The organism is Amycolatopsis sp. NPDC051903, assembly GCF_044452505.1.
In the GTDB taxonomy this organism is placed as follows: domain Bacteria; phylum Actinomycetota; class Actinomycetes; order Mycobacteriales; family Pseudonocardiaceae; genus Amycolatopsis.
This window is the reverse complement of sequence record NZ_JBITBT010000002.1, coordinates 1-56,835: the sequence shown is the minus strand read 5'-3', so window position 1 is coordinate 56,835 and position 56,835 is coordinate 1. Positions and strand designations below refer to the sequence as shown.

Sequence of the window (56,835 nt, the reverse complement as noted above, 5' to 3'; positions counted from 1 at the left end):
GGACACCACGAGCGCGTCGGCGCGCCGGACGGCTTCGAGCAGCCGCACCGCCTCCGCGGTCGGGGGCGCGGCACCCGGGTCGTACATCGGCAGCGTCAGCTCGGCCGCCGTGATGAGCTCGGTCTCGGCCCCTTCGGCGGCGGCCGCCGCGAGCGCGTGGCGCAGCGCGCGCTCCGACGTCGAGCCGGGCCGCAGCGTGCCGCCGATCCCCAGCACGCGCACGGGGTCTCCCCCGGTGCTCAGCAGTGCGGTCATCGTGTCTCCCTCCTTCAGCGGGCCGCGAGCAGCGACGACACAGCCGACGGCGCGGGCAGGCCGAGGCTCGCGCGCAGTGTGTCGTGCTCGTAGTCGGTGTGGAACAGACCGCGGCGCTGCAGCTCGGGCACGAGCAGCTCGACGGCGTCGTGCACACCCGAGGGGAGCATGTCGACCATGAGCGTGAAGCCGTCGGCCGCGCCGGCCCCGAGGCGCTCCTGCATCTGGTCGGCGACCTGCTCGGCGGTCCCGACGACCTGGTGGTGGCCACCGCCGTAGCTCGCGATCAGCTCGCGGACCGTGAGGTCCTCCTTGATCGCGAGGTTCACGATGCTGCGGCGGAACCCGATGGAGCCGGTGAACTCCGCGTCGGGGCCGAGCAGGTGCGCGGGGAACTTCTCGTCGAGCTCCAGCACCTCGGCAGGCAGGCCGACGCGCTTGGACAGCTTCTTGAGGTTCGCCCTCACCCCGAACACCTCGTCCATCAGCTGCTTGCGCTCCTGCGCGGCCTTCTCGGTGGCGCCGAGGACCACGGACATGCCGGGCAGGATCTTGATGCTCTCCGGATCGCGGCCGTACTCGGCGGCGCGGCGGCGCATGTCGGCGCGGAACGCGACGGCGTCTTCGATCACGTGCTGGGCCGTGAACACGACGTCGGCGTACTTGGCGGCCTGGTCGCGGCCGCGGTCGGAGGAGCCGGCCTGGAAGATCACCGGACGGCCCTGCGGCGAGCGCGCGAACGGCATCGGGCCCTTCACCGCGAAGTGCTCGCCGACGTGGTTGATCTCGTGCACCCGGTCCGGGTCGGCGAACACACCGGCTTCCTTGTCACCGACCAGCGCGCCTTCCTCCCAGCTGTCCCAGAGCTTGAGGACCACGTCGATGAACTCGTCGGCGCGGGAGTAGCGCTCGGCGTGGTCCGGGTGCGCGCCGCCGCCGAACTGCTCCATGACGGTCGGGTTCTGCGTGGCGATGGAGTTCCAGCCGACGCGGCCCTGGCTGAGGTGGTCGAGCGTCGCGAAGCGCCGCGCCAGGTCGTAGGGCTGGTTGTAGGTGGTCGAGCCCGTGCCGACCAGGCCGATCCGGTCGGTGATGCCGGCCATGAGCGACAGCACGGTGACGGTGTCGAGCGCGCCGCACGGGCGTTCGGTGCCGACCTCCTGGTTGGTCATCTGCTCGGCGAGGAAGATCGCGTGCAGCTTCCCGGCTTCGGCGGTGCGGGCGATGTCCTGGTACAGCGCGGGGGTCAGGTGGTCACCGGCGTCGCCTTCGCGCGCCATCCACGCGCCGGTGTGCATGCCGAGGCCGTGCATGAGCGCGGCCGTCAGGATCATGGTGGGGGTGCCGGCGTCCACTCGGGTTCTCCTTGGCGTCGTCGGGTTTCAGGACCACGAACGACGCTAGGTTCGCGCCGGGACCGCGACCAGCGGTGATCTGTGACGCGATCCCTTAGCGCGGCTAACACCTCCCCGTCAGCCCCCGGGCGCGAGGTCCTCCGGCGTGGTGCCCTCGGCGACGGAGACGTCGTCGAACCAGCCGCAGCTCGGCTCGCCCGGCGGGCGGTCGAGGCCGTGACGTAGGGCTTGAGGTCGAGCACCGGGGTGCCGTCGAGCAGGTCGACGCCGGCGAAGCGGACCTCGCGGCCTTCGACGCCGAGGATCCGGACCAGGCTGAGCCCGATCGGGTTGACGCGCCGCGGGCCGCGCATCGCGAAGATCCCCATGCGGCGCTGCTCGCGGCGCAGCAGGTAGGGCACCTGCGTGAGGCTCGTCGTCGGCCGGTCGGGGCGGTCGAGCCAGCTCAGGAGCCAGGCGTAGTCGAACGCGGCCAGCCCGGCGAGCCCTTCGACGTACTCGCCGGCGATCTCCAGCACGCCTTCCTCGCCGCGGTTGGCGCCGGCCTGCACGGGAGTGCGCTCGAGCTCGGTGCGGGCGGTGCGCACGAACCCGATGGCGGGCAACGGGCACTCCACCGGATCAGCCCCGTTCCACAGTGGACAGTTTGGTGAGGGTGTCCACCAAGGACGTCCACGCGGGACCGTCCGGGGCCACCACGTCGAAGTGGCCGGCCCCGGGGACGACGAGCAGTTCCGCGCCCGTTTTCCCGGCGTACGCCCGCGACAGCTCCACCGGGAGGGCCGAATCACGATCGCCGTGCAGCAGCACCACCGGCACTTCCGGCCGGCCGAGCGCTGCCGGATCGGCGGCGGCGTAACGGTCCGGGACCTCCTCGGGCCCGCCGCCGAGCAACGCCGCGACGGTGCCGCCGGGCTCCCGCCGCTCGGCGTCCGCCAGGTCGGCGACCGGGGCCAGGGCGACGACACCCGCGAGCTCGGCGCCGCGGTGCACGGCCCACAAGGCGAGGGTGCCACCCGCGGAATGGCCGAGCACCACCGTCCGCGCGACGTCCACGCTGCCGGGCCGCTGCGCGTCGATCAGTCCGGGCAGGGTGGCCACGGCGAGGGCGACGTCGTCGAACGTCGCGGGCCAGCCGCCGCCCCCGCCGACCCGGCGGTACTCGACGTTCGCGACGGCGAACCCGTGCCGCGTCAGCGCGCGCACGACGGGGTCGAGGTAACTGCGGTCGATGTCGGCGAGCCACGAACCCCCGTGCAGCACGAGAACGAGCGGGGCTGCGGGGTTCGGCGGAAACACGACGTCGGCGAGGTGATCGGGCTCGGGCCCGTAGCGCACGGCGAGGTCCATACCGCCAGCCTAGGCCCGCTCCAGCTTCGCCAGCCGCGGCACCAGCACGAGCGACGCCAGCGCCAGGCACCCACCGGCGACGATCGGCGCGCGGACCCCCGCCGCCGTGCCGAGCACCCCGCCCAGCGCGGCGCCGGCCGGGATGCCGCCCCAGCCGATCAGCCGGTACGCGCTGCTCACGCGGCCGCGCAGCTCACGCGGGACGAGCCGCTGGCGCACTGACACCGCCTGCACGTTCCACACGACGATGCCGAAGCTGCCCAGCGCGTACATCCCGGCCACGAGGACCACCGACGTCGCCAGCCCGGCCACGACCAGCGCGACACCGAGCGCGGTGATCGCCACGGCGATCCGGGCACCGAGCCCGAGCCGCGCCTTGAGCGGCCCCGCCGCGAACGACCCCGCCAGCCCACCGGCGGCGCCCGCGGCGAGCACGAGCCCGTAGACGAACTCCGGCGCGTGCAACGTCTGCACGACGAGCAGGACCAGTACGGACGTCGCGAGCTGCACCGCCAGCGCGGCCACCCCCAGTTCGCACGCGAGCAGCCGCAACCCCCGGTGGCCCCACAACCACCGCACGCCTTCGGCGATGTCCGCGCGCATCGACGCCTTGCTCGTCCGGCCGGCACCCGGCGCGGCGCGCACGGACCGCACCGGCAACGCCGCGAGCGCGAACGACACCGCGTCCACCACCAGCGGCGCCCCGGCCGCGACCGCGAACAGGGCCGCCCCCACCGGCGGCCCGAGGAACTGCAGCCCGACCACCTGACTGCCCTGCAGCCGCCCGTTCGCCGCGTCGAGCCCGTCGGCCGCGACGACGTCCGGCAGCAACGCCGTGGCCGCGTTGTCGAACACGGTCTCCGCGCACCCCAACGCGAACGTCAGCACCGCGAGCACCCAGACCGGCGGCAGGCTCACGAACACCCACGCCGCCACCGCCGCGACCAGCACCGCCCGCACGGCGTCCGTGCGCCACATGAGCCGCCGCCGCTCGTGCCGGTCCGCGAGCGCCCCGCCGAACAGCGAGAACAGCACCCACGGCACCGACCCGGCCACCGCCACCGCGCTCACGGCCCCCGGCGTCGGCGCCACGGCCGCCGCGAGCAGCGGCAGCACCGCCACCCGCACCCCGTCCCCCAGCACGGACACCGAGGACGCCGCCCAGACCTTTGCGAACTCCCGCCCCAGCGCGGGCCGCTCCCCCTGCTTCGCCGCCACCTGACCATCCTGCCAGGCCGGCGGCAGGGGTTCAGACCAGTGACCGCACCTGCGCGAGGAGCCGATTCGCACACCACCCGCTGCCAGGGCTTACGCGCACCGATCCCCTCTCCGCGGAGGTGGCGAGCCCAGAGCCGTCAAGACCTGCGCACAGCAGAGCCAAAACGAGCCGCCGGGGCGCGAAACCACTCCGTCCCCCACCCCGGCAGCCCGGGAACTTTCCCTACTTCACCACTTCCACCACATCGCCCGGGTGGAGGGCGTGGTAGAACGCCACCGCGTCGGCGTGGGAGAGGTGGACGCAGCCGTGCGATTGGACCTTCAGGCTGCCCTGGTGGAACGCGACGCCGGTGGTCGTGAAGAAGACCGAGTACGGCATTGGGCCGTTGAACTGCTTGCTGTAGTGGTCGATGTCCTTGTACTGCACGCGGAACGTGCCCCGCGGCGTCGGAAAGGCCGGTTTGCCCGCCGTGATGGGGACGGCGCCGCGCAGGACGGAGCCGTGGTCCATCAGCCAGGCCTTGCCGGTGTGCAGCTGGACGCAGGCTTTCGCCGCGGTGCTGCACGGTGCCGTGGCCGCGCTCGCCTCACCCGCGAAGCCGATCGTGGCCGTCGTGGCCGCGGCCGCCGCCACGCCCGCCAGTAGCGCCGTGATCCTCCACTTCATCGCCTTGCCTCCCGTCTCTCGCGAGCAATGTTCCCCGGCCGGCGATCTTCCAACCATCGCGGTACTCAGAGCGTGCGCCAAGCGAGCGGCGACAAGGCCACCGCGGCGTCCGCCACGCGCCGCGCGGTGTCCGTGAACAGGTCCGCGCGCGCCGACGAGATCCATTCCTCCACTGTGGACACCCCGGCTGCGCGGTACTCCAGCGCCTGCAGGAGCATTTCGAGCTTGTCGGCGTCTTTCGCGCAGCGGGCCGCCACCGTGGACCGGGCTTCGTACTCGTCCACGGCGGACCGCACGGCCGAACCGGAACGCGCGGGCAGCGCGGCCGTTTGGTCGGCGGTGATCGCGCGCGGATCCGGCTTCACGAGGTACGGCTGCGCCGAATGCGGCAAGTCGCCCGTCCGGGTCTCCTGCGTGTCGTGCCACAACGCGAGGAACGCCGCCCGTTCGGGCGACGCGCCTTCCTCGGCGGCCAGCAGGGCGGCGAGCTGCGCCGCCCGCACGCTGTGCTCGGCCACCGACTCGGGATCACGCACGCCGGCCTGCCACCAGCCCGCGCGGCGGACGCGCTTGAGCACGCCCAGTTCGTAGCCGAAGGCAGCCAGCGCGGTGGCCTCGTCAGCCATGGTTCCACTCCCCGGGGTCGGTGATCTCCGTCGCCCAGCGTAGGCGCCGTCGACCTCGAAGCCCCGGCGCAGCCCGGTTTCCGAAGCCGTTCCGCGGCCCCGGAACCGCTCCGGCCGCCGCACTCGGCCGGAACCCGATCGGCGCCTCATTCCTTGACCGCGCCCATCGTGAACCCGGCGACGAACCGGTCCAGGAACCAGGTGAACACCAGGGCGATCGGCACCGCCACCAGCACGGTGGCCGCCTGCAGCGACTGCCAGAAGAACACGTCACCGCGTACCAGCTGCGTCGGGACCCCGGTGCTCACCGGCATCTGGTCCGTCGGCGCGACGAAGGCGAGCGCGTAGATGAACTCGCTCGCGGTCAGGGTGAACGCGAACACGACCACCGCGACGACGCCGGGGTACGCGAGCGGCAGGACGGCCCGCACGAACGCACCCACCCGGCTGTAGCCGTCGACCATGGCCTGCTCCTCGATGTCCTTCGGGATGTTCTTGAGGAATCCCATGAGCAGCCAGACCGAGACCGGGATGGTGATGGTCGGGTAGATCAGGACCAGCGACCACGTCGAGTCCTGGAGCCCGACGGCCACCACGATCCGCGACAGCGCGAGGAACAACAGGCTGGGTGGCACGAGGTAGACGAGGAAGATGCCGATCGCCATCGGCCCGGACCACGGACGGTCCAGCCGGGCGAGCGCGTAGGCGGCGGGCAGGCCGAGCGCGAGCGTGATCAGCACGACCAGGATCCCGACGAGCAGGGTGTTCGCCGCGAAAGTCAGGAACTCGGTGTCGGTGAACAGAAAGGCGACGTGGTCCGAGGTGGGCGGCCGGTTGAACACGAACGGGTTGTTCTGCGGGTTGTACAGATCGCGGTTCTGCTTGAACGCCGTGATCAGGCTCCACAGGAAGGGCGCCGCGCAGATCAGCGCCGCGAGGATCGCCGCCAGGTACAGGCCCACCCGGGCGAGCACGTGGCGCCTGGCGTACCGCTGCCGCAGCCGGCCGGCCTCCTCCGCTGTGGTCATCGCACCTCGATCCTCCGCACCGCGCGCAGGATGAGCACCGCCGCGGCGAGCAGCAACGGGAACAGGAACAGCGCGATGACCGCGCCCTGGCCGACGTCACCGCCGTCGATGCCGCGGTAGAACGCCCAGCTGGCCAGCACCTGCGTGGCGTCGTTCGGGCCGCCCCGGGTGAGCACGCGGACCACGGCCATGTCGGTGAAGGTGAAGATGGCGCCGAACAGCGCGGCGACCGCCGCCACCGGGAGGACCAGCGGGATCGTGATCTCGAACATCCTGCGCCAGTACCCCGCCCCGTCGACCCGCGCGGCCTCGTCGATGTCCTTGGGGATGGCCATCAACCCGGCCATCATGATCACCGCGGCCAGCGGGGTCAGCCGCCAGACGTGGACCGCGATCACCGAGGCCATCGACAGGCCGGGCCGGCCGAGCCAGTACACGTTCTCCGCCGGGCCGAGCGCGCCGAACTGCCGCAGCATCCAGTCGATCGGCGAGTAGATGGAATCCAGCAGCCAGAGCCACGAGATCGACGAGAGGGCCACCGGTGTCGTCCACGCCAGCAGGACCAGGAACCGGACCACCCACTTGCCGCGGAAGTCCGCGATGAGGATGTTGGCGAGCACCTTGCCCAGCACCACGATCAGGACCATCGAGATCACCGTGAACACGAACGTGTTGCTCAGTGCCCGCCAGAACACGGGGTCGTGGAAGACCCGTGAGAAGTTGCGGACGCCGACGAAATCGAACGAGGGGTCCCCGGCGGTCACGTCCGAGAACGCGAACGCGATGGCGAGCACGAACGGAACGCCCACCAGCGCGACGATGTAGACGATGCTGGGCAGCAGGAAACCCCACGCCAGCAGACCGTCGCGGTCGGCCAGCCGGCGCCGTGCCGGGGCGGTCGCGGCGCTGGTGACCGTGTCGGTCGTCGTGGCCATCTCACCCACCGCCCACCCGGACCGGCTCGGAGCGTTGCCCGCTCTCCGAGTCGAAGAACCGCAGGCGTGAGCCGGGCACGGCGAAATCGTGTGTCTCGCCCACCACGATCGCGGTGTCCACTGTGGCCGGTAGCCGCGCGACCACCCGGGTGGGCTCACCGATCCGGGACACGGTGCCGTACACGTGCCGGTCGCCGGAGAGGTACTCGAGCCGCTCCACGGCCAGTGGCATCGTGACCCGCTCGCCGGCCGGGACGTTCTCGACCGGCAGCAGGTGCTCCGGGCGGAACCCGACCAGCAGCTCGGCGTGCGGGATCAGGTTCATCGGTGGCGAGCCGATGAACGTCGCCACGAAGGTGTCGGCCGGGTTGTCGTAGACCTCCACCGGCGGGCCCGCCTGGCGCACCCGGCCTGCGTTGAGCACGGCGATCCGGTCACCGAGCCCCATCGCTTCGGCCTGGTCGTGGGTCACGTAGATCGTCGTGGTTCCCACGTCCTGCTGGAACCGCTTGAGCTCGTCGCGTGCGCTGGCCCGCAGCTTCGCGTCCAGGTTCGACAAGGGCTCGTCGAGGAGGAACACCTGGGGGTCGCGCACCAGCGCCCGGGCGAGTGCCACCCGCTGCCGTTCGCCACCGGAGAGCTGTCGCGGCTTCCGCTGCAGCAGCGGTTCGAGGCCCAGGAGCTCGGCCGCCCAGCGGGCCTTGCGCTCGCGGGCCCCCTTGGCCACGCCCACGGCCCGGAGCGGGAACACGATGTTGGCCAGGACCGTCTTGTGCGGGTACAGGGCATAACTCTGGAACACCATCGCGATCTGGCGCGCGCGGGGTGGCAGTCCGGTCACCACGTGCCCGTCGATCAGCACATCGCCGCTGGTCGGCCGTTCCAGCCCGGCGATGGTCCGCAGCAAGGTCGTCTTGCCACAGCCCGACGGGCCGAGCAGCACCAGGTACTCACCGGCCGCGGCGGCCAGGCTCACCCGGTCGATGGCGGGCCCGTGCCCACCGTCGAACCGCTTGACCAGGTCGCGAACCTCGACGACCGCCATCGCACTCAGCCGCCGACGAGCCCGGCAGCACGCCACTTGGTGAAGATCGCGTTGACCTGTCCCTCCGCCTCGGCGACCGATTGCTGCGGGGTGGCTTCGCCGCGTACCGCGCGGGCGAACATGTTGGGGATGACGAAGGTGCTGAACACTTCGCCGATGGCCGTGCTGGCCGGGCCCGGGTAGCCGATGTTGGCGCTCCACGGCACGGCGTCGGCGAGGAGCTTCAGCTTGTCGGGCGGCCGGGAGCCGAACGGGTCGTTCGCGAGCCAGTTCGGCAGCTCGGGGGTCAGTGAGGACCACGCGGAGAAGTCGTACAGCTTGGACTGGTAGGTCGCCGAGGCGAAGTTCGCGGTGTAGTGGAGCAGGAACTCCTTGGCCGCGGGTACCCCGGTGGCGTGCCGCGGGATGATCCAGTTGTACAGCACGTGCTGTGCGGCCAGCGCGGTGTCCGGTCCGCGCAGCGCCGGAACGAAGAACGTGTCATCGGCGACGCTCGGGTTCGACGAGGCGGCGGTCCGCCAGGCGGAGATCGAGTTGACGATGTAGGACAGCTTGCCGGCGACGAGACCCTGGTTGTTGCTCGCCGCGTTCCAGGAGAAGATCTCGGGCGTCATGGCCTGCCCGTAGAGTTTCGTCATGTACTCGACGGCCGCGACCGTCTGCGGCGAGTTGAGCGTGACCCGCTCGTTCGCGTCCTGCTCGGACGCGCCGTAGGACCACATCAGCGCGCGCAGCACCATGTTGGAGTCGATTTCCTGGGACATGCCGAGGCCGAGCGGGATTCCCTTGCTGTTCTTGATCCGCGCCGCACCGGTGAGCAGCTCGTCCCACGTGGCGGGGCCGTTCGGCAGGCCGACCGGCTCCCACAGCGACCTGCGGTAGTTGCCCGGGTCGGGTACCCAGCCCGGCGAGTACGCGTAGAACTTGCCGGTCGCGGGGTTGAGGCTCGACTTCTCGCACAGCGGGAGCTGCTTCCCCCAGCGCCCGGTCGCTTCGCTGACCAGGTCGCGCTGGTCCAGCACACTCGGCTCGAACTGCGACAGCGTCGCGATGTACTGGATGAGGTCGTGGCCCTGTCCCGCCTGGATCTCGGCCGCGATCCGGGTGGGGATCTGCGCCTGGTCGATGTGGTCGACGGTCACCTTGACGCCGACCCGCGACCCCCAGTCCTGCGCGAACCGATCGAACCACACGTCGTGGTCTGGCACGAAATGGCTCCAGAGAAGGATTTTCAGCTCACCGGAGAGCTTTGTGGACGGTTCACTGAAGGTCTCCTGCGGAGCTTGGCCACGGGCGGTTCCCCCCGTGTCGTCCTCGGAGGCGCAGGCGCCCAGTGCCACCGAACCCAGTGTGATGGCGGCGGCGGCGCGCAACACGTCCCGCCGGCTGTGCTGTGAAGTGGGGAGGTCGCTCATCACCGACTCCTCCCTCTCGAAAAAGGAGGCAAATGACTTTAGTCGATACCGCACCGCGCGGCAGTGTGAACCGAACTCCGGTCAGATCGGCGAGAGCGGCCGCCGCCTCGACCCACCACGTTCGGGCCGGATCCCGGCACCGCCATCGATCGCTTTCAGGGGTTGAGCACCCGGTCCTGGTAGAAGCGGGTGATGTGGTCGGCCACGAGGTCGGCCGCGCGATCCCCGTCGCCGGCCTCGACGGCGCGCAGGATCGCCTCGTGCTCGGTCACGAGGCCGGCCGCGACGGCGCGCCAGTCGGGCAGCCGCGCGAAGGCCGCCGCCATCTCCGACTCGACGGCGCCGCGCAGCGCCTGCATCAGGTCGGTGGCCAGCGCGTTGCCAGAGATGCGGGCGATGCTCACGTGGAACTCGGTGTCCAGCGCGTTGAACTGCTGGTACTCCTGGTCCGCGGCGCGCATCCCGTCGACGAGCGCCGCCAGCCGGGCCACGTCCTCGGGGGTGCGGGTCGCCGCGGCGCCGCGGGCCGCGTTGCGTTCCAGCTGCACGCGCGTCTCGACGAGATCGGCCAGGCTGATGCGCGCGAGCGCGAGGTGCAGCCGCAGCAGGTTGGTCAGCGCCGGGGTCGAACGCGCCGTGACGACGGACCCGGCGTCGGCGCCCGAACCCGTGCGGGCCTCGATGATCCCCATCGCTTCGAGGGCGCGCAGGGCTTCGCGGACGCTGGTCCGGCTCACCCCGAGCGCGCTCACGAGCTCTCGCTCGCTGGGGAGCTTCTCCCCCGCGCGCAGGCTGCCGTCGAGGATCTTCTCCTCGATCTGCGCCAGCACCTGTTCGTGCATCCGCACGCGCCGGACCGGCTCCCAGGCCGCCTCGGACGTCATGACCGGTCCCTCGACATCCCCATGATGGTCACGCTCCTCCTCGGGTTCGTGCGACCCGCTCAAGGATGGACGCGGCGAGAGGGTCTGCCTGCGGACCCCGCCGGGCGGGGTCCGATCACAGTGGCGCGACCGGCCCGGATTCTCACCGGAGTTCCTCTTCACCGCGTAGTGCTCACTCAAGGTAATCGGAGCTCGCAGGTAGTGTCAATATGACCTCTTTGTTGGTATGACCACACTAGTCGGCACACGATCCGACGTACCCGAGCGACCGTTCCCGCTCCTCCGCGCGGAACGCGAAGGCGAGCAGGACCGCACTCGCCCGGTCGAGCACGGCCACGGCGTCGTCCGGCGCCTCCCGCGCGGCCCGGCGCAGCACCGCCCGCGCGAGTTTCAGCAGCCCGGCCGCGGCGCTGAGCCCGCCCAGCACGGCGAAGCCACGCGGGACCACGACCGCTCCGTGGTCCCGCGCCGCCCGCCACAGCCGCGGCAGCTCCGGCACCGGCACTCCCGCGGCGAGGGCGTCGGCGAGCTCGATCAGCTCGTACTGCACCTCCAGGAGCACGGCTTCGTCGCCGGAGGGCAGCGAGCACGTGGAGACGGCCGCGCCGATCGCGGCGTTGGCCTCCTCCACGGCTTCGCTCGCCACCCGGTTCACGGCACCATCCACGACAGCATCGGGGTGGACTGCAGGTAGACGAGGACGCACATCAGCGGCACGAACACCGCCGACGCCGCGAGCACCCGCCGGAACAGCAGGCCCTCCTTGCCGGCCAGCCCCACCGCACTGGCGCCGATCGCGAGGTTCTGCGGGCTGATCATCTTCCCGAGGACCCCGCCGCTGCTGTTCGCCGCCGCCATCAGCACCGGCTGCAGCTGCGCGCCGTGTGCGGCCGCGACCTGCAGGGCGCCGAAGAGCGAGTTCGACGACGTGTCCGATCCCGTCACCGCGGTACCGAACCAGCCCAGCAGCGGCGACAGCAGCGCGAACAGGCCGCCGGCACCGGCGAGGAACAGCCCGAGCGTGGCCGTCTGCCCGGACATGTTCATCACGTAGGCGAGCGCGAGGACGGCCATCACGGTGAGCCCGGCCGTGCGCAGCTGCACGATCGTCTGCCCGTAGGCGCGGACCGCGTCCCGCAGCGGCACCTTGAGCAGGAACGCCGAGACGATCCCGGCGATGAACAGGACCGTGCCGCTGTCTGCGAGCCAGTCGAACTTGTACGACACCAGGCTCAGCGGCTTGCCCGCCGACGTCACGACGTGCAGGCCGGGCCAGCTGAACGTCTTCGTCGTCGACGCGAGTGCCGCCGCCACCGCCGGGATCGCCGCGACGGAGAACAGCACGATGATCGTCGCGTACGGCGCGAACGAGCGGGCCTGGTCGGCCCGCGAGTCGACGACCGTTCGCTCCCGCACCGCCGTCGTCGCCGCGGTGGTCACGGCGCCGCCGCCGGAGACGGGCCCGGTCGGTACGGGCTCCGTACCGCGATCGCCGGGTGCGCGGTCGGGCGCGTCCGCCGGTTTCGGCTTCCAGAACCGCAGCAGCACGAGCACGGCCGCCGCGGACACGAGCGACGCCGCGATGTCCGTTAGCTGCACGGGCCCGAAGTTCGCCATCAGGTACTGCACGACGGCGAAGCTCACGCCGCACACGATCGCCGCGGGCCAGGCCTGGCGCAGCCCGCGCCGCCCGTCCAGCACGATCACGAGCACCAGCGGCACGATCAGCGCGAGGATCGGCACCTGCCGGCCGGTCATCGACGCCAGGTCGTCCAGCGGCAGCCCGGTCACCTTGGCGAGCGTGATCACCGGCAGCGCCACGGCGCCGTACGCGACGGGCGCGGTGTTGGCGATGAGCGCGACCGTCGCCGCCTTCAGCGGTTTCAGCCCGACCGCCACGAGCATCACCGAGCAGATCGCGACCGGCGCGCCGAACCCGGCGAGCGCCTCCAGCAGCGCGCCGAACGAGAACGCGATGATCACGCCCTGCACGCGCTGGTCGTCGCTGATCTTCGCGAAGGTCCGCCGCAGCACGTCGAAGTGCCCGGACACCTTCGTCATCTGGTAGATCCACAGGGAGTTGAGCACGATCCACAGCGCGGGGAACAGGCCGAACGCCGCGCCTTCGAGCGCGGAGTCGAACGCCGGTCCGGCCGGCATGCCGTACACCGCGATCGCGCCGATGATCGACAACGCGAGCGCGATGAGCGAGGCCAGCCACGCGCGGACGCGGAACACGCCCAGCAGCACGAACAGCACGATCAGGGGCAGGGCGGACACGAGGGCGGACCAACCGAGACTGCCGCCGAGTGGCGCGGGAACCTGCGTGTACACAGGTCACCTCCGGGATCTCTCGTCGTTGAGAGGAGGGGTGGGGACTCGAGGAATCGCAAAGGGCCTAGAACACCGGGGTTTCGGTGTAGGACCCGAAGACATCACGCAGCGCGCCCGTGATCTCTCCCATGGAAAGGTGCGCCTTGACGGCCTCGACCGTCGCCGGCATCAGGTTGGCCGACGGATCGGCCGCGACGGCGAGCAGCTGCTCCATCGCCGCCTTCGCCCGGTCGGGGTCCCGGTCGGCGCGCACCTGCTTGAGCCGTGCGAGCTGCCGGGCCTCGGATTCCGGGTCGAGCTTGTGCGTTTCGATCTTCTCGCCCTGGCCCTCGTCGACGTACTTGTTCACGCCGATCACGGGCCGGTCGCCGCTCGCCTTGCGGCGCGCGAACTCGTAGGCGGTGTCGGAGATCTCGCGCTGGAAGAACCCCTGCTCGATCGCCGCGACGACGCCGCCGAGCTCCTCGATCTTCGCGAAGTAGCCGTGGATCCCCGACTCGAGGCGGTCGGTGAGGTTCTCGACGTAGTACGAGCCGCCGAGCGGGTCGATCACGCTCGTCACGCCGGTTTCGTCGGCGATGATCTGCTGGGTGCGCAGCGCGACCTTCATCGCCTGTTCGCTCGGGATCGTGTACGCCTCGTCGAGCCCGTTGGTGTGCAAGGACTGCGCGCCGCCGAGCACGGCCGAGAGCGCCTGCAGCGCGGTGCGGATGATGTTGTTGAGCGGCTGCGGTTTCGTGAGCGTGGCCGCTGCCGTCTGCGCGTGGAACCGCAGCCGCATCGACTGCGGGTTCTCGGCGCCGAAGGTCTCCTTCATCATCTTCGCGTAGAACCGCCGCACCGCGCGGAACTTCGCGACCTCCTCGAACAGGTCCGCCTGGCTGACGAAGAAGAACGACAGCCGCGAGGCGAACTGGTCGACGTCGACGCCGGTCGCGACGACGTCCTCGACGTAGGCCTTGGTGATCGCCATCGTGAACGCGATCTCCTGCAAGGCGTTCGCCCCGGCCTCGCTGATGTGGTACCCGGAGATGTTCACCGGGTTGTAGCGCGCCATGCGCTCGCTGCAGTAAACGATGGTGTCGCGCACGATCCGCATGCTCGGCCGGACCGGGAACACCCACTCCTTCTGCGCCACGTACTCCTTGAGGATGTCGTTCTGGATCGTCCCCGAGAGCTTGTTCAGGTCGTAGCCGCGCTCTTCGGCGACGGCCACGTACATGGCGAGCAGGATCCACGCCGACGGGTTGATCGTCATCGACACGCTGATCGTCTCGAGGTCGATGCCCTCGAACAGCGCCTCCATGTCCGGCAGCGTGTCGATCGCGACGCCCTCGCGCCCGACTTCGCCGAGGCTCATCGGGTCGTCGCTGTCGAGGCCCATCAGCGTCGGCATGTCGAAGTCGACCGACAAGCCGGTCTGGCCCTGCGCGATGAGGTACTGGAAGCGCTTGTTCGTCTCCTCCGCCTGCCCGAACCCGGCGATCTGGCGCATCGTCCAGTTCCGGCCGCGGTACATCGTCGGGTACGGCCCGCGCGTGTAGGGGTAGCGGCCGGGCAGGCCGATGTCGTGCCAGTCGGCCGGCAGGTCGGCCGGCGTGTAGACCCGCTCGACCTCCATGCCGCTGCCCGAGCGGTAGACGTCGCGTGATTCGGGCTGGCGCCGGATGAACCCGGCGAGCTCGTCGCCCTCCCAGCCGGCGAGTTCCCGCGCGACCGCGTCGACGAGCGCCTCGGTCGTCAGTGCTCGTTCATCCGGGACCGGGTCGTGCTCGTTCACCACAGTTCCTCCTCATCTGTCGTCGAAGCGGTCGGCGAAGTCCCGGCCGGAGCCGCCGTGGTGCCCGCTTGCCCCACCAGGCGGCGGGCGGCGGACAGCGGGTCCTCGCGGCGCGCGGCGACGTCGTCGACCGCGCGGTCGAAGGCGGGGACGCCGGGGCGCAGGCCGTCGAGCACGAGCTGCTCGGCGACCCAGCGGATGCGGGTGGCGCTGGTGCGCCGGGCCCGCCGCTCGCGTTCGCCGTGCTCGGTCATCCACTCGAGGTGCGCGGCGAACTGCCCGGCGAGCTCGGGCACGCCGTGCCCGGTGGCCGCCACGGTCTGCTGGATCGGCACGTTCCACTGGTGCGGCCGGCGGTGCGCGAGCCGGAGCATGTCGCGCAGCTCGGCCACGGTCTTGGCGGCACCGTCGCGGTCGGCCTTGTTCACCACGTGCACGTCGGCGATCTCCAGCAGCCCGGCCTTGATCGCCTGCACGTCGTCACCCATGCCGGGCACGCTGACGACGGCCACCGTCTGGGCCGCGCTGATCACGTCCACCTCGGCCTGCCCGACACCGACGGTTTCGAGCACCACCACGTCCTTGCCCGCGGCGTCCAGCACGGTGATCGCGTCCAGGGCGGCGCGCGAGAGCCCGCCGAGCGCGCCCCGGGTGGCGATCGAGCGGATGAACACCCCCTCGTCCCCCGCGAGGCCCGTCATGCGGATCCGGTCGCCGAGGATCGCGCCGCCGCTGAACACGCTGGACGGGTCCACCGCCAGCACACCGACGGTGCGGCCCTGCTCGCGGTAGTACTCGGTCAGCGCCGTGACGAGCGTGCTCTTGCCGCTGCCGGGCGGCCCCGTGAGCCCGAGCACGTGGGCGTTGCCCGCCTTGCCGTGCAGTTCGGCGAGCGCCTCGTCGACGCCGGCGGTGCGCCGCTCCACGAACGTGAGCATCCGCGCGATGGCCGCGTGCTCCCCTGCGAGCACGCGGTGCACCACGTCGGCCGGCGTCTTCACGACCCACTTCCGAGGCGGCGCAGCAGGTCGCGGTCGTCGATCACCCGCCGGGCCTTGAACTCCGTCCGGTCGAAGGTCTTGTGGTCCACGGGCACCACGTGCGCGCCGACGCCCAGTGCCTTGCGCAGCTTCTCCTCGATCGCCTTCGCCCAGCCGGCCAGGCCGGCCTCGGCGACGCCGCGGTGCTCGACCTGCACGGCGAGACTGTCCATCGTGGACTTGCGGCTGATCACGATGCGGTGCTCGCCGCCGTAGCCCTCGGCGGCCATCACGACGTCGTCGATCGCGCTCGGGTACACGTTCTCGCCGCGCACGGTGAACATGTCGTCGATGCGCCCGTAAATGCCCTGCGGCAGGAACGGGTAGGTGCGGCCGCGGTCGGCCGACGGGGCTTCCCAGCGCGTGAGGTCGTTGGACAGCAACCGGATCATCGGCTGGCTCGTGCGTTCGAGCGTGGTGTAGACCGGGGTGCCCTCGCGGCCCCAGTCGACGCGGTGGTGGTCCACCGGGTCGCACACCTCGGTGTAGACGAGGTCCTGCCACGCGAACACGCCGGGCTCGTGGTTGGCCGCGCCCAGGTGCATCCACGGGCTGACCTCGGCCATGCTGCCCGAGTCGTAGACCTCGGCGCCGAAGGCCTCCTCGATGCGGCCGCGGATCGTCGGCACGCTCGCGCCCGGCTCGCCGGAGAAGAACAGCTTGCGCAGCCCCAGGTCCGCGGGGTCCACGCCCTCGTCGGCGGCGACCTCGGCCAGGTGCAGCGCGTAGGACGGGGTGCCGTAGAAGACGGTGACGCCCATCTGCTTCATCCACATCACCGTGCGCGCGGTCTGCCCCGGCGTGCCGGCGCCGAACGGGAACACGCGGGCGCCGAGCCGTTCCGCGCCGATGTAGGCGCCCCAGGAACCCCAGTAGAGGCTCAGCGGCGAAGCGACGAGCACCGTGTCGGTTTCGCGGATGCCCATTCCCCACATCACGCGGGCGTGGGCGTTGGCCACGCTGCGCCAGTCGCACTCGCTGATGCCGAACGCGGTGGGCCGCCCGGTGGTGCCGGACGTGCCGTTGACGTGCTTGACCTCGCCCGGCTCCACCGCGAGGTAGCTGCCGAACGGTTCGTGGGCGGCCTGGTCGGCGCGCAGCTCTTCCTTGCGCACCACGGGAACCTTCTCGAAGTCCGACAGATCGCGGATGGCCGACGGGTGGATGCCCGCCTCTTCCCACTTGCGCCGGTAGAACGGCGCGTGGTCCCACGCGTAGGCCATGACCTCGCGGATCCGGGCGAGGATCGCCTCGTCCCGTTCCCCGGCCGGCATGGTCTCGCGGCGCGGGAACCAGTGCGCCTGGCCCGAAGGCGGGCGGTAGGTCTCGTCGTAGCGCGGCGGCCAGCTCCACTGCTCCATGGGGCTCGCTGCGTTCACCGGGTCCATCAGGCCTCACCCGCCACGACGGCCAGCTCGCGGACGCGGTCGACGATCGTCTCCGGGGTGGTGTCCTGGCCGAGCACCTCGGCCACGCCCATCTTCTTGAGCGCTTCCTCGTCCTCGTCGGGCATCACGCCACCCGCGACGATCGCGAACCGCGGCCGGTCGGGCATCGCGTCGATCAGCTCGAAGATGCGGGTGAAGATCGGCATGTGCGCGCCGGAGAGCAGGCTGACGCCGAGCACGTCGACGTCCTCCTGCACCGCCGCTTCCAGCACCTGCTCGGGGCTGCGGTGCAGGCCGGTGTAGATCACCTCCATGCCCGCGTCGCGCAGGGTCCGCGCGACGACCTTCACGCCCCGGTCGTGCCCGTCGAGCCCGATCTTGGCCAGCATCACCCGGATCGGTTCACCTCCGCTGTCACCCACCGTGTCCACTCTCCGCTCCGCCGGTCGACCTTTGATGTGGTCTGACCATAGAAGTGGTGGGCCATGATGTGCAACCCTGGAGCGCGCACCACCCGGCTGCGCGAAAGGCGGATGCGGTGGCTGACTTGACCGGCGTGACGACCGTCCTGGCCCGGGTGCAGGGCACGATCGGCCGGCTGACCGTGAACCGGCCGGACGCGCTCAACGCGCTGGACCTGCCCATGATCCGAGCGCTGCTCGCCGCGCTCGACGCGTGGGAGGACGACCCGGCCGTGACCGCCGTCGTGCTCGACGGCGCGGGCGAGCGCGCGTTCTGCGCCGGCGGGGACATCGGCGTCGTCCACTCGTCGGCGGTCGGCGACCCGGCGGTCGCGCTGACGCTCTGGCGCGAGGAGTACCGCCTCGACGCGCGGCTCGCCCGCTACCCGAAGCCGGTCGTCGCGCTCATGGACGGCATCACCATGGGCGGCGGGCTCGGCATCGGCGGTCACGCGCCCGTGCGGGTGGTCACCGAACGCTCCGTGCTGGCGATGCCGGAGGTCGCGATCGGGCTGGCCCCGGACGTCGGCGGAGCGTTCCTGCTCGGGCGGGCCCCCGGAGAGCTCGGCCTGCACCTCGCGCTCACGGCCGGGCGAGCCCGCGCCGCGGACGCGCTCCACTGTGGACTCGCCGACCACCACGTGCTCTCGGACCGGTTGCCCGCGCTCGTCGGCGACCTCGCGGCCGGCGCGCCGATCCCGGCCACGGTCGCGAAGTACGCCGAAGATCCCGGCCCCGCTCCCCTGGCGGCGGCGCGGTGCTGGATCGACCGCGCGTACGGCGACGCGCCGACCGTCGAGGACGTGCTGTACCGCCTCGAAGCCATGGACGAACCCGGGCCGCACGAGACCGTCGCCGCGCTCACCGCCGCCGCGCCCACGGCGTTGAAGGTCACCTTGCGGGCGGTCCGCGCGGCGCGCGAGATGACGGCGATCGAGCAGTGCCTGCGCCAGGACTACCGGCTGTGCAGCCGGTTCCTGCGCCACCCCGATCTGGCCGAAGGCATCCGCGCCGCGATCCTCGACAAGGACCGCGCGCCGCGCTGGCGGCCGGGCACGCTCGCCGAGGTCGACGACCCGGCCGTCGAGGCGTTCTTCGCACCGGTGGCCGACGAGCTGGACCTGCCGGAGCACCCTCCCGTGCCCCATCCGTAGCAGTCCACATTGTGGTCTGACCACGACTGTCTTAGGCTGCCCAGGATCGGGCCGGCAGAGCGCGGACGCGCCGCCGGCGGCGAGCAATGTCATCGACAGTGGGGTCGAGGAGGCGGTCCGTTCGATGGGCCAACCGGACAACGTGCGGTACCTCGGGTCACCGGGCCAGGTGCTGGCGGGGATCCAGGACTGGATCCTCACCGCCCACCTGCGCGCGGGCGATCCGCTGCCCGCCGAACGTGAGCTGGCCCGGGCGCTGGGCGTCGGCTCCGGCCGCCTGCGCGAAGGTGTCCGCGCTCTCGAAGCCGCGGGCGTGCTCGAACCGGCGGCCGACGCCACCGCGGCCGCGGTCGTCGCGGAAGCGCCCGCCGATGCGCTGCACAAGCTGCTGCGCCTGCACCTGTCGCTGTCCCGGTTCGGGACCGGCGACCTGATGTCGATCCGGATCGAGCTGGAACGCTCGTCGGCCACCCGCGCCGCGCGCTCGGCCCTTCCGGACGACCTCACGCCGCTGCGGGAGATCACCGGGGAGATGGGCCGCCCCGGCGTCACGCGCGGTCAGTTCCGCGAGTTGGACTCCGCCTTCCACCTCGGCCTCGCCCGCGCGGCCAGCAACGACCTCGCCGCCGTGCTGCTGGCCTCGCTCGGCGACGCCGTGGGCGACGAGATGACCGCCGGTTACGCGCGCACGGCCGACTGGCCCGCGACCGCGCGGCAGCTCGCGGACGAGCACACGTGGATCCTCGACGCGATCGAAACCGGCGACCCGGACCGCGCCGCCGCGGAGGTCACGAGGCACATCGCCGGGTTCTACGGGCTGCGCGCCGGCTGAGCGGTTCCCCGGAACCCCTTGCGGGGCATAGGGTCTCCCCCAGGCTGACCGGACGAGCACTGGAGGACGCATGTCGTTGCTGGCCGATCTGAACGCGGCGATCACCGGGGGTGGCATCGAGGTCGTCGACCTCACCGCACCGCTGAGCTCCACCACCCCGATCCTGCAACTGCCCGCGCCGTTCGCGAACACGATCCCGTTCCGGCTCGAGGAGATCAGCCGCTACGACGAGCGCGGCCCGCGCTGGTACTGGAACGACATCCACACCGGGGAGCACACCGGCACCCACTTCGACGCGCCGGTGCACTGGGTGTCCGGAAAGGACGGTCTGGACGTTTCGCAAGCACCGCTGCGCACGCTGATCGCGCCCGCCGTCGTGCTCGACGCGTCCGCGAAGGCCAAGGGCAACCCCGACTTCCTGCTCTCGATCGACGACGTGCGCGAGTGGGAGTCCGGGCACGGCGCGCTGCCGGCCGGCGCCTGGCTGCTCTACCGAAGTGGCTGGGACGTGCATTCCGCTGATCAGGACGAGTTCCTCAACGCCGACGAATCCGGTTCGCACACCCCCGGCATCTCGCCCGAGTGCGCGCGGTGGCTGGCCGAGGAGACACCGATCGCCGGGCTGGGCGTCGAAACCGTCGGCACCGACGCCGGTCAGGCGCCCGGGCTCGACCCGGCGTTCCCGTGCCACGAACTGTTGCTGGGCGCGGGCAAGTTCGGCCTGACGCAGCTGCAGAACCTCGCGAGCCTGCCCGCGACCGGAGCGGTGCTCGTGATCAGCCCGCTGCCGATCATCGGCGGCTCGGGCAGCCCGGCCCGGGTGTACGCGCTCGTCGAGCGTGGCGCGTGAAGGTCGCGGAGCTGGTCGGGCGCACCCTCGCCGATCTCGGCGTCGGCATGGCGTTCGGCGTGGTCGGCAGCGGCAACTTCGACGTGACCAACGCGCTGCGCGCCGCGGGTGTCCGGTTCGTCGCCACGCGCCACGAAGGCGGCGCGGCGAGCATGGCCGACGCGCACGCGCGGATGAGCGGGCAGGTCTCCGTGCTCAGCCTGCACCAGGGCTGCGGGCTGACCAACGCGATCACCGGGATCACCGAAGCCGCGAAGAGCCGCACGCCGATGATCGTCGTCACCGCGGACACGGCGGCCGCGGCCGTGCTGTCGAACTTCCGGATCGACCAGGACGCCCTCGGCACGGCGGTGGGCGCGACGGCCGCCCGCGTCCACTCGGCCGAAACGGCGTTCGCCGACACGGTCCGGGCGTTCCGCACCGCCCGCCAGGAGAACCGGACAGTGGTGCTGAGCCTGCCGCTCGACGTGCAGGCGCAGGACGCGCCGGCCCCCGGCGCGGTGCCCGACATCGCCGGCCCCGCGCCGATCCGGCCGGAGACCGCGGTGGCCGACGAGCTGGCGGGGCTGCTCACCCAGGCGCGGCGGCCAGTGTTCATCGCCGGGCGCGGCGCGCGGGGCCAGGCCACGCCGTTGCGGGCGCTGGCCGATGTCACCGGAGCGCTGCTCGCGACGTCGGCCGTGGCCAACGGGCTCTTCCACGACGATCCGTGGTCGCTCGGGATCAGCGGCGGGTTCTCGTCGCCGCTGACCGCGGAGCTGATCGCGGACGCCGACCTGGTCGTGGGCTGGGGCTGTGCGCTGAACATGTGGACCACGCGCCACGGCAAGCTGATCGGCCCGCAGGCCCGGCTCGTGCAGGTCGACCGCGAGGAAGCCGCGCTGGGCGCGCACCGGCCGGTGCGCCTCGGCGTGGTCGGCGACGTCGCCGCGACCGCCGTCGACGTGCTGGAACTGCTGGAGGAACGCGGTCACCGGGCCGAGGGCTACCGCGGCCCGGAGCTCGCCGCGCGGCTGGCGGCGCAGGTGCGGTGGAACGACGTCCCCCACGACGACCGCTCCGGCGGCGGCCGCATCGACGCGCGCACGCTCAGCGCCCGGCTCGACGAGCTGCTGCCGCGGCAGCGCGTGGTGTCGATCGACTCCGGCAACTTCATGGGGTACCCGAGCGCTTACCTGTCGGTGCCGGACGAGAACGGGTTCTGCTTCACGCAGGCCTACCAGTGCGTCGGCCTCGGGCTGGGCACGGCGATCGGCGCCGCGCTGGCCCGGCCGAACCGCCTGCCCGTCCTCGGCTGCGGCGACGGCGGCTTCCACATGGCGATCTCGGAACTGGAGACCGCCGTGCGGCTCGCGCTCCCGCTCGTGGTGATCGTGTACAACGACGCCGCGTACGGCGCCGAAGTCCACCACTTCGGCGACGCCGACCTCGACGCCGTGCGCTTCCCGGACACCGACATCGCCGCGATCGCCCGCGGTTTCGGCTGCACCGGCGTCACCGTCCGCAGCGTCGAGGACCTGGCCCCGGTCACGAAGTGGCTCGACGGCGCTCGCGACACTCCCCTGGTCCTCGACGCGAAGCTCGCCGACGACGGGGGCTCGTGGTGGCTGGCGGAGGCGTTCGGGCACTGAACCGTCCTTTTCGGACAACGGGCCCACGACCACTCCGGGGACCTCGGGCAACCACGGGGCCGAATGGACCAGCCGGAACGCGGCTCGGCGCCCCGCGGCCTGAGGCGGCCGCGCCGAGCCCGTCCGACGGCCGATTCGTTACGCGCGCTTCACGCCGAGCGGGCGCCGTGCAGCCGGTCGGGGATCCGGTTCCCGCACTTCAGCGGCCGGGTCTCCACAACGCGTGCGTTCGGGGAGAGATCACCGCGCGGCGGCGCGAATCCCGCGTGTTCCCGGTCACCGGAACGAACTCCCCGATCGTGAGCAGTGGCGCTGCGGCGGCGGTGCGCGTGGAGTCTGTAGCCTGGCGCGGTGGTCGACCCCATCACCCGCGGATCCGCCGAAAGTGACCCCGAACGTCCTGATGAGGGCGGTGCGGGCGAGTCGTCCGGTTCGGACGGTCGCGGACGCAGGCAACGCAAGAAGCGCCCGTTCTGGCAGGAGCTGCCGATCCTGCTCGTGATCGCCCTGGTGCTCACGATCCTGATCCAGCAGTTCGTGGCGAAGGTCTTCATGATCCCGTCGGAATCGATGGAGACCACGTTGCACGGCTGCACCGGGTGCTTCGGTGACCGGGTGGTCGTCGACCGGATCACCTACGACTTCAAAGACCCGTCGCCGGGTGACGTGATCGTGTTCCGCGGGCCCGGGCCGTGGACGGAGCACGAGATCGCGCCGCAGGAGCCGACCAACTTCTTCGCGAAGGCGTTCCGCGAGATCGGTTCGCTCGTCGGCTTCGCCCCGCCGGACGAGCAGGACTTCGTCAAACGCGTGATCGCCGTCGGCGGGCAGACGGTGCAGTGCTGCGATCCCCAGGGCCGCGTGATCGTCGACGGCAAGGCGCTCGACGAGCCCTACCTGCACTGGACCGACCCGAACAACCCGGTCCAGAACTCCTTCGCGCCGGTCACCGTGCCGCAGGGCAGCCTCTGGGTGATGGGCGACAACCGCAACGATTCGTGCGACTCCCGCTGCCAGGGCGGGGGCGGCGTCCCCGGCACCGTCCCGGTCGACGACGTCATCGGCAAGGCGCGCTTCATCGTCCTCCCGCCGTCGCGCTGGGGCGGCGTGAGCGACTACGACGCGCAGGATTCGGCCACCCCGGTCGCGCTCGGCGCGCCGGCGTGGCAACGGGGGCTCCCGCTGGGTGCGGGCACGGCGTTGTCGGTGCCGGTGCTGTTCCTCGGCCGCCGGACCCGGGAAGCGTTGCGGCGCAAGCGCAAGCGCGATTAGCCGCGGATTCGCGTAACACCGCCCTCCCCCGTCGATGATCAGGCGACGACTGTGGGGAGAACGCACGTGGACGACGAAGACCTGCTCGAGTCCCACCCGGACCTCGTGGACCCGCGGTGGCGCAGGCAGGCGGAGGCCGGCGCCCGGCGAGGGGCCAGGAGAGACCGCGACGACGGCCGCAAGCGGTTCCCCCCACCGCGGCGCGGCAGCCGCCGGTGGGTGGTCGCCGCGGTCGTGCTGGTCCTCGGCGTCACGGCCACGGCGATCGTCCTGACCGGGGGCGAGCCCGCGAAACCCGTCGCCGCGCCCGATCCCACGTCGGTGCCGGTGTACGCGCAGGTCGATCTGGCCCGCCCGTTCGCGAACACGCCCGCCGACACGTGGACCAAGTACATCGACGGCATCACCTCGCCCGAGCCGGCCACCACCGGGCCGTTCGGCCCTGAGGCCGTAGCGCACGCCTACCTGCAGGTCAGGAGCGCGATCATCAGGGCTCGGCTCGACCCCGACGTGCTGACCGGTCACGACCCGAAGGCGTACGTGACGCTGTTCGCCCCGGACCAGCGCGCTCAGCTCACCAAGCTGTTCTCGGCGAACCCCACGAAGAGCACCGCCGGTTTCGTCACCGAGATCGCCGACGGGTACCACCTGCTCGACGCGGGCCCCCGCACCTTCGGCACCCCCACCGCGCGCCCCGGCGGCAAGGCGGGCGAACTCGCCGTCGACGCGAGGTACGTGATCGCCTGCGCCTTCGACGACCCGCACCCCGCCGACCTGACGAGCCCGGCCCAGATCGACAGCTTCCTGCGCGTGGACGAGACGTACGTGCTCCGCAACGGCCCGACGTTCACCGGCAGCAGCCGGGGGCTCCGGGTCGACGGCGGCCGGACCGCCTTTTCCTCGGTCGGCTGTGCTGCCGCCGAGCACGGCTACCTCGCGCCCGGCTACGCGAACCCACCTGCGCTCATGGGCCCCCGCTACGACGCCCCGGGCTACTACGACCCGAAGTACCCGCTTCCCTCGTTCGACGAATGCCCGAAGAGCTGAACGCCTGCGGCAGTCCCGGGCGGCTTCGGCGTGCGAGTACCCCGAGGCCGCCCGGCGGCACTCAGCTCGCCCAGGCCGAACCGCGGATGCGCTCAACCGTGGTCACGCGCTGGAAATCGGGGATGAAGTGTTCCAGGACGTCGGAGTTCACGGTTCCGTAGGTGGTCTCGGGGCGGTGCTTGAGCCCGTCGACGAACGCCTGCAGGAACTCGTTCTTGAAATCACCCCGCGGGTGCGCGGCGAGGACCTCCTCGACCTGCTGCGGGTCCAGCGTGTCCAGCCCGAACCCGAGCACGTCGGTCAGCACCCCGAAGTGCGTCGTGGCCACCTCCGGCCCCATCCGGGCCGGGATCCCCGGCGTGGTGTGCAGCGCGATCGCCGTCCACACCGTCTCCGCGTCCGCCGCCGAAAACCCGTGCTCGAGCAGGAACTTCCGGCCGTGATCCGCCCCGTCGACCTCGAACCGCTGCTCCGCCTCGGAAAACGCCTTCGACAGGCCGGTGTCGTGGAACATCGCGGCCAGGTAGAGCAACTCGGCATCCGGCTGCACACCGAGCCGCTGCGCGTGCAGCTCACTGAACAGGAACACGCGACGCGAGTGGTGGTAGATGAGCGGGCTGGTCGTCTCCCGGACGAGCCGGGACGCTTCGGCGACCGCCGCCGTCTCCGGAATTTCCACACCCGCGATGAACTCTGCCATGGCTTCTGCGCTTTCGATTCGAAGTGCCGGACTGTTCGTACGGCTCCGATGCTGGCTCCGCACCCGGGTCCGGCGCCGCCGCGGTCCGGCCAGGAACCACCCGAATCGGGACGTTCCCCGCCGCCGCGGACAGGCGCGTGCTACCAATGGCCTGTGCCCTCGTCGCCAGCCCCGCACCGCGTCGCGATCTTCGTCTACGACGGAGTGACGCTGCTGGATGTGGCCGGCCCGGCGGAGGTGTTCAAAGAGGCCAACCGGTTCGGTGCCGACTACCGCATCGTGCTGGTGTCGCCCACGGGCGAGGACGTCACGTCGAACCTCGGGTTCAAGATCGCCGTGGACGGTGCCGTCGCCGACGAGACCGCGGCGGACACGTACCTGGTGCCCGGCTCCGACCGCCACCCGCGCGTGCGCGTGCCGCGGTACCTGGCGGAAGCCGCGCGGGTGCCGGCCGCCGGCGCGGGCCGCGTCGCGTCGATCTGCACGGGCGCGTTCATCCTCGCCGCCGCCGGACTCCTCGACGGCAAGCGCGCGACCACGCACTGGAAGGTCACCCACGAGCTCGCCGCCCGCTGCCCGACGTGCCGCGTCGACCCCGACGCCATCTACGTCCGCGACGGCAACACCTACACCTCGGCGGGCGTGACCGCCGGCATCGACCTGGCCCTCGCGCTCGTCGAAGAGGACCACGGCCCGGACCTGACCCGCCGGGTCGCGCGGTCCCTCGTCGTCTACCTCCAGCGGTCGGGCGGCCAGTCGCAGTTCTCCGCGCCCCTGCAAGGCCCCGCCCCGCACACGCCGGCCCTGCGGAAGATCACCGACCTCGTGACGGCCAACCCGCAGGGCAACCACTCTCTGGGCGAGCTCGCGAAGCACCTCAACATGAGCACTCGCCACCTCACCCGCCTCTTCCACGACGAACTGCACACCACCCCGGCCCGCTACGTCGAGAACATCCGCTTCGACCTCGCCCGGGCCCTGCTCGACCAGGGCCACACCGCGACGCAAGCGGCGACCCTCGCGGGTTTCCCCAGCTACGAGAGCATGCGCCGGGTGTTCTCGCGCAAACTGGCCATCAGCCCGGCGGCCTACCAGCGCCGGTTCAGCACGGCTCGCCGCGACGAGCCGGCGTAGCGGCCCGCACCTCACGCGCCGGGCCGGATGCGCAGCCCTTCCACCACGAGGTGCAGCAGCCGGTCGGCGAGGTCCGGGTCCTCCGGGGATTCGTCGGCGGTCCGGCCGATCGCGCCGGCGAGGCGCATCAGGTCGTCGACGGTCGCTGCGCGCCGGGCGGTGCCCGCGCGCTGGGCGCGGCCCAGCAAGGTCTTCCCCGCTCGCTCGACCGGCGCGCGCGACGCCGCGAGTGTCGCATGAGGACGGTCCTCCCCCGTGGCCGCGGCGATGGCCTGCCACGCGCGGTGGCGTTCGAGAACGGCGCGCAGCCAGGTGACGAGGGCCGCGAACGGGTCGTCGGCGGTGCCGAGTTCGCGGCCGAGGGTGAGCAGCGCGTCGACCTCGCCCTGGAACACGGCGTCGAGCAGGTCTTCGCGGCACGGGAAGTGCCGGTAGAGGGTGCCGATGCCGACTCCGGCGCGGCGCGCGACCTCCTCGAGCGACGCACCCGTGCCGTGGGCGAGGAACGCCGCCCGGGCTTCGGCGACGAGCCGGTCCCGGTTGCGGCGCGCGTCGGCCCTCACGCGGCCTTGAGGTGGTGGCTCAGGTCGCCCGCGAGCGCGACGTGTGGGCGGCGCTCGGCGAACCGCCAAACGCCGGCACTGCGTTCGAACCGGTCGTCGTAGTGGCCCGACGCGATGGGCTGCAGCGGCAGCCCGGGGGTGGCCTGCAGGGCGGTCCAGTAGCTGTGCGCCGTGGCCGTGCCGGCGGTTTCGTCGACGTCGATGCGGACGTTGGTGGTCAGGTGCCGCGTGCGCGGGGTGCCGTCGGGGTAGACGACCAGCGTGTCGCGGAAGCAGCGTTCGACGGCGGCGCGCCCGGTCGCCGGGGTGGCGCCCGCGAACGTCCCGTGCGCGAACAGCTCCCCGACTCCGGCGAAATCGCCGGAATCCACGTGCGCGGCATAGGTGAAGATCAGGTTTTCGATGGCCCGGTGCGCAGACATGTCCAGCCTCCCTAGTAAGCGGAGGGATACCTCCGCTACCACTGTACGGAGGCACCCCTCCTGTTCGCCAGTGCCGTGCCGGACTCACGGAAAACCGTTGGCGCACTGGGGAAATTCACCGCGCCGAACGCGTCGCCGGGCGTGGTACGTTCGCCGCGAGGCCTGGCGTCGCCGGGCACCACGAGGGACTTCACCGGGGGCTTCGCATGTCCATCGTCATCCCCAGCTTCGACGACACCGTCCACGTCCGCTCCGGCGACGCCGAGGTCATCGGCCGCGCGCCCACCACCGTCCGGCTGCTGGCCGACAGCAGCGCCACCGGTGGTGCCCTGTCCACGATCCAGGTCGAGCTCAAGGATGGCGCGAACGGCGCGGCCCCGCACCACCACTCCGGCTCCGCCGAGCTGTTCTACCTGCTCGACGGCACCGCCCAGCTGCTCTCGGGCGAGCAGGTCGTCACCGCCTCCCGCGGTGACCTGGTCGTCGTGCCGCCCAACGTGGCGCACGCCTTCGCCGCCGCACCGGGCGAGAACGCCGATATCCTCATCGTCATCGCCCCGGGCGTCGAGCGCTTCGAGTACTTCCGCCACCTCGAACGCATCGCCTACGGCAAGGCGGCGCCGGAAAGCCTGCTCGAAGTGCAGGAGATCTACGACACCTACTTCAGCGCGAGCCCCGCCTGGGAAGCGGCGCGCACGGCGAACTGAGCTCAGCCGGGCAGCCGGTCCCCCGCCGCGTCGTAGGCGTTCATCGGGTAGCTCGACTCGCCGCCCAGGAGCCGGACGTCCTTGCGGGGGAACCAGAACACCGTGACCGACAGCTCCTCGACCCGCCGCGTCTCGGCGCCGACCATCAGGCCGCCGACCTCGGCGGTGATGCGGGCGGCGGTGCCGGAGTAGTAGCCGTAGAGCGGGACGTCGCGGCCGGGGCGGCCGGCGGTGAGCGCGTGGAAGCCGTCCGATGCGGCGCGCGGGCCGGCCGCGAGGTCCGCGACGACACCGCTGCCGGTGCGGTGGCCGAGCACGAGCTGGTACGGCGACGCACCGGGTTCGGCGGGCGCGCTCTCGAAGAACAGCACGACCTCGCCCTCCGTCTCGAGCACCTTCGTGCCCACGACCGGGCCGATCGGCACCGCCGCACGGGCCTCGGGCACGGAGGCGGCGACGCTGAGCGTCGTCACCGGCGGCGCGGCCGGCGCGCGCAGCAACTGGGCGCCCGCCACGACCCCGACCAGCGCGACCACGGTGGCCGCCGCGGCGCCGAGGCGGCGCAGCCGGCGGTTGCGACCGCCGCGGCGCATGACCGTGGCGACGTCGACGGGTGCGAACTCGACCGGCACCGGCTCGGCCAGCACCCCGCGCAGGTCGTCCAGGTCGGTCACGACGCCTGCCCCGCCGCGCAGGGTCGCCGGTCGGCCACCGACACGCGCATCTTCGCCAGTGCCCGCGAATTCGTGCTCTTCACCGTGCCCAGCGACACCTTCAGCTCGGCCGCCACGTCGGCTTCGGACAGGTCCCAGAAGTGCCGCAGCACCACGATCGCGCGCTCGCGCGGGGTCAGCACCGCGAGCGCGCGCAGGAGCCATTCCTGGTCCGCCACGCCGTCGGTGAAGTCGCGCTCGACCGCGCGCTCGGGCACGTCCTCGGTGGCGTCTTCGCGGTACGGGCGGCGCCAGCGGTCGATCACGTGGTTGGCCAGCACCTTGCGCGCGTAGGCGAACGGGTCCTGCCTGCGGATCCGCGGCCACGACGTGTACGTGCGCACGAGCGCGGTCTGCACGTCGTCCTCGGCCTGGTGCCGGTCGCCGGACAGCAGGTAGGCGGCGTGCAGCAGCCGGGGCGAGCTGGCCCGGACGAACTCGGCGAATTCGGGGTCACCTCGGGCCATGCGGGTCCTCGCGCGCGTGCATGACCGGTCAGACGAGCGGGACCGCCGAAAGGTTGAGTCCAATCCCGAGGTGGTCCGGGTGCTAGAACGGACCTCGCCCCGTCGTCCACCTGGAAGGTGCTCCATGCCCCGCGCTGACACGATCGACCAGGCACTGCAGCGGTTCGACTCCGGTGAGCTCTTCGCCGAGCTCGCCCGCCGCGTCGCGTACCCGACGGAGAGCCACCTCGAGCAGGGCCGGCCGCACCTGCGCGCCTACCTCACCGACGAGCTGACCCCGGCGCTCGCGGAACTGGGCTGCACGACGCGCGTGGTCGAGAACTCCGTGGCCCCCGAGTGCCCGCTGCTGCTCGCCACGCGCCACGAGGCCGGCGACCGGCCGACAGTGCTGCTCTACGGGCACGGCGACGTCGTCAACGGCGAGGCGCCGCGGTGGCGGGCGGGTCTGGACCCGTGGACGCTCACCGCCGAGGGCGAGCGCTGGTACGGCCGCGGGTCGGCCGACAACAAGGGCCAGCACACGGTCAACCTGTTCGCGCTGCGCGAGGTCCTGCGCGGCCGCGGACGGCTGGGCTTCAACCTCGCCGTGCTGATCGAGACCGGCGAGGAACGCGGCTCCCCCGGCCTCGTCGAGGCCTGCGCCCAGCTACGCGACGAGCTGCGCGCCGACGTGCTGATCGCCTCCGACGGCCCGCGCGTGCGGGCGGACCGGCCGACGCTCTACCTCGGTTCGCGTGGCGTGACGCAGTTCACCCTGACCGTGGACGTGCGCCCGCGCGACCACCACTCCGGCAACTGGGGAGGCGTGCTCCGCAACGCGGCCACCACGCTCGCCGCCGCGATCACCTCCCTTGTGGACGGTCAGGGCCGGATCCTGGTGCCGGGCCTGCGGCCGCCGGCGATCCCCGGCTCCGTGCGCGCGGCGCTCAAGACCGTTCCGGTCGGCGGTGGCGCGGACGACCCGGCGGTGGACGAGGACTGGGGCGAGCCGGGGCTCACGCCGGCCGAACGGCTCTTCGGCTGGAACACCGTGGAGGTGCTGGCGTTCCTGGCCGGCAGCCCGGCGTCCCCGGTCAACGCGATCCCGGGCCACGCGCAGGCGACGCTGCAGCTGCGGTCGGTCGTCGGCACGGACCTCGCCGGGCTGGCGACGGCGGTGCGCAACCACTTGGCGGAGCACGGTTTCGGCGTGGTCGAGGTTGCCGTCACCGAAAGCCGCCCGCCGACGCGCACCGATCCGGACCACCCGTGGGTGCGCTGGGCCGCCGAATCGGTCGGGCGCACCACCGGCGCCGAGCCCGTGCTGCTGCCGAACCTGGGCGGCACGATCCCCAACGACGCGTTCGCCGAAGTGCTCGGCGTGCCGACGATCTGGCTGCCCCACTCCTATCCGGCGTGCGCGCAGCACGCGCCCGACGAACACGTGCTCGCGCCCCTGACCCGCGAAGCCGTCGCGATCATGACCGGCCTCTACTGGGACCTGGGCGAAAAGTCCTGATCAGTTCACGGCGACCGGGAGACCGGCTCGAGCCCGGGATCACGACGCACCCGCCCGCTGCCCGGACTTTTCCACCGCCGGCTCGACGCCGTGACCTGGGATGATCACCGGGCGAATCCGGACCGGTGACCGTCCGGACACGCACTTCGACCTCCCGCCGCGAACCGGCGGGAGGTCGATGGCATGATGCCCCAACCGGTCCCGCACCAGCGGGCAGCAGCGAGGCCGACGAGGAAGGTGAGGCTTGAGCGCACGCACCACCCAGGTGGACGATCTCCGATTGGTGGCTCAGCCCAGTGCGGTTCCGTGCACCGAGCTGTTCGTCCGGCTGATCCTGACGGACTGGTCCCTTCTGTCCATGCTGGACCAGGTCACCGCCACCACGTCCCGGCTGGTCGGCGACATCGTCGACCAGAGCCCGAAGAGCGCACCGGCGTTCCTCACCGTGCGGCTGCAGATCCGCGGTGAGGTGCTCGTGATCGAGATCGAAGACGATCTCATCGCGCCCGATCCGCCGCGCACCGCGCCCGGCGAGCGCATCGGCGTCGAGCCGACCCGCCGGGGCCGCGTCACGTGGTGCGAAATGCCGCTGCCGACCGGGCTGTCGGCGGGCCAGGTCCGCCTGCCGCGCCGGCAGGACCGCCGCACGCTCGTGGACGAGCCGGTGTCGGGTGAGCCGGTGGCCGCCGATCCCGAGGTGCTGGAACGGTTGCTGAACCGGCTCAGCGGCTGGTCGGGCTGACCCTCCCCGCCAGACCATCCACAGTGGAGCGCCTCAGGCGGCGCGGGCCTGCCACGCCTGCGCCAGCGCCTGGCTGAACACCTCGACGGACTGGCCGCCCGCGATCCCGAACCGGCGGTCCAGCACGAAGAACGGCACGCCCGTCGCACCGAGCCGGGCCGCGTCCTGCTCTTCGGCGCGGACCGCGTACGCGTAGGCACCGGCGTCGGCGAGCACCCGGCTCGCTTCGTCCCGGTCCAGCCCGGCTTCGACGGCGACACCCAGCAGCGTGTCCCCCGTGAACAGCGGACGCGCTTCGGCGAAGTTCGCTTCGAAGAGCTTCTCCACCAGTTCGTGCTCGAGCCCGCGCTCGCGGGCCAGGTGCAGCAGCCGGTGGGCGTCGAAGGTGTTGCCGACCTCACGGTCGAGGCGGTAGCCGAGGCCTTCGGCGCGAACGAGACCGGCCACCCGCTCCTCCATCGCCGCGGCTTGCGGGCCGACTTTCGCCGCCAGCATCCGCTGCACCGGCTCCACGCCGCTGCGCGCCGGGTCCAGCTCGAACGAGCGGAACGTGACCTGCACCTCGTCGCGGTGCTCAAACCCGGTGAGCGCCTTGTCGAACCGGGCTTTCCCGAGGTAGCACCACGGGCAGACGACGTCGCTCCAGATCTCCACGTGCATGCCCTCAGCCTAAGGACCGCGCGGGAGATCCAGAAGTACGCACTCCCAGGTAACCGGGCCGCCACAGCCAATTCTGCACTTCGTAGAGCTTCCCGAAGCCGGCACGCAGCACGTTGCGCAGCGAAGAATTGTGCTCTCCCGGACCTTCCCCGGTCGTCTCGCCGACGAGCAGGCGACAGCCCGCGGCGACCGCCGCCCGGGCCCGCTCGGCCAGCAACGCGCTCTGCGCACCCCGCCGGCGCGCGTGCGGCAACGTGGCCCCGCTGAAGAAGTGGGCCACGTCCTCGTGCACGCGCAGCCCGCCGGTCGCGACGAGTTCGGTGCCGTCGAAGGCCGCGTACGCGGCCACACCCGGCCGCACCATCGCGCCCGTGATCATGCCCTGCAGCCCGGCGGGCAGTCCCGAACCCGCCAGCACCACGTCGGCCCACCGGCCGAGTTCATCACCGAGGATCCGGCGGATCACGAGGTCCGTCGCCGGCCGCGGGGCGGCCACTTCCTCGGCGGCAGCACCGATCTTGACCCACGGCGGCTGCCGGACGCGACCCGCGGCCTCGGCGAGCGCGGGCCAGTCGGCGGGCAAGACCGAGGGCGCGAGCTGCAGCGTCGCCGAGGTTACGCCCGCAGCCCGGTAGAAGTCCGTGATCCGCCCGACGAGCCCGGCCGTGACGGGTTCGGTGAAGCCGAAACCCGCGGCGAGGCTCCAGCACCGCGACGGATCGGCACGCACGGCCAGCGCCACGCCACCGCCGAACCGCGTTTCGCCGATCCCGAGCGCGCCCCGCACCGCAGCCGGTGCGCCGGTGCCGTACCCGGAGATCGTCGCGGCGTACACCCGCTCGGCCACCTCCGGGGTGATGCCGGCCATCCCGCTCCCCTTCACGACGGCACTGGTGCTGATCTTCGAACGGTAGCCCGGCGCCGCGCCGCACAGCGGCTTGCGAGTGGTGACGTGCCCGCTCGCACCCACGCCGGGTGCTCGAACGGGTCACGCCCGCGCCGGCGCGGGCCTCACGGCGTCTTCACCGGCTCACGCGCGCCCGTCCGCTCCGCTCCGACGCCCGCCGCGACGACGAACGCGACGCCCGCCACCGCGGCGGCGTCCGGGATCTGGTGCAGCACCACGAGCCCGATCGTCATCGCGATGGCGGGTTCGAGGCTCATCAGCGTGCCGAACGCCGAGGCGTTCAGCCGCCGCAGCGCGAGCATCTCGAAGCTGAAGGGCACCACCGGCAGCAGGATCGCCAGCCCCAGCCCGGCGAGCAGCAGCTCCGACGACAGGTGCCCGAACACCGCCGGTCCCTGCACGAGCGTCGCGACGATCCCGGCCACGGGCATGGACACCGCGAGCCCGCGCAGGCCCGACACCTCGTCGCCGACGCGCTGGGTCAGCAGGATGTAGCTCGCCCAGCACACGGCCGAGGCGAGGGCGAAGCCGACACCGACGAGGTCCGCGCCGCCGTGCCACGGTTCGGTCAGCAGCACCACACCCGCGGCGGCGAGCACCGGCCACCCGCGCTTCCCGCCGCGGCCGCGGGTGATCGCGACCGTCAGCGGGCCGAGGAACTCCAGCGCGCTCGCGGTGCCCAGCGGCAGGCGCGCGACCGCGGCCATGAACAGCATCGTCATACCGGCGGTGACGATCCCCAGCACCACGCACGCGAGCAGCGTCGAGCGGCGGAACGCCGACGGGCGCGGGCGGACCAGCACGAGCAGCAGCACACCGGCCCACGCGAGCCGCAGCCACGCGGCGCCTTCCGGTCCGACGCGGTCGAAGAGGCCGACCGACAGGGCGAGGCCGAGCTGCACGCAGAGCATGGCGGCGACGGCGAGCGCGGCGCCGGCGCGGGTGGAGGACGAGAGCACGGGTCCAGGAGAACCGACCCGGACCGTTCGTGTCCACGTGCTGATCGTGAACGTACCGTCCGGGAATCCTGGACAATGGGTGCATGGACACCCGCAGGCTGCAGTTCCTCCTCGAACTGTCGCGGCTCGGCTCGATGCGCGCGGTGGCGGATGTGCTCGAAACCACCACGTCGACGGTCTCGCAGCAGATCGCCGCGCTGGCCCGCGAGACCGGAGCGCCGTTGCTGGAACCGGACGGCCGCCGGGTGCGGCTCACCCCGGCCGGGCAGCGGCTGGCCGAGCACGCCGTGACGATCCTGGCCGCGGTGGAGGCCGCGCGCGCCGACCTCGACCCGCACGCGGAACCGGCGGGCACCGTGCGCGTGGCCGGGTTCGCCACCGCGATCCGGCGGTCGCTGCTGCCGGTCGCCGGCCGGCTGGCGCGCACGCACCCGCGCGTGCGGCTGGTGATCAGCGAGTACGAACCGGCCGAAGCGCTGCAGCAGCTCCTGGCCGACGACGCCGACCTGGCCCTCACCTACGACTACGACCTCGCGCCCGCCACGATCGACCGGTCCGTCGACGTCCGTCCTTTGTGGACGGCCGGGTGGGGACTCGGTGTACCGGCCGCCGACGCGGATCTGGTGACGGGGCAAGGCACGCTGGCCGTGTTCGAGGCGTTCCGCGACCACGACTGGATCGGCAACTCGCGCAACCGGGCCGACGAGGACGTCGTGCGCACGCTCGCGTCGATGGCCGGGTTCAGCCCGCGCGTGACGCACCTGGCCGACAGCCTCGACCTCGTGGAGGACCTCGTCGTCGCCGGGCCGGGCGTCGGACTGCTGCCGGTCGCGCGCCCGACGCGGCCGGAGGTGGCGCTGCTGCCGCTGAGCGGCCCGGACGTGCGGCTGCGCGCGTTCACCTGCACCCGCCGCGGCCGCGCGGCCTGGCCGCCGCTCGCGCTGGTGCTCGGGCTGCTGCGCCGCGGCGACGACGGACCGTCCTGACGCCGGCGGCTGCGCGCGTCAGTTCCCCCGGCCCGGCTGGACGCCGTCCCGGCGCTCCTCATCCCCCTGGGCGGCCCTGAAGGCAGCGGGTGACAGCTGCCACCACACCACGGCCGTGCCCACCAGCTCGATCCCCGCGGACACCACCCACACCGCGCGCAGCGACACGTGGGCCGCCACGAACCCGCCGGTGAGCGCGCCGAGCGGGGTCAGGCCCCACGCGAGCGCGCGGTGACCGGTGAGCGCGCGGCCCAGCAGCGCCGACGGGGTGAACCGCTGGCGGGAGGACTGGGAGCAGACGTTCCACACGAGCGTCGTCGCCGTGAAGAACACCAGCACCAGCCCGATCGCCGGCGGCCACGGCGGCAGCACGGCGATCGCCAGCAGCGCCACCACGCCACCGCCCTGAGCCAGGCGCATCGCCCACGAGTAGCCGAGCCGCCGCACGATGCGGCCGACGACGAACGACGAAGCCACCCAGCCGACGGCGAGGCACGCGAGCAGCCCGCCGTAGCCGACCGGGCCCAGGTGGAGTTCCTGCGTCGCGAAGAGCACGAGCATCGAGCTCACGGCGCTCGCCGCGAACGAGCCGAGCGCGACGGCGATCGTGATCGCCCGCAGCAGCGGCGTGCCCACGAGGTAGCGCAGTCCTTCGGCGATGTCGTGCAGCGGGTGCGCGGGCGATTTCACCGGCGGCGCCGAAGGAATCCCGCGAGCCAGGGCGAACGCCGCCAACGCGGCCGCGCCCGCGGCCCACGCCGGGAGTCCCGCGCCGGCTCCGAGCAGCGCCCCGGTCGCCGGCGGGACGACGAACTGCACCAGGCCGCGGTCGATCACCTGCAGCCGCGCGTTCGCCGCCGCCAGGCGGTCCGGGCCGACGACCTCCGGCACGACGGCGCCGCTGGCCCCGTCGCCGAACACCTGAGCCGTCGTGACCACGAACGCCACCACGAGGAGCACGGGCAGGGTCAGCACGTGCGTCGTGCCGGCCACGGCGAGCGCCACCACGGCGGCGGTGAGCAGCGCGTACGCGCCCGCCAGCACCGCGGTCCGCCGCACGCGGTCGATCACCACGCCGGCGAACAGCGACAGCAGCAGCCACGGCGCCTGCCCGGCCACCGTCACCAGGGAGATCTCGCGCGGATCCGTGGTGATCGACACCGCGAGCAGCGGGATCGCCGCCAGCACGAGGCCTTCCGCCGTCGAGCCGAACACCGCGACCGCCTGCAACCGCCCCCACTCGGAGTGCCCCACGTGCGCGAGTCTTCCGAGACGGTCAAGCGATTTTCCCCGTGCGGCACGTGGTCGCGGCCCGCGATCGCTATGCTCGGCGGTCACGGGAGGGGGCCGCCATGGCGGGGAAAGTCCGGGTTTCCCCGGGCAGGCGGGGAGCGCACCAGACCATCGCGTCGGCGCTGGGCGCCGTGTCCGGACGGCGTGGCGCCCGGGTCGAGATCGACCCCGGCCGCTACCCCGAGAACCTGGTCGTGCACGGCGAAGTGCACGTCTTCGCGAGCCGGCCCGGCACCGTGGAGATCTGCCCACCGACCGGCCCGGCGGTCCAGACCTCCGGAGTGGTCCGGCTCGAGGGGCTCATCTTCAGCGGCCGCGGCAACGACGTGGTGCGCTGCGCGGCCGGCTCGCTGACGATCACCGGGTGCACGGTGACCGCCCAGGACGGCTCCGCCGCTCTCCACGCACCACCCGGCACGGCTGTCGCGGCGTCGGACAGCGAGTTCCGCTACGGCCGGGCCGTGTTCACCGGTTCGCGCGGGACGGTCGAGCGGTGCGCGTTCACCGACTCCTCGAACAACGGGCTCGTGGCCACCGGCGGCGCCGACGTCGCCGTTCACCTGACCCGGTTCGACCGCTGCGGGATCCACGGCGTGCTCGTCCGAGGGGCGCGCGTCGCCGCCACCGGATGCGGGTTCGCCGGCACCGGGAACGCCGCGCTCGCTGCCGACCAGCACGGGCACCTCGACATCACCGGCTGCCGCGTCGACTCCGCCAGAACCACCGCCATTTCCTACGGCGAGCAGTCCCGCGGCACGATCACCGGTACGACGGTCGAGGACGCGGACACCGGTCTGCTCATCGCGGGCGGCTCGGACCCGCTCGTGCGGCGGTGCACGTTCACCGCCTGCCGCGTGGCGGGGATCGAGGTGAACACGCAGGGCTTGGGCCGGTTCGAGGACATCTCGGTGCTGCGAACGCAGAAGTTCGGCCTGTTCGTCGACACCCAGGGTTCGCCGACGGTGCACCGGTGTCGCTTCGCGGACGGCAACGTGGGCATCGTCGTGCAGAACGCGCGCAGCCGAGTCACCGACACGGTGTTGGAAGATCTGAAGAACGTAGCCGTGCGGCTGTTGGGGCAAGCGCAGGCCGAGCTGACCGGGTTGCGGATGGCCCGCTGCCCCGGCGCTGTGGAAACCCACGGAACCGCCTACGCGGAACTGACCGAGGCGAACTTCCACGACATCGAACTGGTCGGCGTCACCGCGGTCGACGACTCACGCATCCGAGCGACGGCGTGCACCGGATCCCGTGCGTACGCCGCGTTCTGCGGATTCGGCAAGGCATACCTCGTGCTCCACGACTGCCAAGCCACCGGACCGATGGACAGCGGCGCGATCGTGCTCGGTGAAGCGACCTTCGAGGCTCGCCGGTTCACGGTGACCGGGCCGGTCGACTTCGGTGTCTTCGCGATGAACGAGACCACGGTGGACGTCTCCGACAGTGTGCTCACCGGCACCAAGACCGCTGGCGTGGGGATCTTCGGCTCCGCCAAGGCGCTGCTCAGGGATTGCGAAATTCCCGGGCCCGATGGCGTGGCGGTGCACCACCAGGGCCGCGCCGGGGTCAAGGGGCTCCGTTCGCCGCTGCGGGTGGTCGAGGTCGAACCGGACCCCGAACCGCCGCGGATCATCAACAACTACACCGGCCCCGTCATCCACGGTGATGTCATCCAGTCCGTGCTGACCTGGGGCAACACCGTCGTGCAGCAGACCCGCGACTGACCGGGAGGAAACCCCGTGCCCACCGAAGAACACCACTACCACGGCCCCGTCATCCACGGTGACGTGCGCAGCTCGCAGCTCGCGTGGGGCAATGAGAAGGTGGTGCAGAACCTGTCCGTGAGCAAGCAGATCGCCCCCGGGTTCGAAGACGTCGCCCGTGTTGTCGCCGACGTCGTGCGGCGCCTGGGTGAGCTCGGCCTGCCCGAGCCGGACGCCCGCGACGCCGCCGAGAACGCCGACGCCGTGCTCGCCGAGGTCGTCAAGCCGGAGCCGGACCGCGGGATCGTGCGCCGCGGCCTCACGGCGCTCAAGGGCACACTGGCCCAGCTCGCGACGGGCCTGCTCGCCGGTGCGCACGACGGCGCCGTGCAGGCCGGCAAGGAACTCGTGCACGCACTGGGGCAGCTGACGTTCTGAGTCCGGCCGGCCGGGTTCCCCACACGGCAAGGGAACCCGGCCGCTCAAGGCTCAGGACTGCACGGCGAGCTCAAGCGATTCGCGCTCGATCGCGGCCCGCACCTTGTCACTCGGCACCGCGACGTTCACCGCCCAGTAGAAGATCGCCAGGCTGAACGCGATCACCACGAGCAGGTCGAGCCACTCCGGCAGCGCGTTGAGGTTCCCGGACTCGCCGTAGCGGCCGAGCCAGCCGATGAGGACGTGGCCGGCAAGCCACGGCGCGATCCACTGCGCTGCCTTCCAGTCGATCGGCAGCCGTTCCACGGCGGAACTCGTGGCGCGCGCGACGAGGAACAGGCCGAAGCCGATCACGACCGCGATCATGATCTTCCACGTGGTGTCGAAGCCGCCCCAGTAGATGATCAGGTTCGCGGCGACGAACCCCGCCGGCGCCAGCACCCTCGGCATCGGCGCACGGTAGGGCCGCTCGCGATCCGGGTCGCGGCGGCGCAGCGCGATCATCGAGACCGGCGCGAACGCGTACATCAGCGCGGTGGCCGAGGTGATCACGCTGACCAGCGACTGCCAGCTCGGGAACGGCAGGAACGCGATCTCGCCCACCACGAACGACAGCACGATCGACCACACCGGCACACCCCGGAGGTTCACCTTGCCCAGGCCCTTCGGCAACGAGCGCTCGCGGCCCATCGCGTAGGACAGCCGCGCCGACGTACCGAGGTAGAGCATGCCGGTGCCGGCCGGCGACACGAAGGCATCGGCGTAAAGCACGTAGGAGAGCCAACCCGCACCCGCGAGCGTCGCCAACGTGGCGTACGGGCCGAACGAGCCCTGGGCGATCGGGTTGTCCCAGCCCTTGAGCAGTGCGGCCGGGTCGAGTGCGCCGATGAACGCCACCTCCAGCAGCAGGTACACGATCGTGCCGATCACCATCGCGACGATGATCGCGCGCGACAGATCCTTCTGCGGGTCACGCGCTTCACCACCGACCTGCACAGCCTGCTCGAAGCCCTGCAGCGCGAACACGACGCCGACGGGCAACGCGGCGAAGATGCCGTGGGCGCCGTGCGGGGCGAACCCGCCACCCGCGGTGAAGTTGCCCGGGTGGAAGCGCAGCGACAGCAGCACGACGACCGTCAGCACCGGCACCGCGGTCTTCCAGATCACCGTGGCGGAGTTGCTCTCCGACAGCAGCTTCACCCCGACCAGGTTGATCAGCGTGAAGATCGCCATCAGCACCGTCGCCCAGGCGAACCCGCTCGCGGTGAGCGTGCCCGACGGGCTGAGCAGGTTCAGGTGCTGCTTGATCCAGCCGACGTTGTCGAGGTACTCCAGACTCGCCTCGACCTCGACGGGGGCGAGCGCCACGGCCTGCAGCCACGCCACCCAGCCGCCGACGAATCCGCCGAGCACCCCGTAGGCGAGGGCGGGGTACCGGGCGGTGCCACCGGCGACGGGGTAGGCCGCGCCCAGCTCCGCGTGCACCAGGGCGAGCGTGGCCATGATGACGGCGGTGAGCACCCACGACACGAGAGACGCGGGACCCGCGACCTTGGCGGCCTTCAGCGCGCCGAGGAGCCAGCCCGAGCCGATGATCGAGCCGAGCGAGACGAACATCAGTCCGTAGAAACCGACCGATCTGCGCAGGCCCGGTCGCGCTCCTGCGGGGGCGGCTTTTTGAGCGGGTTCAACCATTGATGAGCCTCGATCCGACTTCACGAGTTGTTTGTCCGATTGATTCGCGCGAGCAGCGGTATTCGCGTATTCAGGCAAGCTCCCGGACGCATTGCTGACGCGATCACAACGCGGGATTCTGGCCTGCCGGAAACCACAGTGGAACCGTCGCCCCGTTACAGGTCAGTTTCATTCGAGAAAACCGGACTTCCGGTGAACAACCGGCATCAGTGGCCCAGGCCACACCGATACCGGAACAATCCGACCCGCGCCGGGGTTGATCAGCCCAGGACCCGGACCCAGGAGGAACCCACCGTGCCGCTCACCTCGGAACCGTTGCGCAAGCTGGGCTTCCTGACCATCGGGCTGTTCGACGAGGCCGACCCCGGCGCCGGCCACGAGTCGACGCTGCGGATCATCGAGCTGGGTGAGCAGCTGGGCTTCGACAGCGCCTGGGTGCGCCACCGCCACCTGCAGTTCGGGATCTCGTCGCCGGTCGCCGTGCTCGCCGCCGCCACGCAGCGCACCAGCCGCATCCACCTCGGCACCGCCGTGATCCCGCTCGGCTGGGAGAACCCGCTGCGCCTGGCCGAAGACCTCGCCACCGTCGACGTCCTCTCCGGCGGCCGTCTGCAGCCCGGCCTCAGCGTCGGCCCACCGCGCCACTACGACCAGCTCGCGCCCGCCCTGTACCCCGACACGGCCGGCGCCGAGGACTTCAGCTACGAACGCGTCGAGCGGCTGCTCCGGTTCATCCGCGGCGAGCAGGCCACCGAATTCAGCGGAACCGAAGGCATCGAGGAGTTCTCCGACCGCGTCCAGCCCCATTCCGCCGGCCTGGCCGATCGCCTCTGGTACGGCGGCGGCAGCCTCCGGTCGGCGCGGTGGGCCGGTGAGCACCGCATGAACTTCCTGACCAGCAACGTCGTCAGCGTCGCGGACCAGGTCGAGCCGGTCGACTTCGCGGCCATCCAGACCTCGCTCATCCACGAATTCCGCGCCCACCACCCCCTCGGCGCGGACGCCCGCGTCTCGCAGGGCCTCGTCGTCATCCCGACCGACAGCGCGACACCCGAGCAGCGCGCCAAGTACGAGGCCTACGCGGCCGCCCGGCTCTCCCGCGTCGGCAAGATCCACACCCCCGCCCGCATGACCTTCGCGGAAGACCTGGTAGGCACCTCGGCGCAGATCGCCGACCGCCTCTACGCGGACAGCTCCTTCCGGGAGGTGTCGGAAGTCGTCTTCGCGCTCCCGTTCACCCTCGAGCACGACGACTACGTCCAGATCCTCACCGACATCGCCACCCGGCTCGGCCCGGAACTCGGCTGGAAGCCGGCAGCCTGATCGACCGGGCGGGAATCCACCCGCCCGGACGCCGCACCGGCAAGAGCGCCGGGTGACCCTGCGCTGTGCTTCACCACGCACCGAGCGGGCCTTGGTGGTGTCGCCCACCCGGCACCTCGCGCGACGGACCACCGAACAGCACGAAACCCATCTCGGCCCTCGGGCCGTGCTCACCACCACTGAATCCCTCCGTGCCGAGCCAGGCGGAGACACGGAAGGACTCTGCCGTGGGCGCGTCTCGCACGCCCTCGGAGCTGGCCCTGCTTCGCCACCGATTCACCGGGGAAACACACCAGGAGGCCCACAAGGCCAGCACAGCCGGCTTCGCTTCGGCTGCCAGCGTCAACGAAGCGACGCTGCCCAGCGCGCACTCCCGACATCAACGCGTGCTGGAGACTTCACCACTGCAGGCGCTGGGCGCCGCGCCCCGGGAAGCAGAAGGCCGGCTGTTCCGGGTCTTCACCGAGGTCCGTCCTCCACCTCCGCCACGATCGTGGACCGTGGCCCGCACAGGTTTGGCAGCGCATCGCTTTTCGTTGCGCTCGCCGAGGTTCGCGACCGAGGGAGCGGACCGGTGACCACGGCAAGCGGCGACTTCACCATTCTCGAGTTCCTCGACCGGATCCTCAGGTGCGGCCGGGCTGGCGCGCAGGCTGCGGAATCAGCGGCGGAAGACCACCGCCTCCCACGGACGCAGGCGGTCGCCCGCCGAGGCCGGGCCCGGGTAGTTGCCCAGCACCAGCGAGGCGTCCGCCCAGCCGGAGACCGCGGCGGCGGGCACGTCCAGCGGCGCACCCGACCAGTTGGCCAGCACCAGCAGCCCGTGGTCGCCGTCGAGGCGGGTGAAGGCGAACAGCGCGGGGTGGTCCGGTTCGAGCAGCGAATACCGGCCGGTCAGGACCAGGGGCTCGGAATGCCGCAGCGCGATCAGCGCGCGGTAGTGGGAGAACACCGACGCGGGATCGTCCACTTGGGACGAGGCGTTGACGGTGGCGTGGTTCGGGTTCACGCGCAGCCACGGCGTGCCGGAGGTGAAGCCGGCGTGCGGTGAAGCGTCCCACTGCATCGGGGTGCGGCCGTTGTCGCGGGAGCGCAGGCGCAGGGCCGCGAGGACGGCCGAAGGGGACTGGCCCCGCACGGACGTGGCTTCGCGGTAGTGGTTGACGGACTGGATGTCGGCGAAGTCCTCGATCGACGTGAACGGCATGTTGGTCATGCCGAGTTCCTCACCCTGGTACACGTACGGCGTGCCGCGGTGCAGGTGCAGCACGGTGGCGAGCGCTTTCGCCGACAGCGTCCGGAATTCGCCGTCGTCGCCCCAGCGGGAAACGATGCGCGGCTGGTCGTGGTTGTTCCAGTAGAGGCTGTTCCAGCCGCGTTCGGCCAGGCCCGTCTGCCAGCGCGCGAGGGTGCGCTTCAGCGCCACCAGGTCGAACGGGCGCACGTCCCACTTGTCGTGGCCCTGGTCGAGTTCGACGTGGTCGAACTGGAACACCATGTCGAGCTCGCGCCGCGCCGGATCGGTCAGCAACTGGGCCTCCTCGACCGACGTGCCGGGCGTCTCCCCCACCGTCAGCAGGCGGTCCTCGCGGCCGGCGAACACCTCGCGGTGCATCTCCTGGAGGAACTCGTGCAGCCGGGGACCGTTGGCGTACAAGGATTCCGCGTCGCCGTACAGGTCGCCGTCCGCCAGGGGCGCGTCGGGCAGGGACACCGGTTTGGCGATGAAGTTGATGACGTCCATGCGGAACCCGTCGACCCCGCGGTCGAGCCACCAGCGCATCATCCGGTGGATCTCGCGGCGCAGCTCGGGGTTCTCCCAGTTCAGGTCCGGTTGCTTGCGCGAGAACAGGTGCAGGTAGTACTCACCCGAGCGCTCGTCCTTCTCCCACGCCGGCCCGGAGAAGCGCGAACCCCAGTTGTTCGGTTGGGAGCGCCACCAGTACCAGTCGTGCTTCGGGCTCGCCGGGTCGCGCGATTCGACGAACCACGGGTGCTCGTCGGACGTGTGGTTCACGACCAGGTCCAGCACCACGCGGATGTCGCGCGCGTGCGCCTGCGCCAGCAGCTCGTCGAAGTCGGCGAGCGTGCCGAACACCGGGTCGACGTCGTAGTAGTCGCTGATGTCGTAACCGTTGTCGTCCTGCGGCGACGGGTACACCGGCGAAAGCCACACGACGTCGACGCCGAGCGCGCTCAGGTGGTCGAGGCGGCCGATGATGCCGCGCAGGTCGCCGATGCCGTCGCCGTTCGAGTCGGCGAAGCTGCGCGGGTAGATCTGGTACACGGTGGCGCGCTGCCACCAGCGAGGTGTGCTCATGCCCTGCTTTCCTCGAGGATCAGGCGAAAACGACGTCGTCGGCCTCGGCGTGGCCGGTGTCCAGCTCCATGCCCAGCCCCGGCGCGTCCGACGGCGTCAGCAGCCCCGCCACGGCGTTGACCGGCGAGGCCAGGAACAGCTGGTGGACCTGGTTCCACTTCACCAGGTCCTCCTGGTACGGCGTGTGCGCGGGCGACTGCGTCAGCGAGAAGTGCAGCGTCGCCGTCGCCGAGTGGCCGTGCGGGATGACCATGAGGTCGTGCGCCGTCCCGTACGCCGCGATCTTCAGCGCCTCGGACAGCCCGCCGCACCAGTACAGATCGGGCTGCAGCACGTCGAGCGCGCCGGTGTCCGCGAACCGCCGGAAACCCCAGCGCGTGTACTCGTGCTCCGCGCCCGCGAGCGGGATCGACAGGCGCTGCCGCAGCAGGCGGTAGCCGTCGATCCGGTCGGGCAGCACGACTTCCTCGAGCCACCGCGGCCAGTACTCGGCGATGCGCGAGGCCAGCTCGGTCACGTAGGTGACGTCCATGGCCTGCCAGCAGTCGAACATCAGGTCGTAGTCCTCGCCGACGGCCTCGCGCAGCGTCCGCACGAGCGCGACGTTGGCGCGCAGGCCTTCGTGGCCGCTCGCCGGGCCGTGGCGGAAGAACCACTTCTGCGCCCGGTACCCGCGGTCGCGGAACTCGACGGCCCGCTCGCGCACGCGGTCCAGGTCCCGCACGGAGAACCCGAGCATCGACGCGTATGCGGGCACCTCGTCGCGCGTCGGGCCGCCCAGCAGGCGGTACACCGGCTGCCCGAGCCACTTGCCGCGCAGGTCCCACAACGCGTTGTCCACAGCGCTGATCGCCAGCATCGGCTGGCCGCCGCGGCCGTGCACCTGCGAGCGGTGCAGCTGGTCCCACAGCTTTTCCCCGGCGATGGGGTCACGCCCGAGCAGCCGCGGGCGCAGTTCGCGGGCCACCAGCCACGCGACCGTCTCGGGCACGGGGCCGGCGCGACCGACGAGTCCCTCGTCGGTCTCGATCTCCACGAAGTAGGTGGTGATGGCGAAACCGCCGGGGTGCTGCACGCCGCCCTCGTGGTCGTCGAGGGTGCGGTACTCGGGGTAGACGTCGAGCGGGCGGACGAGCCGTTCCTCCCACAGGTCCCCTTCGGTGGGCAGCGTTCCCTTCAGCCGGCGCAGCCGGACCTCGGCGATGCGCACGTCAGACCTCCTGCTTCGGGGCCGACCCGGTCGCGGACACGAGCGCGTGGCGCTGCGGGCGCCAGACGAGCAGGATCACCGTGACCGCCAGGATCGCGACCACCGCCATCGCGGCGAGCCACAGCAGACCGCCGTCGAAGCTGCCCGTCTTCGCGTCGATGGCGCCGATCACGGCCGGGTTGACGACGCTCGACAGGTTGCCGAGCGCGTTGATCAGCGCGATGCCACCCGCGGCGGCCGCGCCGGTGAGGATCGCGGTCGGCAGGCCCCAGAACGTCGGCAGCACCCCGAAGACGCCGAACGCCGCCACGCACAGCGCCACGAGCTTCACCACCGGCGCGTCGAACACGGCCGACGCGGCCAGTCCGACCAGCGACACGCCGAGTGCGACATACAGGCTCACCGCGCGCCGGCCGGGGCGGTCGGCCAGCCGGCCGAGCAGGAGCATGCCGATCAGCCCGAACACGTACGGGATCGCGGCGACGAACGTGGTCGTCGTGTTGCCCAGCCCGAACGGCTTGAGGATCTGCGGGAGGAACGTGCTGACCGCGCCGTTGAGGTTCGTCAGCCCGTAGTAGGCCACGGCGAACATCAGCACCTTCGGGCTCAGCAGCGTCTTGAGGACCTTGCGCCGCGTGCTGCCGGATTCGCCGAGCGCTTCGCGTTGCGCGGCTTCGCGAGCGAGGGTTTCCGTGAGCCACGCGCGTTCCTCGGCGGTCAGGAACTTCGCCGTCTCGGGGCTCTTGGGCAGCAGCCACGGAATCAGCACGCCCATGAGCACGGCCGGGATGCCTTCGATGAGGTACACCCACTGCCAGCCGTGCAGGCCGGCCCAGCCTTCCAGGTTGAGGATCAGGCCGGACAAGGGCGTGCCGATGATCAGGGCGACCGGGATCCCGGCGGTGAACGTCGCCATGATCCGGCCGCGGTAGGCGGCGGGGAACCACAGCGTGAGGTAGAAGATCACGCCGGGGAAGAAGCCGGCTTCGGCCGCGCCGAGCAGCGCTCGGGCGACGTAGAGGCTCGGGATGTTCCACACCAGCGCGTGGGCGGCGGAGATGATGCCCCAGGTCACGAGGATCCGGGCGATCCACCAGCGGGCACCGAACCGGGCGAGCGCCAGGTTCGACGGAACCTCCAGCACCACGTACGGCACGAAGAACACGCTCGCGGCGAACCCGAAGGCCGCGGCGCCGATCCCGAGGTCGGCGTTCATCGTGAGCGCGGCGACCCCCAGGTTCGCGCGGTCGATGATCGCCAGGAAGTAGCCGATGATGAGGACGGGCAGCAGTCTCGTCGACAGCTTCCGCACCACCCGTGATTCGAGCATGGATCCTCCGCCCTTGCGGCAACCGGACGCTTCGGCGCGTCCGCCGGAAACGTTACCGGAAACGTTTCCGGCGTGCCAACCGCCTGCCGGGACCGGGATACTGTGAACTGGACGGAAACGATGGGGGTACGCATGGGCCGGGTCGGGATCCGGGAGCTGGCGGCCGAGCTCGGCATGTCGATCAGCACCGTGTCGCGGGCGATGAACTCGCGCGGCGAGGTCAGCGCGGCCACGCGCGAACGCGTCCGGTCCGCGGCCGAGCGCCTCGGGTACCAGCCGAACCAGTCCGGCCGCACCCTGCGGCGCGGCGCGACCGGCACCGTCGCGCTCGTGATGCAGACCAACACCGCCCGCACCGAGATGGGCGAGACGTTCTACTTCACCGTCTGCAACGGCCTGCAGCAGGAGCTGGCCAAGCGGTCCATGGACCTCGTGCTGCTGCCGGTCGGGCCGGCGAAGGACCCGTACCGGTACCTGGTGAACGCCGTCGATCGGCACATCGCCGACGCGTACGTCATCTCCAACACCCACCGCGTGGACCCGCGCGTGGAGCTGCTGACCGAGCGCGGCGTGCCGTTCGTGGCGCTGGGCCGCGGCGGGCCGGAGGGGCACGCGTGGCTGGACCTGGACTTCGAAGGCGTCGCCGGCCAGACCGTGGAGCGGCTCGTGGCGGCCGGGCACACGCGGATCGCGCTGGCCTACGACGACGGCGACGTGAACAGCACGTGGGAGTACACGCGGGGCTACCGGCAGGCGCTCACCGCGCACGGTCTCGAACCGGCCGCCGAGATCCGGCTGCCCGACACACCCGAGGGTGGCGGGCTGCTCGCCGAGCGGCTACTGGCGATGGACCCGGCGCCGACGGCGGTGATGCTGGCGCAGGAGACTCTCGCGCTGGGTCTGTACAAGCGCTTCGCCGAAACAAGCGTGCGACCGGGCGAAGACCTGGCCGTGGTCGGGTTCCGCAAGAACCCGGTGTGCGACTACCTCGTGCCGGCGCTGACGACGTTCGAGGTGTCGCTCGAGGCGTATGGGCGGCGCCTCGGCGAGATCGTGCTCGCGCGGGTCGCCTCGCCCGAGGCGCCCGTGCAGGAGGTCTGGCCGATGACGATCTCGCCCGGCACCAGCGACGCCGCTCCCCCGCGCGCGGCCGCGCGGCTGGGCTGACCGGACCGTCCCCAGCGGACGGTCCGGCCGGCGCCTCAGTCGGCCCAGTACAGCCGCATCGGGTTGGTGATCAGCAGTTTCTGTCGTGCCTCGACGCTCGGGGCGATCCGCGGCACGAAGTCCACGAGCTTGCCGTCGTCGGGCATGTGGCTCTTCATGTTGGGGTGCGGCCAGTCCGTGCCCCACAGGACGCGGTCGGGGAACTCCTCGACCAGCGCCCGGCCGAACGGCACCACGTCGTCGTACGGCGGGCCCGCGACGGTGAGCCGTTCCGGGCCGGTGACCTTGACGTGGAAGTTCGGGTGCTCGCGCAGCAACGTGCGGAACCTGCCGAATTCGGGACCGTCGACGGGTTTCGTCACGTCCGGGCGGCCCATGTGGTCGACGAGGACCGTGGTGGGCAGCGACGTGAAGAAATCCCACTTCTCGGCGAGGTCCGCGGCCTCGAAGTACACCACGATGTGCCAGCCCAGCGGCGTGATCTGGGCGACGAGGTCGTGGTAGTACGCGTCGGGCTTCGGGTCCACGAGCCGGCGGACGAAGTTGAGCCGGATCCCGCGCACGCCGGCCGCGTGCAGCCGGGCGAGCTCCTCGTCGGGCTCGTCACCGCGGATCGTCGCGATGCCGCGGGCGCGCTCGCCCGCCGCGGCCAAGGCGTCGACGAGCGCGCTGTTGTCCGCACCGTGGCAGGTGGCCTGCACGATGACCTGCCGGTCGATGCCCAGGAAATCGCGCAGCGCGAACAGCTGCTCCTTGCTCGCGTCGGTCGGCGTGTACTTGCGTTCGGGCGCGTACGGGAACGTGACACCGGGGCCGAACACGTGCGTGTGCACGTCGACGGTGCCCGGTGGCAGCACGAACTCCGGCTTCGACGGGTCCGGGTCGTAGGAGAGCCAGCCCGCGTCGGCGGTGAAGGCGGTCACCGGCCCCTCGCCTTCAGCGCCTGGTCCAGGCGCGGGTAGACGCGGCGCACGTTGCCCTCGTACACCTTGGTCTTGTCCTCATCGGACAGTCCGAGCGCGTCGACGTAACGGCGGGTGTCGTCGAAGTGGTGCCCGGTGCGCGAATCGATGCCGCGCACGGCACCGACCATCTCCGAGCCGAACAGCACGTTGTCGACGTTGATCACGTCGAACAGCAGGTTGATGCCGGGCTGGTGGTACACGCAGGTGTCGAAGAAGACGTTCGGCAGCACGCCCTCGTCGGGTTCCGGGCGGCCGAGCATGTCGGCGAGCCCGCGGTAGCGGCCCCAGTGGTACGGCACCGCTCCCCCGCCGTGCGGGATCACGAAGCGCAGGTCCGGGAAGTCCTTGAACAGGTCGGACTGCAGGAACTGCATGAACGCGGTGGTGTCGGCGTTGAGGTAGTGCGCGCCGGTGGCGTGGAAGCTCGGGTTGTCCGAAGCGGACACGTGCACCATGGCCGGCACGTCGAGCTCCACCATGGCCTCGTAGAACGGGTACCAGCTCTTGTCCGTCAGCGGCGGCGCGGTCCAGTGCCCGCCGCTGGGGTCGGGGTTGAGGTTGGCGCCCACGAACCCAAGCTCTTCGACGCAGCGGCGCAGCTCCGCGACGGACTTCTCGATCGGCACGCCCGGTGACTGGGGCAGCTGGCAGACGCCGATGAAGTGGTCGGGGTAGAGCCCGGCGACGCGGTGGACGAGGTCGTTGCACACCCGCGCCCACTCCGTGCTGACGGCCTCGTCCCCGATGTGGTGGCCCATCGCCGACGCCCGCGGCGAGAACACCGTGAGGTCGACCCCGCGGTCGGCCATCAGTCCCAGCTGGCCCTGCACCGACTCGCGCAGCTCGTCGTCGGAGATCTCCGGGTAGGCGGGGGCCGCGGTGCCCGCGTCGTAGGCGGCGCGCTGCGCCTCCCGCCAACTCGTGTGTGCCGCGGGCACGGTGGTGTAGTGGCCGTGACAGTCGATGATCACTCGGGGTCGCCTTTCGGGTCTTCGTCGGACATTCGCGTGCGGACGGCGTCGAGCAGCGGCAGCAGCTGCTTCTCGAGCTCGCCGAGGTCGGCCGGCCGGTGCGCCGCGGCCCAGTCCTGCCGGCGCGCGATCGCCTCCGCCATCACGGGCTCCACGCCGGTCTCGGCCACGGTCACCGCGGCCTCCCGCAGCTCCTCGGCCCGGCGGACACCGTGCTCGAGGGAGCGGGAGATCATGTACGCGGCGAGCTGCTCCCAGTCCTCGGCGGGCAGCAGGTTGGACAGCGACGCGAGCACCCGCCCCTCCACCCCCCACTCCCGTGCGGCCAGCAGCGATTCCGCGAGCAGGGCCTCCACGCCCTTGATCACCACGGAACGGCACAGCTTGGTGGCCGCCGCGCGTCCCACGACGTCGGCGTAGACCTCCAGCCCGCTGAACCCGAGCGGGCGCGCGAACTCCGCGAACGCGGCGGCGTGGGGGCCGCCGAGCAGCATCGGGGCGGCGAGCCGCTTGGGGTGGATCGGGGACATCACGGCGGACTCGACGTACCGGCCGCCGGCGGCGTCGATCACCTCGGCCGCCGCCTGCTTCTGGCCCGGTGCGGCGGAGTTGAGGTCGAGGAACCAGCAGCCGGCGGGCAGCCCGCCGGCCACCGACCGCGCGGCCACGAGGTCGTTGGCCGCCGTCACCGCGCTGATCACGAGATCGGCTTCGCGCACGGCGTCGTGAGCGTCCACAGCGGACACGAGGCCGAAGCGCTTCGCGTTGCGGGCGGCGGCACTCGACTCGTCGGCCAGCGCCACGTCCCACGCGGTGAGGGCCACCCCGGTGAGGTCCTCCGCCAGCACGGAGCCGACCTCACCGAGGCCCAGCAGAGCCACGGCGGTCATGCCGTCTCCCCGGAAGTGAGTGCGCCGGCGGTGGTCATGCCGTCACCGCCTTGGCCTCCGGCTGCCCGGCCGTCGTGACCCCGAGGTCCACGTCCTTGGTCTCCGGGCCCAGCAGCGAACCGACGAGCACCAGCGCGCCGCCGAGCACGAGCAGGGCCGCGGCCGTGAAGCCCGACGGCATGATGTGCTCGAGCCAGCCCTGGTAGTAGGCGTAGAACGAGGTCAGGATCAGCGGCATGCTGTAGCCCAGGCCGAAGCCGCTGCCGCGGACGGCTGGCGGGAACCGCTCGCACAGGTACGAGGGCGTGACCGCGAACGTGCTGCCGCCCGAAAGCCGGATCACGAGCGTCAGCAGCAGCACCGCGCCGAAGCCGGACCACCAGCCGAGGCTGATCGTGGCGAACGCGGCGGAGCACACCACGCCGATGCCGACCCCGGACCAGGCGAGGAACTTGCGCCGCCCGATCTTCTCCGACAGCAGGCCCAGGAACGGGAACAGCACGGAGTGGATCGCCTGCACGATCACGAGCGCGGCCGTCACCTGCGTGGCCGACACGTGCGCCTGGAACTGCAGGGCGCTCGGCAGCAGGCCGGAGGCGAGGTTGGACGCGAACCAGATGCCGCTCATGATGATGAACACCTGGATGAACTGCTTGCGCGAGGACCCCACGAGCACGTCGCGGATCGGCGTGCGCGACTTCTTCGCCGACTTCCACGTCTCGGATTCCTCGACGGTGCGCGAGAAGTACACGCAGAACACCGCGCACAGCGCCGCGCCCACGAGGAACGGCACGCGCCAGCCCCACTGCGAGTAGGCGGAGTTCGTGCCGCCCGCCGGCGCGATGCGCAGCATCACGAACGTCACGAGCGAGATCGCGCAGTACGAGATGGGGAAACCCATGCCCACGAGGCCGCCGTACCAGCCGCGCTTGCCGGTGGGCGCCGCCTCCATGGCGAGCGGCGTGGCGCCGGTGTACTCGCCGCCGAGGAAGACGCCGTCGATCAGGCGCAGCACCACCATCAGCACGACGCCGAGCAGGCCCACGGCGTGGTAGCCGGGCAGCAGCGCGATCAGCAGGGTGCAGATCCCGCAGCCGGTGATCGACCACAGCGTGACGCGGCGGCGCCCGACCTTGTCGGCCAGCCGGCCGAAGATCAGCGAGCCGAGCGGCCGGCCGATCAGGGTGGCCACGAAGATCAGCGACGTGATCACGGCCCGGCTGCCCGGCGAAACCGACGGCGGGAGGAAGTAGTTCATCGCCGGCGTGAGCGCGACCACCGGCAGGTACACGTCGAACATGTCGACGAAGAAACCGAAGGAAGCGCCGATGACGGCGTTGCGGGTCGAAGTCTTGGCCCCTCTGGCGGCGGGCGGTGACGTGGCCGGTCCGGACATCGTCGTGATCATCTCCTGTCGTACCGGGCGCATCCTCGCGGCCGGCGTGGTTCGGCCCGGGGAAGGTAACCCGGAGACTCGGATCGTCACAAGAGTCGTCTACGAAATTGTTGACAATCTCGTATGGGATGCTTAGCGTCATCCATCGAGGAGAGGAGCCGGGATGCCCACCACGCCGAAGGAAGGGGAGGCCGGGAAGCAGGCCGCGCTCGATGCGCTGCGGGCCGCCCTGATGGCGGGAGACGTCGTCCCGGGGCAGCGGCTGGTGGAGGCCGAGCTGGCCGACACGTTCGGCGTCACGCGCGCGAGCATGCGGGCCGCCCTGATCGACCTGACCGCAGACGGCCTCGTGGAGCGCATCCCGCACCGCGGGGCCCGGGTGCGGGTGGTGTCGATCGAGGAGGCCGTGGCCATCACCGAGTGCCGCATGGTGCTCGAGGGGCTGTGTGCGGCCAAGGCGGCGGAGAAGGTGACCGACGACCAGATCGACTCGCTGCGGGAGCTGGCGGTGCGCTTGCAGGCGGCCGTCGACGACGGCGAGTCGATGAAGTACTCGGAGCTCAACCGCGAACTGCACCGCACGGTGCGGGAGATCGCCGGCCAGCCGGTGGCGGCGGAGCTGCTGGAGCGGCTGCACGCCCAGATCGTCCGCCACCAGTTCCGGCTCGCCATGCGCGCGGGCCGGCCGCACGTGTCGCTGCCCGAGCACCTGGCGATCGTCGACGCGATCGCCCGCCGCGACCCGGACGCCGCCGAGCAGGCGGCCCGGGCGCACCTGCGCAGCGTGATCACCGCGCTGCACGACACCGAAAACTAAAGCGATGGAGCGAGCCGAATGAACACAGTGGTGGTGACCGACGTCCCGCGGGCGCCCGGCGCGAAGATCGACGAGCTGGCCGGCTTCGGGGTCGCCACGGTGCACGAAGCACTGGGGCGCACGGGCTACCTGGGCACCGAACACCGGCCGCTGCACCGCGGCTCGCGCATCGGCGGCTCGGCCGTGACGGCGCTGTGCTGGCCCGGCGACAACCTGATGATCCACGCCGCGGTGGAGCAGTGCCAGCCGGGCGACATCCTGGTCGTCACCACGGCTTCCCCGTCCACCGACGGCATGTTCGGCGAGCTGCTGGCCACGTCGCTGGTCTCGCGGGGCGTGCGCGGGCTCGTGATCGACGCCGGGGTGCGCGACGTGGCGGAGCTGAAGGAGATGGGTTTCCCGGTGTGGTCGCGCGCGATCAGCGCGCAGGGCACCGTGAAGGCCACCGCGGGCGCGGTGAACGTGCCGGTGACCGTCGGCGGCGAGACCATCCGCCCCGGCGACGTGATCCTGGCCGACGACGACGGTGTGCTGTGCGTGCGCCAGGGCGACGTCGAGCGCGGCATCACCGCGTCGAAGGCCCGCCTGGCCAAGGAGGAGGCGACCCGCGCCGCGCTCGCCGGCGGTGAGCTGGGGCTGGATCGCTACAACCTGCGCGAGAAGCTGGCCGCGCTCGGCGTGCGCTACGTGACCGCCGAGGAGTACGCGAAGGAGCAGGCGTGAGCACCACCGGCGTCGTCCCTTGCGCGGAGGCGGCATGACCGGCGTCCGCTGCCTGCTGATGCGCGGCGGCACGTCCAAGGGCGCGTACTTCCTCGCCGAGGACCTGCCTGCCGATCCCCGGGAGCGCGACGACCTGCTCCTGCGCGTCATGGGCAGCCCGGACCCGCGCCAGATCGACGGGATCGGCGGCGCGCACCCGCTCACCAGCAAGGTGGCGGTGGTGTCGCCGAGCACTTCCCCCGGCGCCGACGTCGACTACCTGTTCCTGCAGCTGGGTGTCGCCGAGGCGACCGTGACCGACAAGCAGAACTGCGGCAACCTGCTCGCGGGCGTCGGGGCGGTCGCGGTCGAACGCGGGCTGGTGCGGGCTTCCGACGGCGAGACGACCGTGCGGATCCGGATGGTCAACTCCGGCAGCACGGCCGTCGCGCACTTCCCCACTCCCGGTGGGATCGTCGAGTACGGCGGGGACACCGCCATCTCCGGCGTCCCCGGCACCGCCGCCCCGGTCGTGCTCGACTTCGCCGACACGGCGGGGTCCACGGGCCACGGGCTGCTGCCGACCGGGCAGCTCGTGGACACTGTGGACGGTGTGCCGGTGACCTGTGTGGACAACGGCATGCCGGTCGTCGTCGCGCGGGCGGCGGACTTCGGGCTCACCGGGTACGAACCGGTCGAGCAGCTCAAGGCCGACACCGCGCTGCGCGAGCGGATCCAGTCGCTGCGGCTTCAGGCCGCCGAGCTGATGGGCCTCGGCGACGTGCGCGACAGTTCCGTGCCGAAGACGACGCTCGTCGCCCCGCCCGTGGACGGCGGCACGATCTGCACGCGCACGTTCATCCCGCTCGAACCGCACACGTCGATCGGTGTCCTCGGCGCGGTCAGCGTCGCCACGGCGCTGCTGATCGACGGGGCGGTCGGGCACGAGCTCGCGAAGCTGCCCGGTTCGGCGCGGATCGACGTCGAGCACCCGACCGGGCACCTGCAGGTCGAGGTCGAGGTGGACCCGGGCGAAACCCCGCCGCGGGTGCTCCGCAGCGGGGTCGTGCGCACGGCCCGGAAACTCTTCGACGGCAGGGTCTTCCCGCGCTGACGCCGGCCCGGGGGGCGCCGCTCAGGCGCCCTTCGGGAAGGCGTGCTTGCGGCCGCCGAGCACCGCGATCGCGGCGGCGACCAGCAGCACCAGCGAGGACCAGGTCAGCGAACCCGTCCCCAGGCCGTCGATCAGCAGGCCGCCCACCAGCCCGCCGAGGGCGATCGAGGCCGAGAAGAACGAGATCACGATCGACTGGGCCACGTCGGACGCCTCGCCGGTGGCGTTGATCGCGCCGCCGATGAACAGGCTCGGCGAACTGCCGAACGCGAGGCCCCACGCCGCCGCGGCGACGTAGACCAGCACCGGCACCCCCGACAGGACGGCCAGCACGAGCACGCTCACCGCGAACAGCAGTGTGCTGGCGACGATCAGCTTGCGCAGGTGCCGGTCGATGTGCGCGCCGACCACGAGCACGCTCAGCACCGACGTGACCCCGAAGGCGAACAGCACCCAGCCGGCCTGTGTCTCCATGCCCGCCGACCGCAGGAAATCAGTCACGTAGGTGTAGAGGATGTTGTGCGCGACCATGTACGTGGTGAGCGCGAACAGGATCGTGCGCAGCCCCGGCATCGCCACGACCTGGCGCAGCGTGAAGCGCTCGTGGCCGGCCTGGCCCGGCAGGCCGGGCAGGAACGCCACCAACCAGAGCATGTTCAGCAGCGCGAGCGCGGCCGAGACCCAGAACGCGGTTTCCCAGCCGCCGAAGGTCCGCAGCCAGGTGCCCACCGGGACACCGATGGCCAGCGAGATCGGGGTGCCCGCCAGCGCGATGGCGATGGCGCGGCCCTGCACGCTCGGCGGCGACAGGCGCGCGGCGTAACCGGCCAGCTGGGTCCAGACCAGCGCGGTGCCGAGGCCGGCGACGAACCGGATGATCATGGTGAGGGTGTAGTCGGTGGACAGCGCCGTCAGCGCGTTGGTCACGGTGACGATGCCCAGCGCGACCTGCAGCACGGTCTTGCGCGACCACTTCGCGGTGAGGCGCGAGAGCGGGATCGCCGCGACGGCGGTCGCGGCGGCGTAGATCGTGACGATCTGGCCGGTGGCGGCGACGCTGGTGTTCAGGGTCCGGGAGATCTCGGGGAGCAGGCCCGCCGGGAGGCACTCGGTGAGGATGCCGATGAACCCGGCGAGGAAGAGCCCGAAGAGGGCCTTGCCCGGAAGGCGGTCCCGTCCGCGCACCGCGGCGGGTGAAGCTGAGGCTGTCGTTTCGGTCATCACTTTTCCAGGAGCTACTGGCGAGGCGTGCTGGGCCCCGGGCGAACGGGTGGACGGGCCGCGGAGCCCCGTCGCTCCCCGGTCGGTATCCCGGGGGTTTCCTCCGGGACGTCCACAGAGTGCGTCGCGCGCGGGAGGTTACCCAGATGCCGGTTTCTCGTACGTCCGGCGTGAGTACCACTGGCAGGGACAGGCTTGCGAACCGCCGCGGGCCGGTTCCGGCGTGATACTGGGGCCATGGCCACCGATCCCCGACCCGGACCCGACGAAGGGCGCCTCGACCCGCGGGCCGAGCTCAGCGAGTTCCTGCGCAGCCGCCGCGCCCGGCTCAAGCCGTCCGACGTCGGGCTGCCCGACTACGGCCGCCGGCGCCGCGTGCCCGGCCTGCGGCGCGAAGAGCTGGCGCAGGTCGCCGGGGTGTCCGTGGCGTACTACACGCGGCTGGAGCAGGGCAACGGCCGCAACGTCTCCCTCGAGGTGCTGACCGCGATCTCGTCGGCGCTGAAGCTGTCGGAAACCGAGCACGCGCACCTGTTGCACCTGGCCAAGCCGAAGCCGCGGCAACGCCGGCCCGCCGCACCCCGGAGGCAGCAGGTCCGCCCGGTGCTGCAGCAGCTGCTGGCGGCGATCGAGACCGTGCCCGCCTACGTGTGGGGCCGGCGCACCGACGTGCTCGCCTGGAACCGCACCGCGGCGGTCCTGTTCGGCGACTGGGCTTCGCGCGCGCCGCAGGACCGCAACTGGGCGCGCGTGGTGTTCCTCGACCCCGCGGCGAAAACCCTGTTCGCCGACTGGCCCGCCAAGGCCGCCGACGTCGTCGGCCAGCTGCGCCTCGACGCCGGCCGGCACCCGGACGACCCCGCGCTCACGGAACTGGTCGGCGAACTGTCCGTGAAGAGCGACGAGTTCCGCACGCTCTGGGCCGCCCACAACGTCAAACGCAAAACCCACGAGACCCTGCGGCTGCGCCACCCGCTCGTGGGCGAGCTGAGCCTCCACTACGAAACGCTCGTGCTGCCGGGCGACCAGGAGCAGGCGCTGTCGATCTACCACGCGGAACCGGCCTCGCCGTCGGAAGAAGCGCTCCGCCTGCTGGCCAGCTGGGGCACGGACGCCCCGGAAGAACCCGGCCGCACCGAACATTCCGGCTTGGCGCACTAAGACCATGTCTCAGTAGGTGAGCTTCTTGTAGCAGGTGAGAGTGGCGGCGAGGGTGAGGAAGGCGCAGAAGTGGTTGGCGTAGCGGTCGTATCGG

56 protein-coding genes and 1 riboswitch (1 of these 57 only partly in view) are annotated in these 56,835 nt (G+C 71.7%); of the genes, 20 read left to right on the top strand and 36 right to left on the bottom strand.

The genetic code is table 11. The annotated features are described in order from the left end of the window. The 18 genes from ACIA77_RS04545 to ACIA77_RS04460 all read right to left on the bottom strand — a co-directional run. Positions 1–255, bottom strand: partial view of an NADPH-dependent FMN reductase gene (locus ACIA77_RS04545; RefSeq protein ID WP_395884393.1) — the start only. The gene continues 336 nt to the left of window position 1, outside the view; 255 of the gene's 591 nt are visible here — the first part of the coding sequence; the start codon lies at positions 253–255; the stop codon falls past the left edge of the window. Positions 256–269: 14 nt separating this feature from the next. Then, on the bottom strand, positions 270–1,610 hold the full coding sequence (locus tag ACIA77_RS04540; protein WP_395884392.1) for an NtaA/DmoA family FMN-dependent monooxygenase: 1,341 nt from the start codon (positions 1,608–1,610) through the stop codon (positions 270–272). After that, positions 1,586–2,215, bottom strand: coding sequence for a tRNA (N6-threonylcarbamoyladenosine(37)-N6)-methyltransferase TrmO (tsaA, locus tag ACIA77_RS04535; protein WP_395884391.1), 630 nt, complete (start codon positions 2,213–2,215; stop codon positions 1,586–1,588). Before tsaA ends, ACIA77_RS04540 begins: the two co-directional genes overlap by 25 nt. Positions 2,216–2,231: 16 nt before the next feature. Beyond that, a complete protein-coding gene (locus ACIA77_RS04530) occupies positions 2,232–2,960 on the bottom strand; it encodes an alpha/beta hydrolase family protein (RefSeq protein ID WP_395884390.1) in 729 nt (242 codons plus the stop codon). 9 nt (positions 2,961–2,969) lie between these two features. After that, entirely contained in the window at positions 2,970–4,178 is a 1,209-nt protein-coding gene (locus tag ACIA77_RS04525; protein WP_395884389.1) for an MFS transporter, read from the bottom strand. 223 nt (positions 4,179–4,401) lie between these two features. Then, the gene (locus ACIA77_RS04520) at positions 4,402–4,845 is read right to left on the bottom strand and encodes a L,D-transpeptidase (RefSeq protein ID WP_395884388.1); all 444 of its coding nucleotides are present in this window, start codon (positions 4,843–4,845) and stop codon (positions 4,402–4,404) included. 65 nt (positions 4,846–4,910) lie between these two features. Next, entirely contained in the window at positions 4,911–5,471 is a 561-nt protein-coding gene (locus tag ACIA77_RS04515; RefSeq protein ID WP_395884387.1) for an HD family hydrolase, read from the bottom strand. A gap of 146 nt (positions 5,472–5,617) precedes the next feature. Further along, positions 5,618–6,499: a carbohydrate ABC transporter permease gene (locus tag ACIA77_RS04510; protein ID WP_395884386.1), complete on the bottom strand. Its 882-nt coding sequence runs from the start codon at positions 6,497–6,499 to the stop codon at positions 5,618–5,620. Further along, the gene (locus ACIA77_RS04505; RefSeq protein ID WP_395884385.1) at positions 6,496–7,434 is read right to left on the bottom strand and encodes a carbohydrate ABC transporter permease; all 939 of its coding nucleotides are present in this window, start codon (positions 7,432–7,434) and stop codon (positions 6,496–6,498) included. The genes ACIA77_RS04510 and ACIA77_RS04505 overlap by 4 nt, the downstream gene beginning before the upstream one ends. A gap of 1 nt (position 7,435) precedes the next feature. Beyond that, positions 7,436–8,479 carry an ABC transporter ATP-binding protein gene (locus ACIA77_RS04500; RefSeq protein WP_395884384.1) on the bottom strand — a complete coding sequence of 348 codons (1,044 nt, stop codon included), beginning with the start codon at positions 8,477–8,479 and terminating at the stop codon, positions 7,436–7,438. A 5-nt stretch (positions 8,480–8,484) separates the two neighbouring features. After that, the gene (locus ACIA77_RS04495; protein WP_395884383.1) at positions 8,485–9,687 is read right to left on the bottom strand and encodes an ABC transporter substrate-binding protein; all 1,203 of its coding nucleotides are present in this window, start codon (positions 9,685–9,687) and stop codon (positions 8,485–8,487) included. A 362-nt stretch (positions 9,688–10,049) separates the two neighbouring features. Next, a complete protein-coding gene (locus tag ACIA77_RS04490; protein ID WP_395884382.1) occupies positions 10,050–10,778 on the bottom strand; it encodes a FadR/GntR family transcriptional regulator in 729 nt (242 codons plus the stop codon). A 59-nt stretch (positions 10,779–10,837) separates the two neighbouring features. Next, a riboswitch (cobalamin riboswitch) is annotated at positions 10,838–10,989 on the bottom strand. Positions 10,990–11,013: 24 nt separating this feature from the next. Beyond that, entirely contained in the window at positions 11,014–11,433 is a 420-nt protein-coding gene (locus ACIA77_RS04485) for a hypothetical protein (RefSeq protein ID WP_395884381.1), read from the bottom strand. Beyond that, positions 11,430–13,112, bottom strand: a complete 1,683-nt coding sequence (locus ACIA77_RS04480; protein ID WP_395884380.1) for an L-lactate permease — start codon at positions 13,110–13,112, stop codon at positions 11,430–11,432. The genes ACIA77_RS04485 and ACIA77_RS04480 overlap by 4 nt, the downstream gene beginning before the upstream one ends. 64 nt (positions 13,113–13,176) lie before the next feature. Beyond that, on the bottom strand, positions 13,177–14,892 hold the full coding sequence (locus ACIA77_RS04475) for a methylmalonyl-CoA mutase family protein (protein ID WP_395884379.1): 1,716 nt from the start codon (positions 14,890–14,892) through the stop codon (positions 13,177–13,179). After that, on the bottom strand, positions 14,889–15,893 hold the full coding sequence (gene meaB / locus ACIA77_RS04470; protein WP_395884378.1) for a methylmalonyl Co-A mutase-associated GTPase MeaB: 1,005 nt from the start codon (positions 15,891–15,893) through the stop codon (positions 14,889–14,891). The genes ACIA77_RS04475 and meaB overlap by 4 nt, the downstream gene beginning before the upstream one ends. Further along, positions 15,890–17,320 carry a phenylacetate--CoA ligase family protein gene (locus ACIA77_RS04465; RefSeq protein ID WP_395884377.1) on the bottom strand — a complete coding sequence of 477 codons (1,431 nt, stop codon included), beginning with the start codon at positions 17,318–17,320 and terminating at the stop codon, positions 15,890–15,892. Before ACIA77_RS04465 ends, meaB begins: the two co-directional genes overlap by 4 nt. Next, positions 17,320–17,742, bottom strand: a complete 423-nt coding sequence (locus ACIA77_RS04460) for a cobalamin B12-binding domain-containing protein (protein ID WP_395884376.1) — start codon at positions 17,740–17,742, stop codon at positions 17,320–17,322. Before ACIA77_RS04460 ends, ACIA77_RS04465 begins: the two co-directional genes overlap by 1 nt. Before the next feature lie 116 nt (positions 17,743–17,858). Here ACIA77_RS04460 and ACIA77_RS04455 point away from each other — a divergent pair, with 116 nt between their 5' ends. The 6 genes from ACIA77_RS04455 (at position 17,859) to ACIA77_RS04430 (ending at position 24,567) form a co-directional block, all read left to right on the top strand. Further along, on the top strand, positions 17,859–18,935 hold the full coding sequence (locus ACIA77_RS04455) for an enoyl-CoA hydratase/isomerase family protein (RefSeq protein ID WP_395884375.1): 1,077 nt from the start codon (positions 17,859–17,861) through the stop codon (positions 18,933–18,935). Positions 18,936–19,059: 124 nt separating this feature from the next. Then, positions 19,060–19,767: a FadR/GntR family transcriptional regulator gene (locus ACIA77_RS04450; RefSeq protein ID WP_395884374.1), complete on the top strand. Its 708-nt coding sequence runs from the start codon at positions 19,060–19,062 to the stop codon at positions 19,765–19,767. Positions 19,768–19,837: 70 nt separating this feature from the next. Then, positions 19,838–20,617 (top strand): cyclase family protein, encoded by a 780-nt coding sequence (locus ACIA77_RS04445; protein WP_395884373.1) that lies wholly within the window; start codon positions 19,838–19,840, stop codon positions 20,615–20,617. After that, positions 20,614–22,248, top strand: a complete 1,635-nt coding sequence (locus ACIA77_RS04440) for a thiamine pyrophosphate-binding protein (protein WP_395884372.1) — start codon at positions 20,614–20,616, stop codon at positions 22,246–22,248. The genes ACIA77_RS04445 and ACIA77_RS04440 overlap by 4 nt, the downstream gene beginning before the upstream one ends. A 351-nt stretch (positions 22,249–22,599) precedes the next feature. Beyond that, positions 22,600–23,520 (top strand): signal peptidase I, encoded by a 921-nt coding sequence (gene lepB, locus ACIA77_RS04435; RefSeq protein WP_395884371.1) that lies wholly within the window; start codon positions 22,600–22,602, stop codon positions 23,518–23,520. Between the two features lie 66 nt (positions 23,521–23,586). Further along, positions 23,587–24,567, top strand: a complete 981-nt coding sequence (locus tag ACIA77_RS04430; protein WP_395884370.1) for a hypothetical protein — start codon at positions 23,587–23,589, stop codon at positions 24,565–24,567. Between the two features lie 61 nt (positions 24,568–24,628). Here the strand turns inward: ACIA77_RS04430 and ACIA77_RS04425 are convergent, their stop codons facing one another. Further along, positions 24,629–25,267, bottom strand: coding sequence for an HD domain-containing protein (locus ACIA77_RS04425; protein WP_395884369.1), 639 nt, complete (start codon positions 25,265–25,267; stop codon positions 24,629–24,631). Between the two features lie 153 nt (positions 25,268–25,420). Between ACIA77_RS04425 and ACIA77_RS04420 the strand changes: the two genes are divergently transcribed. After that, entirely contained in the window at positions 25,421–26,401 is a 981-nt protein-coding gene (locus tag ACIA77_RS04420; RefSeq protein WP_395884368.1) for a GlxA family transcriptional regulator, read from the top strand. Between the two features lie 11 nt (positions 26,402–26,412). On the opposite strand, the gene ACIA77_RS04415 is transcribed toward ACIA77_RS04420, so the two are convergent. Continuing rightward, positions 26,413–26,964 carry a TetR/AcrR family transcriptional regulator gene (locus tag ACIA77_RS04415; RefSeq protein WP_395884367.1) on the bottom strand — a complete coding sequence of 184 codons (552 nt, stop codon included), beginning with the start codon at positions 26,962–26,964 and terminating at the stop codon, positions 26,413–26,415. Then, complete coding sequence (locus ACIA77_RS04410) at positions 26,961–27,386, bottom strand: nuclear transport factor 2 family protein (RefSeq protein ID WP_395884366.1); 426 nt, start codon at positions 27,384–27,386, stop codon at positions 26,961–26,963. The genes ACIA77_RS04415 and ACIA77_RS04410 overlap by 4 nt, the downstream gene beginning before the upstream one ends. A gap of 206 nt (positions 27,387–27,592) precedes the next feature. On the opposite strand from ACIA77_RS04410, the gene ACIA77_RS04405 reads away from it, so the two are divergent. Next, a complete protein-coding gene (locus tag ACIA77_RS04405; protein ID WP_395884365.1) occupies positions 27,593–28,093 on the top strand; it encodes a cupin domain-containing protein in 501 nt (166 codons plus the stop codon). A gap of 2 nt (positions 28,094–28,095) precedes the next feature. On the opposite strand, the gene ACIA77_RS04400 is transcribed toward ACIA77_RS04405, so the two are convergent. Together ACIA77_RS04400 and ACIA77_RS04395 are read right to left on the bottom strand one after the other, a co-directional pair. Beyond that, on the bottom strand, positions 28,096–28,767 hold the full coding sequence (locus ACIA77_RS04400) for a hypothetical protein (RefSeq protein WP_395884364.1): 672 nt from the start codon (positions 28,765–28,767) through the stop codon (positions 28,096–28,098). Beyond that, on the bottom strand, positions 28,764–29,273 hold the full coding sequence (locus ACIA77_RS04395) for a SigE family RNA polymerase sigma factor (protein WP_395884363.1): 510 nt from the start codon (positions 29,271–29,273) through the stop codon (positions 28,764–28,766). The genes ACIA77_RS04400 and ACIA77_RS04395 overlap by 4 nt, the downstream gene beginning before the upstream one ends. A 124-nt stretch (positions 29,274–29,397) precedes the next feature. Between ACIA77_RS04395 and ACIA77_RS04390 the strand changes: the two genes are divergently transcribed. Further along, entirely contained in the window at positions 29,398–30,771 is a 1,374-nt protein-coding gene (locus tag ACIA77_RS04390; RefSeq protein WP_395884362.1) for a M20 family metallopeptidase, read from the top strand. 244 nt (positions 30,772–31,015) lie between these two features. Continuing rightward, a complete protein-coding gene (locus tag ACIA77_RS04385) occupies positions 31,016–31,513 on the top strand; it encodes an ATP-binding protein (RefSeq protein WP_395884361.1) in 498 nt (165 codons plus the stop codon). Positions 31,514–31,546: 33 nt separating this feature from the next. On the opposite strand, the gene ACIA77_RS04380 is transcribed toward ACIA77_RS04385, so the two are convergent. The 3 genes from ACIA77_RS04380 to ACIA77_RS04370 are packed head-to-tail and all read right to left on the bottom strand — an operon-like array spanning position 31,547 to position 34,039. After that, a complete protein-coding gene (locus ACIA77_RS04380) occupies positions 31,547–32,173 on the bottom strand; it encodes a DsbA family oxidoreductase (protein WP_395884360.1) in 627 nt (208 codons plus the stop codon). Positions 32,174–32,177: 4 nt separating this feature from the next. After that, the gene (locus ACIA77_RS04375; RefSeq protein ID WP_395884359.1) at positions 32,178–33,143 is read right to left on the bottom strand and encodes a hypothetical protein; all 966 of its coding nucleotides are present in this window, start codon (positions 33,141–33,143) and stop codon (positions 32,178–32,180) included. Positions 33,144–33,184: 41 nt separating this feature from the next. Continuing rightward, positions 33,185–34,039: an EamA family transporter gene (locus ACIA77_RS04370; protein ID WP_395884358.1), complete on the bottom strand. Its 855-nt coding sequence runs from the start codon at positions 34,037–34,039 to the stop codon at positions 33,185–33,187. A gap of 83 nt (positions 34,040–34,122) precedes the next feature. Here ACIA77_RS04370 and ACIA77_RS04365 point away from each other — a divergent pair, with 83 nt between their 5' ends. Further along, positions 34,123–35,025, top strand: a complete 903-nt coding sequence (locus ACIA77_RS04365; RefSeq protein ID WP_395884357.1) for a LysR family transcriptional regulator — start codon at positions 34,123–34,125, stop codon at positions 35,023–35,025. 18 nt (positions 35,026–35,043) lie between these two features. Here the strand turns inward: ACIA77_RS04365 and ACIA77_RS04360 are convergent, their stop codons facing one another. Continuing rightward, on the bottom strand, positions 35,044–36,279 hold the full coding sequence (locus ACIA77_RS04360) for an MFS transporter (protein ID WP_395884356.1): 1,236 nt from the start codon (positions 36,277–36,279) through the stop codon (positions 35,044–35,046). A 98-nt stretch (positions 36,280–36,377) separates the two neighbouring features. On the opposite strand from ACIA77_RS04360, the gene ACIA77_RS04355 reads away from it, so the two are divergent. Together ACIA77_RS04355 and ACIA77_RS04350 are read left to right on the top strand one after the other, a co-directional pair. Further along, positions 36,378–38,042: a right-handed parallel beta-helix repeat-containing protein gene (locus tag ACIA77_RS04355; protein WP_395884355.1), complete on the top strand. Its 1,665-nt coding sequence runs from the start codon at positions 36,378–36,380 to the stop codon at positions 38,040–38,042. 15 nt (positions 38,043–38,057) lie between these two features. After that, the gene (locus ACIA77_RS04350; RefSeq protein ID WP_395884354.1) at positions 38,058–38,459 is read left to right on the top strand and encodes a hypothetical protein; all 402 of its coding nucleotides are present in this window, start codon (positions 38,058–38,060) and stop codon (positions 38,457–38,459) included. 51 nt (positions 38,460–38,510) lie between these two features. Here the strand turns inward: ACIA77_RS04350 and ACIA77_RS04345 are convergent, their stop codons facing one another. Next, positions 38,511–40,154: an APC family permease gene (locus tag ACIA77_RS04345; RefSeq protein ID WP_395884353.1), complete on the bottom strand. Its 1,644-nt coding sequence runs from the start codon at positions 40,152–40,154 to the stop codon at positions 38,511–38,513. Between the two features lie 294 nt (positions 40,155–40,448). Here ACIA77_RS04345 and ACIA77_RS04340 point away from each other — a divergent pair, with 294 nt between their 5' ends. Beyond that, positions 40,449–41,477 carry an LLM class flavin-dependent oxidoreductase gene (locus ACIA77_RS04340; RefSeq protein WP_395884352.1) on the top strand — a complete coding sequence of 343 codons (1,029 nt, stop codon included), beginning with the start codon at positions 40,449–40,451 and terminating at the stop codon, positions 41,475–41,477. A 661-nt stretch (positions 41,478–42,138) separates the two neighbouring features. Here ACIA77_RS04340 and ACIA77_RS04335 read toward each other — a convergent pair. From ACIA77_RS04335 to ACIA77_RS04325, 3 genes are read right to left on the bottom strand one after another with little or no spacing between them, the layout of a single operon-like run. Next, the gene (locus tag ACIA77_RS04335) at positions 42,139–43,797 is read right to left on the bottom strand and encodes an alpha-glucosidase (RefSeq protein ID WP_395884351.1); all 1,659 of its coding nucleotides are present in this window, start codon (positions 43,795–43,797) and stop codon (positions 42,139–42,141) included. 19 nt (positions 43,798–43,816) lie between these two features. Next, on the bottom strand, positions 43,817–45,007 hold the full coding sequence (locus tag ACIA77_RS04330; protein ID WP_395884350.1) for an enolase C-terminal domain-like protein: 1,191 nt from the start codon (positions 45,005–45,007) through the stop codon (positions 43,817–43,819). Position 45,008: 1 nt separating this feature from the next. Next, positions 45,009–46,337: an MFS transporter gene (locus ACIA77_RS04325; RefSeq protein WP_395884349.1), complete on the bottom strand. Its 1,329-nt coding sequence runs from the start codon at positions 46,335–46,337 to the stop codon at positions 45,009–45,011. Between the two features lie 102 nt (positions 46,338–46,439). Here ACIA77_RS04325 and ACIA77_RS04320 point away from each other — a divergent pair, with 102 nt between their 5' ends. Then, positions 46,440–47,504, top strand: a complete 1,065-nt coding sequence (locus tag ACIA77_RS04320; protein ID WP_395884348.1) for a LacI family DNA-binding transcriptional regulator — start codon at positions 46,440–46,442, stop codon at positions 47,502–47,504. 35 nt (positions 47,505–47,539) lie between these two features. Here the strand turns inward: ACIA77_RS04320 and ACIA77_RS04315 are convergent, their stop codons facing one another. From ACIA77_RS04315 to ACIA77_RS04300, 4 genes are read right to left on the bottom strand one after another with little or no spacing between them, the layout of a single operon-like run. Further along, the gene (locus tag ACIA77_RS04315) at positions 47,540–48,427 is read right to left on the bottom strand and encodes an amidohydrolase family protein (protein WP_395884347.1); all 888 of its coding nucleotides are present in this window, start codon (positions 48,425–48,427) and stop codon (positions 47,540–47,542) included. Further along, a complete protein-coding gene (locus ACIA77_RS04310; protein WP_395884346.1) occupies positions 48,424–49,440 on the bottom strand; it encodes an amidohydrolase family protein in 1,017 nt (338 codons plus the stop codon). The genes ACIA77_RS04315 and ACIA77_RS04310 overlap by 4 nt, the downstream gene beginning before the upstream one ends. Beyond that, entirely contained in the window at positions 49,437–50,330 is an 894-nt protein-coding gene (locus ACIA77_RS04305; protein ID WP_395884345.1) for a DUF1932 domain-containing protein, read from the bottom strand. Before ACIA77_RS04305 ends, ACIA77_RS04310 begins: the two co-directional genes overlap by 4 nt. A gap of 34 nt (positions 50,331–50,364) precedes the next feature. Then, positions 50,365–51,630, bottom strand: coding sequence for an MFS transporter (locus ACIA77_RS04300; RefSeq protein WP_395884344.1), 1,266 nt, complete (start codon positions 51,628–51,630; stop codon positions 50,365–50,367). Between ACIA77_RS04300 and ACIA77_RS04295 the strand changes: the two genes are divergently transcribed. Genes ACIA77_RS04295 through ACIA77_RS04280 form a run of 4 tightly spaced genes read left to right on the top strand, consistent with a single transcriptional unit; the run spans position 51,629 to position 54,359 of the window. Beyond that, positions 51,629–51,862 carry a hypothetical protein gene (locus ACIA77_RS04295; RefSeq protein WP_395884343.1) on the top strand — a complete coding sequence of 78 codons (234 nt, stop codon included), beginning with the start codon at positions 51,629–51,631 and terminating at the stop codon, positions 51,860–51,862. The two genes, ACIA77_RS04300 and ACIA77_RS04295, sit on opposite strands and share 2 nt — an antisense overlap. Positions 51,863–51,889: 27 nt before the next feature. Beyond that, positions 51,890–52,543 carry a GntR family transcriptional regulator gene (locus ACIA77_RS04290; protein WP_395884342.1) on the top strand — a complete coding sequence of 218 codons (654 nt, stop codon included), beginning with the start codon at positions 51,890–51,892 and terminating at the stop codon, positions 52,541–52,543. An 18-nt stretch (positions 52,544–52,561) separates the two neighbouring features. After that, positions 52,562–53,266, top strand: coding sequence for a 4-carboxy-4-hydroxy-2-oxoadipate aldolase/oxaloacetate decarboxylase (locus ACIA77_RS04285; protein WP_395884341.1), 705 nt, complete (start codon positions 52,562–52,564; stop codon positions 53,264–53,266). 34 nt (positions 53,267–53,300) lie between these two features. Beyond that, on the top strand, positions 53,301–54,359 hold the full coding sequence (locus ACIA77_RS04280; protein ID WP_395884340.1) for a 4-oxalomesaconate tautomerase: 1,059 nt from the start codon (positions 53,301–53,303) through the stop codon (positions 54,357–54,359). A gap of 21 nt (positions 54,360–54,380) precedes the next feature. On the opposite strand, the gene ACIA77_RS04275 is transcribed toward ACIA77_RS04280, so the two are convergent. Further along, positions 54,381–55,580, bottom strand: coding sequence for an MFS transporter (locus ACIA77_RS04275; RefSeq protein WP_395884339.1), 1,200 nt, complete (start codon positions 55,578–55,580; stop codon positions 54,381–54,383). A 237-nt stretch (positions 55,581–55,817) separates the two neighbouring features. On the opposite strand from ACIA77_RS04275, the gene ACIA77_RS04270 reads away from it, so the two are divergent. Beyond that, positions 55,818–56,741, top strand: coding sequence for a helix-turn-helix domain-containing protein (locus tag ACIA77_RS04270; RefSeq protein ID WP_395884338.1), 924 nt, complete (start codon positions 55,818–55,820; stop codon positions 56,739–56,741). Positions 56,742–56,835: the final 94 nt, after the last annotated feature.

Coding starts and splice junctions, on each gene's coding strand:
- ACIA77_RS04505 (WP_395884385.1), bottom strand. CDS start 7,434: ATGGCCACGACGACCGACACGGTCACCAGCGCCGCGACCGCCCCGGCA.
- ACIA77_RS04285 (WP_395884341.1), top strand. CDS start 52,562: ATGAACACAGTGGTGGTGACCGACGTCCCGCGGGCGCCCGGCGCGAAG.
- ACIA77_RS04395 (WP_395884363.1), bottom strand. CDS start 29,273: ATGGCCCGAGGTGACCCCGAATTCGCCGAGTTCGTCCGGGCCAGCTCG.
- ACIA77_RS04515 (WP_395884387.1), bottom strand. CDS start 5,471: ATGGCTGACGAGGCCACCGCGCTGGCTGCCTTCGGCTACGAACTGGGC.
- ACIA77_RS04390 (WP_395884362.1), top strand. CDS start 29,398: ATGCCCCGCGCTGACACGATCGACCAGGCACTGCAGCGGTTCGACTCC.
- ACIA77_RS04450 (WP_395884374.1), top strand. CDS start 19,060: ATGGGCCAACCGGACAACGTGCGGTACCTCGGGTCACCGGGCCAGGTG.
- ACIA77_RS04445 (WP_395884373.1), top strand. CDS start 19,838: ATGTCGTTGCTGGCCGATCTGAACGCGGCGATCACCGGGGGTGGCATC.
- ACIA77_RS04325 (WP_395884349.1), bottom strand. CDS start 46,337: ATGCTCGAATCACGGGTGGTGCGGAAGCTGTCGACGAGACTGCTGCCC.
- ACIA77_RS04290 (WP_395884342.1), top strand. CDS start 51,890: ATGCCCACCACGCCGAAGGAAGGGGAGGCCGGGAAGCAGGCCGCGCTC.
- ACIA77_RS04355 (WP_395884355.1), top strand. CDS start 36,378: ATGGCGGGGAAAGTCCGGGTTTCCCCGGGCAGGCGGGGAGCGCACCAG.
- ACIA77_RS04520 (WP_395884388.1), bottom strand. CDS start 4,845: ATGAAGTGGAGGATCACGGCGCTACTGGCGGGCGTGGCGGCGGCCGCG.
- ACIA77_RS04405 (WP_395884365.1), top strand. CDS start 27,593: ATGTCCATCGTCATCCCCAGCTTCGACGACACCGTCCACGTCCGCTCC.
- ACIA77_RS04425 (WP_395884369.1), bottom strand. CDS start 25,267: ATGGCAGAGTTCATCGCGGGTGTGGAAATTCCGGAGACGGCGGCGGTC.
- ACIA77_RS04465 (WP_395884377.1), bottom strand. CDS start 17,320: ATGGACCCGGTGAACGCAGCGAGCCCCATGGAGCAGTGGAGCTGGCCG.
- ACIA77_RS04500 (WP_395884384.1), bottom strand. CDS start 8,479: ATGGCGGTCGTCGAGGTTCGCGACCTGGTCAAGCGGTTCGACGGTGGG.
- ACIA77_RS04305 (WP_395884345.1), bottom strand. CDS start 50,330: ATGACCGCCGTGGCTCTGCTGGGCCTCGGTGAGGTCGGCTCCGTGCTG.
- ACIA77_RS04335 (WP_395884351.1), bottom strand. CDS start 43,797: ATGAGCACACCTCGCTGGTGGCAGCGCGCCACCGTGTACCAGATCTAC.
- ACIA77_RS04295 (WP_395884343.1), top strand. CDS start 51,629: ATGTCGACGAAGAAACCGAAGGAAGCGCCGATGACGGCGTTGCGGGTC.
- ACIA77_RS04365 (WP_395884357.1), top strand. CDS start 34,123: ATGGACACCCGCAGGCTGCAGTTCCTCCTCGAACTGTCGCGGCTCGGC.
- ACIA77_RS04490 (WP_395884382.1), bottom strand. CDS start 10,778: ATGACGTCCGAGGCGGCCTGGGAGCCGGTCCGGCGCGTGCGGATGCAC.
- ACIA77_RS04300 (WP_395884344.1), bottom strand. CDS start 51,630: ATGTTCGACGTGTACCTGCCGGTGGTCGCGCTCACGCCGGCGATGAAC.
- ACIA77_RS04530 (WP_395884390.1), bottom strand. CDS start 2,960: ATGGACCTCGCCGTGCGCTACGGGCCCGAGCCCGATCACCTCGCCGAC.
- ACIA77_RS04345 (WP_395884353.1), bottom strand. CDS start 40,154: ATGGTTGAACCCGCTCAAAAAGCCGCCCCCGCAGGAGCGCGACCGGGC.
- ACIA77_RS04275 (WP_395884339.1), bottom strand. CDS start 55,580: ATGACCGAAACGACAGCCTCAGCTTCACCCGCCGCGGTGCGCGGACGG.
- ACIA77_RS04270 (WP_395884338.1), top strand. CDS start 55,818: ATGGCCACCGATCCCCGACCCGGACCCGACGAAGGGCGCCTCGACCCG.
- ACIA77_RS04280 (WP_395884340.1), top strand. CDS start 53,301: ATGACCGGCGTCCGCTGCCTGCTGATGCGCGGCGGCACGTCCAAGGGC.
- ACIA77_RS04380 (WP_395884360.1), bottom strand. CDS start 32,173: ATGCACGTGGAGATCTGGAGCGACGTCGTCTGCCCGTGGTGCTACCTC.
- ACIA77_RS04510 (WP_395884386.1), bottom strand. CDS start 6,499: ATGACCACAGCGGAGGAGGCCGGCCGGCTGCGGCAGCGGTACGCCAGG.
- ACIA77_RS04410 (WP_395884366.1), bottom strand. CDS start 27,386: ATGTCTGCGCACCGGGCCATCGAAAACCTGATCTTCACCTATGCCGCG.